Origin of the sequence: Agrobacterium sp. CNPSo 3708, assembly GCF_028674915.1 — a bacterium.
Taxonomy (GTDB): domain Bacteria; phylum Pseudomonadota; class Alphaproteobacteria; order Rhizobiales; family Rhizobiaceae; genus Agrobacterium; species Agrobacterium cavarae.
Genome location: NZ_JAQZSF010000007.1, coordinates 229983 through 287653, shown reverse-complemented (window position 1 = coordinate 287653; position 57671 = coordinate 229983). Strand labels below are relative to the sequence as shown.

At 59.9% G+C, this 57671-nt stretch carries 42 protein-coding genes and 1 riboswitch (2 of these 43 cut by a window edge); of the genes, 27 read left to right on the top strand and 15 right to left on the bottom strand.

Annotation, left to right across the window (positions count from 1 at the left end; translation table 11 throughout):
* Positions 1-116, top strand: a riboswitch (cobalamin riboswitch) (it extends 97 nt beyond the left edge of the window).
* Between the two features lie 117 nt (positions 117-233).
* Genes PVA19_RS16835 through PVA19_RS16805 form a run of 7 tightly spaced genes read left to right on the top strand, consistent with a single transcriptional unit; the run spans position 234 to position 8601 of the window.
* On the top strand, positions 234-659 hold the full coding sequence (locus PVA19_RS16835) for a DUF1636 family protein (RefSeq protein ID WP_274103524.1): 426 nt from the start codon (positions 234-236) through the stop codon (positions 657-659).
* Positions 653-1690 carry a cobalamin biosynthesis protein CobW gene (gene cobW / locus PVA19_RS16830; RefSeq protein WP_274103620.1) on the top strand — a complete coding sequence of 346 codons (1038 nt, stop codon included), beginning with the start codon at positions 653-655 and terminating at the stop codon, positions 1688-1690. The genes PVA19_RS16835 and cobW overlap by 7 nt, the downstream gene beginning before the upstream one ends.
* A gap of 6 nt (positions 1691-1696) precedes the next feature.
* A complete protein-coding gene (gene cobN / locus PVA19_RS16825) occupies positions 1697-5056 on the top strand; it encodes a cobaltochelatase subunit CobN (RefSeq protein ID WP_274103522.1) in 3360 nt (1119 codons plus the stop codon).
* Positions 5053-6426: a precorrin-3B synthase gene (gene cobG / locus PVA19_RS16820; protein WP_274103521.1), complete on the top strand. Its 1374-nt coding sequence runs from the start codon at positions 5053-5055 to the stop codon at positions 6424-6426. The genes cobN and cobG overlap by 4 nt, the downstream gene beginning before the upstream one ends.
* Positions 6423-7055, top strand: coding sequence for a precorrin-8X methylmutase (locus PVA19_RS16815; protein ID WP_274103519.1), 633 nt, complete (start codon positions 6423-6425; stop codon positions 7053-7055). Before cobG ends, PVA19_RS16815 begins: the two co-directional genes overlap by 4 nt.
* Positions 7052-7831, top strand: coding sequence for a precorrin-2 C(20)-methyltransferase (locus tag PVA19_RS16810; RefSeq protein ID WP_274103517.1), 780 nt, complete (start codon positions 7052-7054; stop codon positions 7829-7831). The genes PVA19_RS16815 and PVA19_RS16810 overlap by 4 nt, the downstream gene beginning before the upstream one ends.
* The gene (locus tag PVA19_RS16805; protein ID WP_274103515.1) at positions 7828-8601 is read left to right on the top strand and encodes a precorrin-3B C(17)-methyltransferase; all 774 of its coding nucleotides are present in this window, start codon (positions 7828-7830) and stop codon (positions 8599-8601) included. The genes PVA19_RS16810 and PVA19_RS16805 overlap by 4 nt, the downstream gene beginning before the upstream one ends.
* Here the strand turns inward: PVA19_RS16805 and PVA19_RS16800 are convergent.
* Positions 8568-9347 carry a cobalt-precorrin-6A reductase gene (locus tag PVA19_RS16800; RefSeq protein ID WP_274103513.1) on the bottom strand — a complete coding sequence of 260 codons (780 nt, stop codon included), beginning with the start codon at positions 9345-9347 and terminating at the stop codon, positions 8568-8570. The genes PVA19_RS16805 and PVA19_RS16800 overlap by 34 nt on opposite strands.
* Between PVA19_RS16800 and cbiE the strand changes: the two genes are divergently transcribed.
* The 3 genes from cbiE to cobM are packed head-to-tail and all read left to right on the top strand — an operon-like array spanning position 9346 to position 11746.
* Entirely contained in the window at positions 9346-10611 is a 1266-nt protein-coding gene (gene cbiE, locus PVA19_RS16795; protein WP_274103512.1) for a precorrin-6y C5,15-methyltransferase (decarboxylating) subunit CbiE, read from the top strand. The genes PVA19_RS16800 and cbiE overlap by 2 nt on opposite strands.
* The gene (locus tag PVA19_RS16790; protein WP_274103511.1) at positions 10608-10985 is read left to right on the top strand and encodes a cobalamin biosynthesis protein; all 378 of its coding nucleotides are present in this window, start codon (positions 10608-10610) and stop codon (positions 10983-10985) included. The genes cbiE and PVA19_RS16790 overlap by 4 nt, the downstream gene beginning before the upstream one ends.
* The gene (cobM, locus tag PVA19_RS16785) at positions 10982-11746 is read left to right on the top strand and encodes a precorrin-4 C(11)-methyltransferase (RefSeq protein WP_274103510.1); all 765 of its coding nucleotides are present in this window, start codon (positions 10982-10984) and stop codon (positions 11744-11746) included. Before PVA19_RS16790 ends, cobM begins: the two co-directional genes overlap by 4 nt.
* 2 nt (positions 11747-11748) lie before the next feature.
* Here cobM and PVA19_RS16780 read toward each other — a convergent pair whose 3' ends face one another.
* A complete protein-coding gene (locus PVA19_RS16780) occupies positions 11749-12888 on the bottom strand; it encodes a M20 aminoacylase family protein (protein ID WP_113267566.1) in 1140 nt (379 codons plus the stop codon).
* A 592-nt stretch (positions 12889-13480) separates the two neighbouring features.
* On the opposite strand from PVA19_RS16780, the gene PVA19_RS16775 reads away from it, so the two are divergent.
* Entirely contained in the window at positions 13481-21973 is an 8493-nt protein-coding gene (locus tag PVA19_RS16775) for a GH36-type glycosyl hydrolase domain-containing protein (protein WP_274103508.1), read from the top strand.
* A gap of 556 nt (positions 21974-22529) precedes the next feature.
* On the opposite strand, the gene PVA19_RS16770 is transcribed toward PVA19_RS16775, so the two are convergent.
* Complete coding sequence (locus tag PVA19_RS16770) at positions 22530-23189, bottom strand: YggS family pyridoxal phosphate-dependent enzyme (RefSeq protein WP_274103507.1); 660 nt, start codon at positions 23187-23189, stop codon at positions 22530-22532.
* A 300-nt stretch (positions 23190-23489) separates the two neighbouring features.
* Here PVA19_RS16770 and leuS point away from each other — a divergent pair, with 300 nt between their 5' ends.
* The 3 genes from leuS to holA are packed head-to-tail and all read left to right on the top strand — an operon-like array spanning position 23490 to position 27705.
* Positions 23490-26120 carry a leucine--tRNA ligase gene (gene leuS, locus PVA19_RS16765; protein ID WP_274103506.1) on the top strand — a complete coding sequence of 877 codons (2631 nt, stop codon included), beginning with the start codon at positions 23490-23492 and terminating at the stop codon, positions 26118-26120.
* On the top strand, positions 26113-26658 hold the full coding sequence (locus PVA19_RS16760) for a hypothetical protein (protein ID WP_440599386.1): 546 nt from the start codon (positions 26113-26115) through the stop codon (positions 26656-26658). The genes leuS and PVA19_RS16760 overlap by 8 nt, the downstream gene beginning before the upstream one ends.
* A 9-nt stretch (positions 26659-26667) precedes the next feature.
* Positions 26668-27705 (top strand): DNA polymerase III subunit delta, encoded by a 1038-nt coding sequence (gene holA / locus PVA19_RS16755; RefSeq protein ID WP_274103503.1) that lies wholly within the window; start codon positions 26668-26670, stop codon positions 27703-27705.
* An 83-nt stretch (positions 27706-27788) separates the two neighbouring features.
* On the opposite strand, the gene fdxA is transcribed toward holA, so the two are convergent.
* The 4 genes from fdxA to PVA19_RS16735 form a co-directional block, all read right to left on the bottom strand.
* Positions 27789-28127 (bottom strand): ferredoxin FdxA, encoded by a 339-nt coding sequence (fdxA, locus tag PVA19_RS16750; protein WP_062444698.1) that lies wholly within the window; start codon positions 28125-28127, stop codon positions 27789-27791.
* A 157-nt stretch (positions 28128-28284) separates the two neighbouring features.
* Positions 28285-28701 carry an RNA-binding S4 domain-containing protein gene (locus PVA19_RS16745; protein WP_274103500.1) on the bottom strand — a complete coding sequence of 139 codons (417 nt, stop codon included), beginning with the start codon at positions 28699-28701 and terminating at the stop codon, positions 28285-28287.
* Between the two features lie 4 nt (positions 28702-28705).
* Positions 28706-31789, bottom strand: a complete 3084-nt coding sequence (locus PVA19_RS16740; RefSeq protein WP_274103618.1) for a helicase-related protein — start codon at positions 31787-31789, stop codon at positions 28706-28708.
* 353 nt (positions 31790-32142) lie between these two features.
* Positions 32143-33357 (bottom strand): ubiquinone biosynthesis hydroxylase, encoded by a 1215-nt coding sequence (locus PVA19_RS16735; protein WP_153312591.1) that lies wholly within the window; start codon positions 33355-33357, stop codon positions 32143-32145.
* 92 nt (positions 33358-33449) lie between these two features.
* Between PVA19_RS16735 and tesB the strand changes: the two genes are divergently transcribed.
* From tesB to PVA19_RS16705, 6 genes are all read left to right on the top strand, one after another.
* Entirely contained in the window at positions 33450-34334 is an 885-nt protein-coding gene (tesB, locus tag PVA19_RS16730; RefSeq protein WP_062424735.1) for an acyl-CoA thioesterase II, read from the top strand.
* A 214-nt stretch (positions 34335-34548) separates the two neighbouring features.
* Complete coding sequence (locus tag PVA19_RS16725) at positions 34549-34899, top strand: P-II family nitrogen regulator (protein WP_062424736.1); 351 nt, start codon at positions 34549-34551, stop codon at positions 34897-34899.
* A 28-nt stretch (positions 34900-34927) separates the two neighbouring features.
* Positions 34928-36283 carry an ammonium transporter gene (locus tag PVA19_RS16720; RefSeq protein WP_112519351.1) on the top strand — a complete coding sequence of 452 codons (1356 nt, stop codon included), beginning with the start codon at positions 34928-34930 and terminating at the stop codon, positions 36281-36283.
* 207 nt (positions 36284-36490) lie between these two features.
* Complete coding sequence (locus PVA19_RS16715) at positions 36491-39121, top strand: DNA translocase FtsK (RefSeq protein WP_112519352.1); 2631 nt, start codon at positions 36491-36493, stop codon at positions 39119-39121.
* 116 nt (positions 39122-39237) lie between these two features.
* Positions 39238-39963, top strand: coding sequence for an outer membrane lipoprotein carrier protein LolA (locus PVA19_RS16710; RefSeq protein WP_062424738.1), 726 nt, complete (start codon positions 39238-39240; stop codon positions 39961-39963).
* A 153-nt stretch (positions 39964-40116) separates the two neighbouring features.
* On the top strand, positions 40117-40920 hold the full coding sequence (locus PVA19_RS16705; RefSeq protein ID WP_274103495.1) for an exodeoxyribonuclease III: 804 nt from the start codon (positions 40117-40119) through the stop codon (positions 40918-40920).
* Between the two features lie 114 nt (positions 40921-41034).
* On the opposite strand, the gene PVA19_RS16700 is transcribed toward PVA19_RS16705, so the two are convergent.
* The gene (locus PVA19_RS16700) at positions 41035-41490 is read right to left on the bottom strand and encodes a cyclic nucleotide-binding domain-containing protein (RefSeq protein ID WP_062444501.1); all 456 of its coding nucleotides are present in this window, start codon (positions 41488-41490) and stop codon (positions 41035-41037) included.
* 163 nt (positions 41491-41653) lie between these two features.
* On the bottom strand, positions 41654-42337 hold the full coding sequence (locus PVA19_RS16695) for a response regulator transcription factor (protein WP_062424741.1): 684 nt from the start codon (positions 42335-42337) through the stop codon (positions 41654-41656).
* A gap of 141 nt (positions 42338-42478) precedes the next feature.
* Between PVA19_RS16695 and PVA19_RS16690 the strand changes: the two genes are divergently transcribed.
* Entirely contained in the window at positions 42479-43024 is a 546-nt protein-coding gene (locus tag PVA19_RS16690) for a L,D-transpeptidase family protein (RefSeq protein ID WP_274103492.1), read from the top strand.
* A gap of 121 nt (positions 43025-43145) precedes the next feature.
* On the opposite strand, the gene PVA19_RS16685 is transcribed toward PVA19_RS16690, so the two are convergent.
* Complete coding sequence (locus tag PVA19_RS16685; protein WP_027673546.1) at positions 43146-43718, bottom strand: CarD family transcriptional regulator; 573 nt, start codon at positions 43716-43718, stop codon at positions 43146-43148.
* A 535-nt stretch (positions 43719-44253) separates the two neighbouring features.
* Here PVA19_RS16685 and PVA19_RS16680 point away from each other — a divergent pair.
* Both PVA19_RS16680 and PVA19_RS16675 read left to right on the top strand, forming a co-directional pair.
* Entirely contained in the window at positions 44254-49017 is a 4764-nt protein-coding gene (locus PVA19_RS16680) for an NAD-glutamate dehydrogenase (protein ID WP_274103490.1), read from the top strand.
* A gap of 147 nt (positions 49018-49164) precedes the next feature.
* Positions 49165-50475, top strand: coding sequence for an MFS transporter (locus PVA19_RS16675; RefSeq protein WP_274103617.1), 1311 nt, complete (start codon positions 49165-49167; stop codon positions 50473-50475).
* Here the strand turns inward: PVA19_RS16675 and phaR are convergent.
* Positions 50470-51048 carry a polyhydroxyalkanoate synthesis repressor PhaR gene (gene phaR, locus PVA19_RS16670; protein ID WP_274103488.1) on the bottom strand — a complete coding sequence of 193 codons (579 nt, stop codon included), beginning with the start codon at positions 51046-51048 and terminating at the stop codon, positions 50470-50472. The two genes, PVA19_RS16675 and phaR, sit on opposite strands and share 6 nt — an antisense overlap.
* A 243-nt stretch (positions 51049-51291) precedes the next feature.
* On the opposite strand from phaR, the gene PVA19_RS16665 reads away from it, so the two are divergent.
* From PVA19_RS16665 to bfr, 4 genes are all read left to right on the top strand, one after another.
* Positions 51292-52473, top strand: a complete 1182-nt coding sequence (locus tag PVA19_RS16665) for an acetyl-CoA C-acetyltransferase (protein ID WP_274103487.1) — start codon at positions 51292-51294, stop codon at positions 52471-52473.
* A 71-nt stretch (positions 52474-52544) separates the two neighbouring features.
* On the top strand, positions 52545-53270 hold the full coding sequence (gene phbB, locus PVA19_RS16660; RefSeq protein WP_113259573.1) for an acetoacetyl-CoA reductase: 726 nt from the start codon (positions 52545-52547) through the stop codon (positions 53268-53270).
* 248 nt (positions 53271-53518) lie between these two features.
* Positions 53519-53830: a (2Fe-2S)-binding protein gene (locus PVA19_RS16655; protein ID WP_082447437.1), complete on the top strand. Its 312-nt coding sequence runs from the start codon at positions 53519-53521 to the stop codon at positions 53828-53830.
* Entirely contained in the window at positions 53796-54287 is a 492-nt protein-coding gene (gene bfr, locus PVA19_RS16650) for a bacterioferritin (protein ID WP_027673553.1), read from the top strand. Before PVA19_RS16655 ends, bfr begins: the two co-directional genes overlap by 35 nt.
* Before the next feature lie 70 nt (positions 54288-54357).
* Here the strand turns inward: bfr and PVA19_RS16645 are convergent, their stop codons facing one another.
* The 4 genes from PVA19_RS16645 to PVA19_RS16630 form a co-directional block, all read right to left on the bottom strand.
* Entirely contained in the window at positions 54358-54867 is a 510-nt protein-coding gene (locus PVA19_RS16645; protein WP_112519360.1) for an RNA pyrophosphohydrolase, read from the bottom strand.
* 36 nt (positions 54868-54903) lie between these two features.
* The gene (locus PVA19_RS16640) at positions 54904-56094 is read right to left on the bottom strand and encodes a divergent polysaccharide deacetylase family protein (RefSeq protein ID WP_274103484.1); all 1191 of its coding nucleotides are present in this window, start codon (positions 56092-56094) and stop codon (positions 54904-54906) included.
* A gap of 81 nt (positions 56095-56175) precedes the next feature.
* On the bottom strand, positions 56176-57504 hold the full coding sequence (locus tag PVA19_RS16635; RefSeq protein WP_274103483.1) for a S41 family peptidase: 1329 nt from the start codon (positions 57502-57504) through the stop codon (positions 56176-56178).
* Positions 57494-57671, bottom strand: partial view of a murein hydrolase activator EnvC family protein gene (locus PVA19_RS16630; protein ID WP_440599387.1) — the 3' end only. 1157 nt of this gene lie beyond the right edge of the window; the window shows 178 of its 1335 coding nt (coding positions 1158-1335); the start codon falls outside the window, past its right edge; the stop codon is at positions 57494-57496. Before PVA19_RS16630 ends, PVA19_RS16635 begins: the two co-directional genes overlap by 11 nt.

The following is a 57671-nucleotide window of genomic DNA, read 5'->3' as shown; positions in this document are numbered from 1 at the left end:
CAACTGTAAGCGGCGAGCCCGCACCGTAAAGCCACTGGATTTCGATCCGGGAAGGCGGTGCTAGGGCGCTCGTTCAAGCCGCAAGCCAGGAGACCTGCCGTTTCAGAACAAAACGTCTGCCGGGCGGGGTGCTCCGGTCAGTCGGTCTCGCCGAGTTTCGGTTTGCGCTGTCTCGCATTCCGTCTTCGGCATTCGCACCCCTTGCATGTTTGAATGGCGGAAGCGGATACGATTTGGATATTACCTCAACATCGTCACGGACCGAAGGATCAACCGATACGCGCGAAGCGTCAGGCCTGGTCGTTTATGTCTGCCGCAGTTGCCGCGACGAGGCGGAGCCGAATGCGGAGCCCCGTCCTGGTGCGCTTCTCGCGCAAGCGGCGATTGCGCTTGGCACTGATGCAAATGTCGAGGTGCGCAGCGTCAATTGTCTTGCCAATTGCAAGCGTGGCGCCAGCGCTGCAATACGCACAGCCGACGGCTGGTCCTATGTGTTTGGCGGGCTGACGCCTGAAAACGCCGTGGATCTGATCACCGGTGCGCGCCTGCTTTCCACGTCCACCGATGGCCTGATGCCCTGGCGCGGCCGTCCCGATAGTTTGAAGCGCGGCATGGTCGCGCGTATCCCCCCTTTGAATTTCGTCGAGGAGACATCATGACCACGCTAGAGCGCGTTCCCTGCACCATCGTCACCGGCTTTCTGGGCGCCGGCAAAACCACGCTGCTGCGCGGCCTTCTTGAAAAGCTCGATGGCAAGCGACTGGCGATCATCGTCAACGAGTTCGGCGATGTCGGTATCGATGGTGAAATCCTCAAAGGCTGCGGCATCGAAAGCTGCCCGGAAGAAAATATCGTCGAGCTTGCCAATGGCTGTATCTGCTGCACGGTCGCCGATGATTTTCAGCCGGCCATCGAACAGATCCTGAGCCGCCAGCCCAGGGTCGAACATATCCTGATCGAAACCTCCGGCCTCGCACTGCCGAAACCCCTCGTCCAGGCCTTCCAATGGCCGGCGATCAAGAGCCGCGTCACCGTCGATGCCGTCATTGCGGTGGCCGATGGCGCAGCGCTCGCAGAAGGCATGGTGTCGCATGACATGGATGCGCTGGCCGCCCAGCGCGCGAATGACGAAGCGCTCGATCATGACGATCCAGTCGAAGAAGTCTTCGAAGACCAGATCGCCTGCGCCGACCTGATCGTGCTGACCAAGGGCGATCTTCTCGATGCGGATGGTCTGGAGCGCGCAAAGGCACACATCACGGAGCACCTGCCAAAGGCTGCGAAGATCGTTGTCGCATCGCATGGCCAGATCGATCCTGCGGTTTTGATCGGTCTTGGGCTTGCGGTCGAGAACGATATCGAAAACCGGCATACCCACCATGATGACGAAGAAGACCACGATCACGACGAGTTCGACAGCTTCGTCGTCGAGCTTGGCGCCGTGTCCGATCCTGAGGCGCTGGCTCAGCGTATCGCCCAGACGGCGGCATCCGAGAATGTCCTGCGCATCAAAGGCTTTGTCGAAGTCTCCTACAAGCCGATGCGTCTGCAGGTTCAGGCCGTCGGCTCGCGCGTAAACCACTATTTCGATCGCCCTTGGGCTGCAGGCGAAGTGCGCCGGTCGGCGCTTGTCGTGATTGGCGAGAAGGGCCTCAACCGCGAGAAGATCGAACAGATGCTCGCTGCCTGACGCATCATGCATATTCTCGCCACCACATCCTCGTCGCTGGAAGACCTGATCGAGCCGGTTGATCTCAACCAGCCCCAGGCGGATGTGGTGGTGCTGTCTTTCTCGTCCAGCGACCTTGCAGGTCTGCAGCGCGCCTGGCCGGAGGATTCAGGCGTTTCGCTCAGCGTCGCCAATCTTTCCGAGCTGCGACATCCCATGTCCGTCGACCTCTGGATGGAAAAGACGGCGGAGCATGCCAAGCTGATCCTTATCCGGATTCTGGGAGGGGCGGATCGCTGGCGCTACGGCGTCGATCAGTTGGCGATGATGGCACGCAGGCGCGGCATCAAGCTCCTGCTTCTGCCCGGTGAGTGCAGCGAGCGCGACGAAAAGCTCGAGGCGCAATCCACGATCGACCAGGCGTGGCTCGCTTCGATCCTCTCCTTCTTCCGCGAAGGCGGCCCGCAGAATATGCGCTGCCTTTCGGAAGGTCTTGCCGCTTTTGCTAAAACCGATGTCTGGCCTGGCGTCACGCCGGAACCGCTGCCGAAATCCGGCTTCTATCTCCCGGGTCTTGGCGCCGTCCATGTGGATAACGCCCTCGCGGCTTTTGTCCCCGAAGCTCCAAGACTTCCCATTCTTTTCTACCGCTCCATGCTTCTGGCTGCCGATGTTGCGCCGATTGATGCGCTCTTCGAGGCGCTGAAATCCCGCGGTTTCGCGCCTCTGCCGATCTTTGTCAGCGGCCTGAAGGATGGCGAAGCGATCCGATTTCTGGAAGACGCGCTCGCATCGATCAGACCCGCTGCCATCGTCGCAGCCACTGCCTTTGCCAGCCAGACGGATCAGGACGGCAAGAGCCTGTTCGACCGGCTGGGCGTGCCGGTGTTCCAGGTGATAATGGCCACGACCCGGCGTGATGGCTGGGCCGAAAACATGCGGGGCCTCAATCCATCTGACCTCGCCATGCATGTGGTCTTGCCGGAACTCGATGGACGTATTCTCGCGGGTGCGATCTCCTTCAAACAGGCCGATCCTGCCGGGCGCCAGGGGATGATCAACGCCCCAGAGGCAGACCGGGTCGAGCAGGTTGCTCGTCGTATTGCGGCCTTCCTTCGGTTGACGCAGACTGCGACCGAGGAAAGACGTCTCGTCATCCTCATGCCGGATTACCCCGGTGCCGCACCCGGTCGCACGGGCTATGCCGTGGGCCTCGACGTACCGCAAAGCGTGCTGGAGATGCTGCGCGATATGCAGGATTTGGGTTACGCGGTCGGCGATATTCCGGCCACCGCACGTGAGCTTCTGGATCGGATTGAGACGGAGAGCGCCGCTCTTCCTCTCATCCGATACCGAACCTATTTCGACGCGCTTCCTGATGAGGCGCGCGCTGGGGTGGCTTCGGCCTGGGGCGATGCCGCTGACGACGAAGCTGTCGTCGATCAGGCCTTTCGCTTCCGCGCCGCCCGCTTCGGTTCCGTTGTCGTCGCGCTTGCTCCGGACCGTGGGCGCCAAGCCGACAGGCGGGTCGATTATCACGATCCAGCCTTGCCGCCGCGCCATGCGCTTGCGGCGTTTGGTGCGTGGATGCAGCAGGACTTCGATGCGCACGCCATCATCCATGTGGGCGCTCACGGCACGCTTGAATGGCTGCCGGGCAAGACGGTCGCGCTGTCGGAAACCTGTTTCCCGGAAATCGTCACCGGTCCGCTGCCGGTCATCTACCCCTTCATCGTGTCCAATCCAGGTGAGGCTGCTGTCGCCAAACGACGGATCGCTGCCGTGACGATCGGGCACATTCCGCCCGTACTGGTTGCCGCCGGTCTCTCGCCGGAGCAGGCGGCGCTTGAACAGCTGGTCGACGAATATGCTCAGGCCGATGGGCTTGATCGTCGTCGCCGCGACCGTCTGGCAAAGCTGATCGTCGAGAAGGCTTTCGAGACGGGGCTCGCCGCCGATGCCGGTATCGGCGCGGAGGCAGATGCGGATTCGGCTCTGACACGGATCGATGCCTTCTTGTGCGACCTGAAGGATTTCGCCATCAAGGACGGCCAGCATGTCTTCGGGCGCTGTGCGAGTGATGAGCCGGATTCTCTGAGGCGCGAAAGCGCTGCCCAAGAAAAGGCGGCGCTGCTGGCGGCGCTGGATGGTCATCATATTGTGCCGGGCCCATCCGGTGCACCCGCACGCGGACGACTGGATGTGCTGCCGACCGGGCGCAATCTCTATGCCGCCGATCCGCGCACCATGCCGACACCGACGGCCTTCGAGCTTGGAAAAGCTGCAGGCGAAGAGGTGCTGCGTCATCATCTGCAAAGCCATGGCGACTGGCCGCGGCATCTGGTTTTCGATCTCTGGGGCTCCGCATCGCTGCGCAATGGCGGCGAAGATGTCGGCCAGGCACTGCATCTGATGGGTGCGCGTCCGATCTACGATCAGGCGACCGGCCGGGTGAACGGCATTGAAGTTTTGCCGCCAGCCAAGCTCGGACGCCCGCGGGTGGACGTGACCTTCCGCATTTCGGGCCTGTTCCGCGATATGTTCCCGCCTCTGATTGCCCTTCTCGATGCGGCGGCAAGGACGATTGCTTCACGCGAAGAGTCGCCCGGCGACAATCCTCTGGCTGAGGAAACGACCTCTCTCGGTCGTATCCCAGCACGCATTTTCGGCTCGGCTCCCGGTACCTATGGCGCTGGCATCGAAGAGGCCTTGGCAAGCGGCGATTGGGACGAGCGGGAAGAGTTGGGCCAAGCCTATCTGGACGCGGCCAGCCACGCCTTTGGCGGGGCAGATGGCTTGTCGATCCTTTCCGATTCAGGCTTTGCTGCCCAAGTCGAACGCGCTGAACTTCTGGTTCATACCGGTGACGATCCGGGTCGCGATCTTCTGGACGGTTCATCCGACGTCGCCTTCATCGGTGGCTTTACCGCCGCCAAGGCAAAGCTTGGACAGGCGGCGGACGTGGTGGCGCTGGATACGACGGATCCCGCCCGGCCGCGTGCGCGCTCCATCGCCCAGGCAATCACCCGCGTTGTGCGAGCCCGTGCCGTCAATCCGCACTTCATCGCCGGACAGATGCGCCATGGTCCGCGCGGCGCGGCCGAATTTGCAGAAACTGTCGACCGGCTGATCGGCTTTGCCGAAACCACACAAGCTGTTTCCTCGTCGCTGATCGAAGCGCTCTACGATGCCTATTTCGGCAATGAAGAGGTGCGCGATTTCATTTTGCGGGAAAACCCCAAGGCTGCGGAGCTGATGGCACAACGCTTCCTGTCTGCACGCCGCCGCAACCTTTGGCACAGCCGTCGCAACGCCGTGGATGCGGAACTGGAAATGCTGATCGCTCCGCGGTCCTCCGAGGACTCGTCCAGGAGGGTTACGGCATGAACCCGCTCGCCCCGGTCCAGCCCTTTTCTCGCAGAGGCGTCTGCCCTGCCCTCTCCGCCCCGATGCAGACGGGCGATGGACTGTTGTCGCGCGTGGCCTTTACCGCTTCGCTGTCGCCAAGCGATCTCGACCGTCTCGGCGATCTCGCCCGCCGACACGGCAACGGGCTTCTGGATGTGACCGCTCGCGGCAGCCTTCAATTTCGCGGATTGACGGCTGACAGCGCTGTTGAACTGGAGCACGATGTTCTGGCGCTGCAGCTGCCATTGCGGCAGGGGCTTGCTGTGGAAGCCTCACCGCTTGCTGGGATGGACGATAGCGAAGTCGCCAATCCTGCGCCGATTCTTGAACTCATCAGCCACAAGGCCAGGGTGCTTGATCTCGATACGAAGCTGGCCGCGAAGATGTCGGTCATCCTCGATGGCGGTGGTGTGGCTCCGATGGGTGGGCTGCTTGCCGATATCAGGCTCAAAGCGGTCCAGCGGGACGGAGGCGTCCTCTGGCTGCTGATGCTGGGTGGCACGGAAGAGAAGGCCCTGCTCGCAGGAGCCTTGCGGATAGAAGATGCCGCGGATTGCGTGATCGATCTCCTCAGTCATCTGGCGGAGCGAGGACCGGATGCGCGTGGGCGCGATCTGGATATTGCGGCTGTGCGTGGTGTATGCGGCGATCGTCTCATGCACGTTGCATCAGACGTCCGCGCGCCAACGCATGACGTCGGGGTGCCGAAGCAAACCGATCAGCGCAGACTGTGGGCGCTCAATGATCGCCTCTGCGTCGCCGTTATCGCCCCGGCTTTCGGGCAGATAAGTTCGGAAGCGCTGTCTGCGCTGTGCAAGATTGCAGTCGATCTCGGCGTTCAGTCCATCCGGCCGGGTCCGGCGCGCGGGCTCTACGCGCTTGGGCATCACCACGCGTGCGCGGCCCTTATGGATTATGCCAAGACGGCGGGTCTCATTATCAGCGACAATGACCCTCGGACCACCATCGCTGTGTGCGCCGGCGCGCCATCCTGCGCATCGGCTTATGCCCCGGTTCGAGCCCTCGCAGAGTTCGCAGCCAAAGAGTGCGGCACGATGCTCGACGGCTCCTTCACCTTGCATCTTTCCGGTTGCGGCAAGGGCTGTGCCCATCCCGCCCCCGCGCTCCTTGCCTTTTTCGGCACGTCGGAAGGTTTTTCCTTCGGCTATCAGGCCAAGGCTTCAGCCCTTCCCGATGCGCAGCTGACCATCGATCACCAAAAGGCCGGGCTTTCCAGGCTTGCCCGCCTTTATGAAAAAGAACATAAGCCCGGAGAAAATGCCCGTGCTCTCCTTGTCCGCCTCGGCAAGGACAGGATTGTCACGGTGCTCCGACAGGACGAGACATGACGACTTACGACTATATCCGCAATGGCGATGCGATCTATGAGCGCTCCTTTGCCATCATCCGTGAGGAAGCGGATCTTAACGCCTTCACGCCCGAACAGGCGGATATTGCCATTCGCATGATCCATGCCTGCGGACAGGTGGAAGCAGCGCGGCACTTTCGCTTTTCCGAGAATTTCGTTTCCGCCGCGCGTGGGGCGCTCGCAGCGGGAAAGCCCATTTTATGTGACGCGGAAATGGTTGCGCATGGCGTCACGCGGGCGCGTCTGGCGTCTGGCAATGCCGTGATCTGCACGCTGCGCGATCCGCGTACGCCGGAGTTGGCGAAATCCATCGGCAACACCCGTTCCGCGGCGGCCCTCGATCTCTGGGCCGATCACCTTGACGGCGCTTTGGTTGCCATCGGCAATGCGCCGACAGCGCTGTTTTATCTTTTGGAAATGCTGGAGAAGGGTGCGCCGCGCCCGGCAGCCATCATCGGCATGCCGGTCGGTTTCGTCGGGGCGATGGAATCCAAGGACGCGCTGGAAGAAAGCACGCTCGGCATTCCCTACGTCATCGTCAAAGGCCGCATGGGCGGCTCTGCGATGACGGCTGCTGCCGTCAACGCCGTTGCGAGGGCGGGCCTATGAGCGCTGCCCTTTACGATCCGGCACCTGAAAAGGCATTGAAGGGCAAGGTCATCGGTGTCGGCACCGGCCCCGGCGATCCCGAACTTCTGACGCTGAAGGCCGTGCGTGCTATCGAAACGGCAGACGTACTCGCCTTCTTCTGCAAGCGCGGCAGCAAGGGCAATGGCCGCGGCATCGTCGAAAGCTTCATCCGGCCCGGCACGCTGGAAATGCCGCTCGTCTATCCGGTCACGGTAGAAAGCGACAAGAACGGCGACGACTATCGCGGCGCGATCGCCGCCTTCTTCGATCAGTCGGCACGCGACATCGCCGTCCATCTGGATGCGGGTCGCACCGTTGCGGTTCTGTCGGAAGGCGATCCGCTCTTTTACGGTTCCTATATGCATCTGCATCTGCGGCTTGCGCCCAACTATCCGGCGGAAGTCGTTGCGGGCATCACCGCCATGTCCGGTTGCTGGTCGATGATCGGACTGCCGCTCGTGCAGGGAGACGACATCCTGAGCGTCCTTCCCGGCACACTTGGCGAGGATGCGCTTTTCGAGCGGCTTTCCGGCACGGATGGCGCTGTCATCATGAAGGTCGGTCGCAACCTGCCGAAGATTCGCCGGGCACTCGAAAAGGCTGGCAAGCTCGAAGGCGCGCTCTACGTCGAACGCGGCACCATGGCCAATGGCCACGCTATTCGATTGATCGAGCGCGATGAATCGCCTGCCCCCTATTTCTCTCTGGTTCTGGTGCCTGGCTGGAAGGATCGCCCGGCGGGAGAGATTGCGTGAGCCCGTCCTCCACCGGACGTCTGACGGTCGTCGGCCTCGGGCCCGGGAATCTCTTACAGATCACGCCGGAGGCACTGGCGGCTGTAGACGCGGCAGAGGATTTCTTCGGCTATATTCCCTATCTCGACAGGCTGTCGCTGCGTCCAGACCAACGGCGTCACGCATCGGATAATCGCGAGGAAATCTCACGCGCCGAAGCAGCGCTGACGTTGGCTGCAGCGGGTGGAAAAGTCTGCGTTGTCTCAGGCGGAGATCCAGGCGTTTTCGCCATGGCGGCCGCGGTCTGCGAGGCGATTGAGAACGGCCCTGCGGAATGGCGCGACATCGACTTTTCGGTCGTGCCCGGCGTCACCGCCATGCTGGCTGTCGCGGCAAGGGCGGGCGCCCCCCTCGGTCACGATTTCTGTGCCATTTCGCTCTCCGACAATCTGAAACCATGGTCGCTGATCGAAAAGCGGTTGGTGGCCGCGGCCGAAGCCGGTTTCGTCATGGCCTTCTACAATCCCGTCAGCAAGGCAAGACCGCATCAATTGGCGACGGCCTTCGATGTGCTGCGGGCGCACCTGCCGGGCTCCGTGCCTGTCATCTTCGGTCGCGCGGCCGGTCGTGCGGATGAGCGCATGCGGGTCGTGCCTTTGGCCGAAGCGCAGAGCGATATGGCCGACATGTCGACCTGTATCATCGTTGGATCGGTCGAAACGCGCATCATCGAGCGCGAAGGCCAGCCGTCGCTGGTTTATTCGCCGCGCTTTTCCAAGAGGGAAAGCTGATGGCGGATTGCGGACAGCGCAGTCTCGATATCCGGCACCACGACGCTCACCCCATTGGCCTCTTGGCGAGCGGGACGGTCGATCATGATCACAGGAATTCCAAGCGTGCGGGCAGCTTCGATTTTCGCGTGGGCCGCAGTACCGCCGGAGTTTTTCGAGACGATCACCTCGATCCCGTTACCCTTCAACATGTCGATCTCATCGGCAAGCGGAAAGGGTCCACGCGCCGTGATGTAGCGCGCATTCGCAACCTTAAGCGGCGGTTCTACCGGATCGACGCTGCGGATCAGATAGCGGTGCTGGGGCGCGGTTTCAAAGGGCAGGAGCTCCTGTCGGCCAAGCGCCAGAAAAGCGTTTGTGCTGACGGGACCCAGCGCAATCACCGCTTCCTCGACGTTTTCGACGTTCAGCCAGCGGTCACCCTCCCGCGCCACCCAAGCCGGGCGCGACAGTCTGACAAGAGCGACGCCTGCTATGCCAGCAGCCCTCACAGCATTGGCGGAAATGCGCGCCGCATAAGGGTGCGTCGCATCCACCAGCAGATCGAAACCTTCCTCGGCAATATAGCGCGCCAGGCCCTCAGCGCCGCCAAAGCCCCCGACGCGCATCGGGACGGGCTGCTTGACCGGGTCCTTCGTGCGGCCCGCCATGGACAGCAGAATTCGGTAGCCGGAGTCGTTGGCAAGCTTTCCAGCCAGGATGCGGGCATCCGCCGTGCCGCCGAGAATCAGGATGGAGCGTGTCATGGTTCGTGAATATGCCGGAACACCTGCCACTGCCAGCAAAAAACCTGCGCCATGGCTCTCCATCGTCGGTATCGGGGAGGATGGTCTTGCCGGGCTGGCTGAAAACGCTCGTCGCGCGATCGCGGCGGCCGAGGTCGTCTTCGGCGGCAAACGCCATCTCGAGCTTGCCTGCGATGCCATCACGGGCGAAGCGCGGCCTTGGCTCGTGCCCTTCGATGTCGGCATGGCCGAAGTCGTCGCCCTCTCTGGCCGGAAGGTCTGCGTCCTGGCGTCCGGCGATCCTTTCTTCCACGGTGTCGGCGTTACCCTGTTGCGGCTGGTCGATCCGGTAGAGGTGATTACCTACCCTGCTCCCTCCTCCATCTCGCTTGCCGCATCGCGTCTAGGCTGGGCTTTGCAGGATACCGCCTGCATTTCCCTGCATGGACGTTCCATTGACCTCATCCGACCGCATCTTCATGCTGGCGCGAAGATCATCGCGCTGACATCCGATGCCAGCGCCCCGGCGCTGATTGCCACCCTTCTCAAGGAGGCAGGTTTTGGCAGGTCGATCTTCCATCTGCTCGAAGCACTTGGCGGCACCCGCGAGAACGCCCGCACGACGACGGCACAAGGTTTTGCCTTTGCGGATGTCGATCCGCTCAATGTGGTCGCTATCGACGTCGTTGCGGATGAATCGGCACGAATCCTTCCCTTCGCCAGCGGGCTGGACGACGCGCTGTTCGAACATGATGGGCAAATGACCAAGCGTGAAATCCGCGCCGTCACGCTGTCGTCGCTTGCGCCTCGCCATGGTGAGCTGCTGTGGGATATCGGCACTGGCTCGGGCTCGATCGGCATCGAATGGATGCTCTCGCACCCGTCGCTGCGGGCCATCGGCATCGAGCAGAACACGGAGCGGGCAGAGCGCGCCATGCGCAATGCCGAAGCCTTTGGCGTGCCTGGTCTGGATGTAGTGATCGGCACGGCACCTGACGCTTTCGAAGGCCTGCCAACCCCCGACGCCATATTCATCGGCGGCGGCGGCAGCGAGGCCGGAGTTTTAGAGGGCGCAATCAGCGCCTTGAAGTCGGGCGGGCGGCTGGTTGCTAATGCCGTAACGCTGGAAATGGAGGCCATGCTGCTCTCCGCTCAGGCGCGATTAGGCGGGTCTCTGATCCGGCTTGAGGTGGCGCGCGCGTCCCCTGTCGGGCAGATGCAGGGCTGGCGTGCGGCGATGCCCGTCACACAGTGGGCTTGGGTCAAACCGAAGGATGTGCCGTGATCGTCGCTGGCGTCGGGTGCCGCAAGGGTGTGAGCCCCGAGGCGGTAATGGCTGCGCTTGGGCAGGCATCTGCCGAGCACAAGGTCTCATTCGCCTTCATGGCCACGGCGCCCTTCAAGGCCGATGAGCCAGCCTTGCTGGAAGCTGCGACCCGGCTTGGAATGGCTTTCGTCGTGGTGGCGCAGGCCGATTTCGACGCTGCCGCCGCTCGGACGCTGACCCGATCCGCATTGAGTTCGAAACATGCCGGCTCGCCGAGCGTCAGCGAGGCATCGGCGCTCGCCGCGCTTGGTGAAGCGTCGAGACTGATCGCCCCGCGTATGGTGATAGGCGATATTACCGTGGCCTTTGCCACGTCAGGAGACAAGATATGACGGTTCACTTCATTGGCGCTGGCCCCGGTGCCGCAGATCTCATCACGCTGCGCGGACGCGATCTGATCGCTGCTTCGCCCGTCTGCCTCTATGCCGGTTCGCTGGTGCCAAAAGCGCTGCTCGACTATTGCCCGGAAGGTGCGCGCATCGTCGATACGGCAGCCTTGTCGCTGGACGAAATCGAGGCGGAGTTCGTTGCCGCCGCGCGAGACGGCAAAGACGTGGCGCGGTTGCATTCCGGCGACCTTTCCGTCTGGAGCGCCATGGGCGAACAGATCCGCCGTCTGGAACGGCTGGGGCTCGACTACACCGTCACACCCGGCGTGCCATCCTTTGCCGCCGCGGCCGCCACGTTGAAGAGAGAACTGACAGTGCCGGAGGTGGCGCAGAGCCTGGTGCTCACACGCATTTCCGGTCGGGCGTCGAAAATGCCGGAGAGCGAAAACCTCAAGGCATTCGGCGCGACCGGTGCAACGCTTGCCATTCATCTTGCGATCCACGCCATCGGTCAGGTGGTGGAGGAATTGACGCCGCTTTACGGTGCCGATTGCCCGGTCGCCATCGTCGTGCGCGCCTCCTGGCCGGAAGAGCGCGTCATCTCCGGTACGCTGTCCGACATCGTCTCCCGCCTCGCGGAAGAGCCGGTCGAGCGCACTGCGATGATATTCGTCGGCAAGGGTCTTGCCTCGTCCGATTTTCGCGAAAGCGCGCTCTACAGCACCGACTACGTTCGGCGGTTCCGAACACCCACGGCCGAGTAGTCTCAGCGCGCCTTCAGAAAATCTTCTGCAAGCTCCACCCAGAAGGCGGTGCCGATCGGGATGATGTCGTCATTGAAGTCGAATTTTGGGTGGTGCAGCGGCGGGTCGTTGTCGGTGCGCTTGGTGCCGAGGAAGAAATAAGAGCCAGGACGCTTTTCCAGCATATAGGCGAAGTCTTCCGCTCCCATGGTCGGGCGCTCCATTTCCAGAACCTTGTCGGCACCGGCAAAGCGCGTTGCGAGCGCTCGAATGTAATCGGTTTCCGTCTTGTGGTTGACTGTCGGGCTGTAGCCGCGCTCATACTCCAGTGTCACGCTCATGCCGTAGCTGGCCGCCTGCCCTTCGGCGATCATACGAATGCGCTTTTCCAATTCGTCGCGGGCTTCCGGATCGAAGGAACGGATGGTGAGCAGCATTTCCGCCGTCTCGGGGATGACATTGCTCGCCTTGCCGCCGTGAAAGGCGCCGACGGTGACCACCGCCGGCATCAGCGGATGCACGTTGCGCGACACAACCGTTTGCAACGCCATGATGATGCTGGCGCCGGCAACGATCGGGTCCGAGGCGCTTTGCGGCTCCGCCCCATGGCCGCCATAACCGTTGACGGTGATCTTGCACTCATCCACTGCCGCCATGACCGGGCCGTCGCGCAGAACGAAATGGCCGAAGGGCTGGCTCGGGTCGTTGTGCAGGGCAAAGACCGCATCACAGGGGAAGCGGTCGAACAGGCCATCCTCGATCATGATACGCGCCCCACCGAAATTCTCTTCCGCCGGCTGGAAGATCAGATGGATCGTGCCGTCGAAATTGCGGCGCTCGGCAATGATCTTTGCGGCACCCAGCAGCATCGCCGTGTGGCCGTCATGGCCGCAGGCATGCATCATGCCGGGCGTTTCGCTTGCATAATCCGCGCCGGTTTCCTCGTCGATCGGCAGGGCATCGATGTCGGCGCGAATGCCGACGCTGCGGTTGCTCGTGCCGTTGCGCAAGGTCGCGACGACACCAGTGCCTGCCAAGCCCCTTGTTACCTCATAACCCATCTCCGCCAGGCGTCCTGCAACGAAGTCGGAGGTCTTGAATTCGGACAGGCCGATCTCCGGATTGCGATGCAGATAGCGGCGGATTTCAACCACCTCTTCCATGACGTTCGACGAAGAGGACAAGGTGACGGGGTGTAGGGTCATGCTGTGCTGTTCCGTAGCTTTGTCGCAGCAGACGAGCTGCCGGAGACGTTCTTCAAGCAGCATGGATAGCAATATCGCGCGCTCTTGATAAGGCCACGTCGTCGTCCGTCAGGATTTGTCTTCTTGCGCAGCGATGAAACAGATGGCATGGAACTGAAAATGCCTTGAAACATTCAAAACCTTCTGGTCACATCAGTTCAGGAAGACGAATGCCAAGCAGGTATGGGGAGATTTCAGGGAAGGCAGGGACAATTTCGCGCGGAGGAGTTTGCGAAATGTCCGGCACCGGCGCGAGGCGCACTCGCGTGACGATCCATTCTCGAGAAACTATTGATATTATATACTGAAATACGCACGCCCCGATTTCACCATGTCGGGCGGTAAGATTTGTCCTCGCTACCGTGTGCTGGTTCGCGGTGGTTCAGCAAAGGTTCAGGATCAGCGCGAAATAAAGCTTGCCACATTGTTTCACTCTCGATGAGAACTCTGAAACAGTTAAGGGTTAAAGACTAGCCTAAAGCACTTCACTCAGGGTCCAGAATACGAGCCGATGTCATTTCATATAACGCCGCCCGCCGCCGCCCGTGATTCCGAAACCAAGCAGATCGATCACAACGACTCGATCCGGTCCGTCTATTTCAATATAGACGAGCTGAAAGCTTGCGGATCGGACCTGTCTCAATCGGGCTCCCCTGCCCTCCCAGGCTTTATGGAATTCGACTTCTTCGCGCGCCACCGCGAAAACGAGAAGGAGATTCTGCGCGTCTATCGCACCACAGCGGTGGATTCGGAAAATGGCCTGACGATTACGCCGGCTGCGGAATGGCTGCTCGACAACCATTATGTGATTGAAGAGGCGATCCAGGAAGTTCGCCGCGACTTTCCGAAGAAATTCTATCGCCAGCTACCGACGATGCGGGTCGGCAATGCCGAGATCCCGCGTGCGCTGGCGCTGGCCTGGCTCTACGTCGCCCATACGCACAGCACGGTCTCGCGCGAAAGCCTGACTGCGCTTGTCGAAGGTTTCCAGACCCACAAGACATTGCAGATCGGTGAAATCTGGGCGCTGCCGTCCTTCCTGCGCTTCGTGCTGATCGAGAACCTGCGCCGCATCTCCATTCGTGTGGAGCGCTCGCGTCGCATGCGTCACAAGGCCAATGAGGTGGTGGACGAGATCATCCGCCTCAACGATGCCGAGCCATCGGCGGAATTCCTCAAGCAGATCGACCCTCTGGTGGACGATCCGACATTCGCGACCCAGTTCCTCTATCGCCTGAAGAATGGTTCGCAGACCTCGAACTTCGCCCTGAATTGGCTCGAGGAACGCCTCCACAGCGTCGGCACCGACGCCGAAAATGTGATGATGGCGGAGCATAATCGCCTGGCATCCGGTAATGTGACGATGGGCAACATCGTCAGGAGCCTGCGCGAGATCGACGATACCGAATGGTCCGTCTGGTTCGAAGATGTCAGCCATATCGACAAGGTTCTGCGTGAGCAGACCGATTACGAAACGCTCGATTTCGGCTCGCGCAACACCTACCGCAACAATGTGGAACTCCTGGCGCGCCGCTCTCCCAAAACCGAAGTCGAAGTGGCCCAGCTTGCCGTCGACATGGTGGCGGAAGCTGCCAATTCCACGGATGCCTATCCGCATCAGCCGAATGTCGGCGCCTTCCTCGTCGGTCAGCGCCGCAAGGAGCTGGAGCAGCGCATCGGCTATAACCCGTTGTTTGCACAGCGTGTGGTGCGCACCATGCGCCGTTTCAATTGGCTTGCCGTGGCCGTCCCGGTTCTGGTCCTGACGGCGATTGCCATGCTGGCGGTCGGCTGGTTCCTGGCTGAAGCCGGCATGCCCTGGTATGTGGTCAGCGCATTCCTGCTGATGTTCGCGCTTCCGGCGTCCGAAGGTGCCACGGGCCTCTTCAATACGCTTGTGACCTTCTTCGTCAAACCGTTCCGCCTTGTCGGTTACGAATTCAAGAACGGCATTCCCGAAGATGCCCGCACGCTGGTTGCCGTACCATGCATGATCACCAGCCGCGACGCGGTTGACGAAATGATCCGCAATCTGGAAGTCCACTATCTCGCCAACCCGCATGGCGAAATTTACTTCTCGCTGATCAGCGACTGGCGCGACGCGCAGCAGGAGCAGACCACCGAGGATGTGGAGCTTCTGGAATATGCCAAGCGCGAAGTGGCGACGCTGTCTGCGCGCTACGCCTTTGACGGCAAGACCCGCTTCTTCCTGCTTCACCGCCGCCGCATCTACAATCCGTCCGAAGGCTGCTGGATGGGCTGGGAGCGCAAGCGCGGCAAGCTGCATGAGCTGAACCTGCTGCTTCGTGGCGACAAGGACACGACCTTCCTCAATGGCGCCAATACCGTGCCGAAGGACGTCAAATACGTCATGACGCTCGATGCCGATACGCGCCTGATGCGCGACGCGGTCACCAAGCTCGTCGGCAAGATGCACCACCCGATCAACCGCCCGGTCCATGATCCGGAAACCGGCCGCGTAATCCATGGCTATGGTCTGTTGCAGCCGCGCGTAACCCCTTCGCTGACGACGGGCAAGGATGCGTCGGTGTTCCAGCGCGTCTTTTCGATCAGCCGTGGTATCGACCCTTATGTCTTCACCGTTTCGGATGTCTATCAGGACCTGACTGCAGAAGGCTCGTTCACCGGTAAGGGCCTTTACGACGTTGACGCCTTCGAAAAGGCGCTCAAGGGTCGGATCGATGAAAATGCCGTTCTGTCGCACGACCTTCTCGAAGGCTCGTTCGCACGTTGCGCCCTCGTAACCGACGTCGAACTCGTCGAAGACTTCCCGACCCGCTACGAGGTCGAAGTCTCGCGTCAGCATCGCTGGGCGCGTGGCGACTGGCAGCTGCTTCCCTACATTCTCGATCCGGCGCGCGGCGTGACCGCGCTTGGCCGCTGGAAGATGATCGACAACCTGCGTCGCTCGTTGACTCCGATTGCATGGTTCGTTGCCTCCGTTCTCGGCTGGTACTTCATGGACCCGTTCGGCGCGTTGATCTGGCAGATCCTGCTGATCTTCTCGCTCTTCGTTGCGCCGACGATCTCACTGCTCTCCGGGCTCGTTCCGCGTTCGACAGATATAGTGCCACAAGCGCATTTCCATACGATCTGGTCGGAAATCCGCGCCACCAATGCGCAGGTCGCTCTTCGCATCGTCTTCATTGCCGATGGCGCCTGCATGATGGCGGATGCCATCGCGCGTTCGCTCTATCGCCTCTTCGTCAGCCGCAAGCTGATGCTGGAATGGCGCACGGCTGCCAGCATTCAGTCCAGTGCGCAGGGCAGCGTCTTCGATTATTACAAGCAGATGTGGCATGCGCCGGTCGTGGCCCTGCTTGGCCTGCTCTTTGCAGCGCTTCCCGGCGATAACGCCTTCCTCGTCGGCATTCCGTTCGCGCTTCTGTGGGTCTTTTCGCCTGTCGTCGCCTGGTATGTCAGCCAGTCGGCGGAAACCGAAGACCGGATGTTCGTCTCCGAGCATGTGTCCAGCGAGTTCAGAAAGATCGCGCGTCGCACGTGGCGTTACTACGAGATGTTCGTCAACAAGGACGAAAACTATCTGCCGCCGGACAATTTCCAGGAAACACCGACGCCGGTCGTTGCCAGCCGTACGTCGCCAACCAATATCGGCGTCTATCTGCTGTCGACGATTTCTGCCCGACAGTTCGGCTGGATCAGCTTCTCCGACACGATCGAGCGTCTGGAAAAGACCATCGAGACGGTCGAGAAGATGGAGAAGTATCGCGGTCATCTCTACAACTGGTACCACACCGATACGCTTCAGACGCTTGGTCCCCGCTACGTCTCTGCCGTGGATAGCGGTAACCTTGCCGGGCATCTGATCGCGATTTCGTCTGCCTGCCGCCAGTGGGCGGAGGCACCGTCTGCACATCTTCAGGGTAATCTCGATGGTATCGGCGATGTCGCTGGCATTGTCCGCGAAAGCCTGAAGGAGCTGCCTGACGATCGCAAGAATCTGCGTCCGCTGCATCGTCGTCTGGAAGAGCGCATCATCGGCTTCTCCAACGCGCTCGCCTCCGTCAAGCGCGAGCATGAGTTTGCCTCCATCCGCGTCATCAACCTCGCTGTCCTAGCGCGCGATATCCAGAAGCTTGCCGCCAATCTCGATCTGGAAGTGAAGTCCGAGCAGAGCGCGGAAATGACGCGCTGGGCACAGATGCTGGTGGATTGCTGCGAAGCGCATATTTCCGATAGCGCCTTCGATCACTCGACCATCGATTCGCTTCGCGAACGGCTCGCTTCGCTTCGTGATCGCAGCCGCGATCTCGCCTTCTCCATGGATTTCGGCTTCCTCTATCGCAAGGATCGTCGTCTGCTTTCCATCGGTTACCGCGTGGAAAGCCAGGAGCTGGACGAAGCCTGCTACGACTTGCTTGCTTCCGAATGCCGACTGACCTCGCTCTTTGCCATTGCCAAGGGCGATCTGCCGACGGAGCACTGGTATCGTCTCGGCCGTCAGGTCGTGCCGATCGGCGCACAGGGCGCGCTGGTCTCCTGGTCCGGTTCGATGTTCGAATATCTGATGCCGCCGCTCGTCATGCAGGAGCGTCAGGGCGGTATTCTCAACCAGACCAACAATCTGATCGTTCGCGAACAGATCAATCACGGTCGTCGCCTCGGCACGCCGTGGGGTATCTCGGAAGCGGCCTTCAATGCCCGCGACCATAACATGAACTACCAGTACACCAACTTCGGTGTACCGACGCTCGGCCTCAAGCGTGGTCTTGGTCAGAACGCGGTCATTGCGCCTTATGCCTCGATCCTGGCGGCGCAGTACGACCCGGATGCGGCGCTCGAGAACCTCGAAAAGCTGCGCAAACTTGGCGCGCTTGGTCGCTACGGCTTCCATGATGCTGTCGACTTCACGCCAACCCGCGTGCCGGATGGCAAGGTCTGCGCTGTCGTCTACAACTACTATGCCCACCACCATGGCATGTCGATTGCGGCTGTCGCCAACGTCGCCTTCGACGGTTTCCTGCGTGAACTCTTCCACGCAGATCCGGTGATCGAAGCGGCCGAACTTCTGCTGCAGGAAAAGGCACCGCGCGAAGTGCCGGTGATGAGCGCCAAGTATGAGCCGGAAACACCCGGCAAGGAACAGGCCGATCTGCTGCGGGCCGAAATCCGCACCGTCACCGATCCCGCCATCCGCGACCGCGACGTGGTGTTCCTGTCGAATGGTCATTACTCGACGATGCTGACGGCAACCGGTGCCGGTTATTCCAAGTGGAATGGCCAGGCGGTGTCCCGCTGGAAGGCCGATCCGACGGAAGACCGTTGGGGCACGTTCCTGTTCCTGCGCGATACTACGACCGGACAATGGTGGAGTGCGACAGCCGAACCACGTGTCGCCGAAGGCGAGACGACCAAGACTGTCTTCATGGACGACCGTGCGGAATTCCACAAAACCGTGGGCGATCTGCAGAGCGTCGTGGAGTGCATCGTCGCCACCGAGCATGATGCCGAAGGCCGTCGCATCACGCTTCTGAACGTTGGTACGGAAGATCGCTTCATCGAAGTGACCTCCTATCTCGAGCCGGTCATCGGCAAGGAAGATGACGACAACGCTCATCCGCTCTTCTCACGCATGTTCGTGCAGACGGAGATCGGCAAGCGTGGGGACGTCATCCGCGCATGGCGCAACAAGCGCTCGCCAAGCGAACCCGGCACCATCATCGCCCATCTGGCGGCAGACAATGCCGGCTCGTCGCGTGCGACCGAATACGAGACCGATCGTGCCAAGTTCATCGGTCGCGGCCGCACTCTTGCGGAAGCGGCAGCCTTCGATCAGGGTGCCTCGCTCTCCAATTCGGATGGCTTCACGCTTGATCCAATCCTGTCGCTGCGCCGCGTCGTTCGCGTGCCTGCGGGCAAGAAGGTCAGCGTGATCTTCTGGACGATCGCGGCCCCTGGCCGTGAGGATGTCGACAAGGCGATCGATCGTTACCGCCATCCGGATGCCTTTGCCCATGAACTCGTTCATGCGTGGACGCGCACCCAGGTGCAGATGCGCCATGTGGGCGTTACCTCGCAGCAGGCAGCAGCCTTCCAGCATCTCGGCCGTTATCTCGTCTATCCGGACATGCATCTGCGTGCCGATGCCGAGACGCTCAAGACCGGGCTTGCCTCGCAGCGTTCGCTCTGGTCGCTGGCCATCTCCGGTGACTTCCCGATCTTTGCGCTGCGCATCAATGACGACATGGACATGGATATCGTCCGTGAGGCGCTGAGCGCGCACGAATATCTGCGCTCTCGTGGCGTGATCTTCGATCTCGTCATCGTCAATGAACGCGCAGCATCCTATGCGCAGGACATGCAGCATGCGCTGGATCACATTTCCGAAGCGCAGCGCCGTATCAACCCGGCAGATGGCGGTCGCCCGCATGTCTTCTCGGTGCGCCGCGACCTGATGGATGAGGAAACCTGGGCCGCCCTTCTTGCGGCCTCGCGCATCGTGCTGCACGTCCGCAACGGCAAGATCGTCGATCAGGTCAACCGCGCCGTGTCGCTGTTTGCCGCCAATCGTGGACCGGATAGCGCCAATACGGCTCCCGCCCGCGTGCCCGCGCCGGCCTATCCGGTTGCCGATCCCGTCGAGGACACCAACGATCTCGATTTCTGGAACGGTTTTGGTGGCTTTACCAAGGATGGCCGCGAATATGTCGTCCGGCTCAATCGTGGCCAGGCGACGCCGCATCCGTGGATCAACGTCATCTCCAACGAGAAATTCGGCTTCCATATCTCGGCGGAAGGCGCCGGCTTTACCTGGAGCCGCAATTCGCGCGACTACCAGTTGACGCCATGGACGAATGACCCGGTCACCAACCGCCCAGGCGAAGCGATCTATGTCGCCGATGCCGAAAGCGGAAAGATTCACTCGCCATTCGCTGCCATCGGTCGCAATTCGGAAGCCGTCTTCGAAGCCCGTCACGGCCTCGGCTACTCCACCTTCCGCAGCGTGGATGATGGTCTCGACATCGAAGTGACGCAGACGGTGGACCGCGAGAAACCGGTGAAGCTCTCGCGCCTGACCATCCGCAACGTCGGTACGCAGAACCGCCGCCTGAAGACCTATGGTTATGTCGAATGGGTGCTGGGCAACAATGCCCAGAAGTCTGCGCCGTTCATTCTCAGCAGTCTTGATGAGGACACCGGGGCGCTCTTTGCCTCCAATCCGTATAGCATCGACTATAATGAGAGAACGTCGTTCCTGTCGCTTGATGGGCCATCGACCAGCTTCACCACCAGCAAACGGGAATTCATCGGCCGCTTCGGCACGATCCATGCCCCGCAGGCGGTGGTCACGGGCGCTGCTCTTTCCGGCGGCACGGAGCTCGATGGCGCGCCTTGCGCGGCATTGATGCAGGAAGTTCATCTGAAGCCCGGTGAAGAGCGCCACGTGCTCTTCTATCTCGGCGATGCCGATACGGTGGATGAAGCGCGCGCACTGGTGAAGGATATCCGCAGCGCGGATTTCGACACGGTGCTTCAGGCCAACAAGGATTTCTGGAAGGGCTTTACCGGCCAGTTGCAGGTGTCGACGCCTGATGCCGGCTTTAACCACCTCGTCAACATCTGGCTGCCCTATCAGGCCTTTTCCTGCCGCATTCTGGCGCGTACGGCTTTCTACCAGTCGAGCGGTGCCTTCGGCTTCCGGGACCAGTTGCAGGATACGCTTGCCTTCCTGCTCTACCAGCCGGATCTTGCCCGAGCGCAGATCATCCGCGCTGCCGGTCGTCAGTTCGTCGAAGGCGACGTCCAGCATTGGTGGCTGCCGCTGACCGGTGCCGGTGTCCGCACGACGATCTCAGACGACGTGGTGTGGCTTGCCTATGCCACCTACCAGTACCTCGCGACGACTGGCGACAAGGCAATCCTCGAGGAGGATATTCCGTTCCTCAAGGGTGCGGCCCTGATGCCAGGCCAGCACGATGCTTTCTTCCAGCCGGAAACGAGCGAGAAGACCGGAAGTCTCTATGAGCATGTGGCACTGGCGCTTGATCTTGCCATCCATCGCACCGGCGAAAACGGTCTTCCGTTGATGCTCGGCGGTGACTGGAACGACGGCATGAACCTCGTCGGTATCGGTGGCAAGGGCACCAGCGTCTGGTTGGGCTGGTTCCTGGCCGGTACGCTGCGCGACTTCATTGCCATCGCCGAGGAACGCCGCGATCTTGACCGCGTCGAACGCTGGAAGACGCACCGCGACAAGCTGCGCGCGGCACTCGAAACAGCGGGCTGGGACGGCGACTATTACCGTCGTGGCTATTTCGACGACGGCACGCCGCTCGGTTCTTCCTCCAGCGAGGAGTGCCAGATCGATTCGCTCGGCCAGAGCTGGAGCGTGCTTTCCGGCGAAGGCGAGGCCGATCGTTCGCAGCAGGCCATGAATGCGGTGATGAGCAAGCTGGTGGACGAGGATCTCGGCATCATCCGTCTCTTCACCCCGGCTTTCAGCCGCACGCCGCACAATCCCGGCTACATCAAAGGATATCCGCCGGGCGTTCGTGAAAATGGCGGGCAGTACACTCATGCCGCAACGTGGGTGGTGCTGGCGCTTGCCAAGCTCGGACGCAGCGAGGATGCATGGAAGTGCTTCTCGATGCTGAGCCCCGTCAACCATGCGCTCAATCGCGAGGCGTCCGAGACCTACCGTGTCGAGCCCTATGTGGTGACGGCGGATGTCTATGGCGAAAACGCCTATGCCGGCCGCGGCGGCTGGAGCTGGTACACGGGCTCTGCCGGTCTGCTCTACCGTGCGGCGGTCGAGGGCATCCTCGGCATCACCCGTCACGGCGGCAAGCTGCATATCGCGCCTTCGCTGCCGGAAGCCTGGGATGGTTTCTCCGTCCAGGTGACGATCGACGGCACTGCCCGTGACGTCTCGGTCAAACGCACCGCAGGCTCTTCGGACATCGCTGTCACGATCGACGGCAAACCGGTCAAGAGCACAGATCGCGCCATCCCGTTCGACTGAACCGGGTTCCGGACGCTACGAAACGATAAAAGCCACGGCGCGTAACAGTGCCGTGGCTTTTCATTCCATAGGGTGCAGTTTAAAGCGTCCCGCTGTTTTTCAGATTTGCTTTGAAGGTTTTCCAGTGACGCACAGCCGCATCAGCGTTTCAGCGAGAAAGGCGGTGGCTCGCAATGAGCGAAACGCGGGTCGCCTGCACTCGACTGTCGGTCAAGCTGATCAAAAAAGCGGCAAGCAATCAACGTCTTGTCACAGCGATAACCCACGCGTTACGAATCATCCTGCCCGTTTAAAAGGGCATCGAGATCCTGCGGCTTAATGGTGCGTAGCGATCGTTCGATCTCGCGATCGTAACGCCGATCGTTCGGCTCTTGCCGCTTTTGTGCAGGCCTTGCGACCTGTTGGAGATACAGGTCGATCTGCGCAGCTATGTGATCGCGCTTGCTCGGCTTCACGGGCGCCACCTCTGGGTATCGATTGCCTAAAGATGAACGCCCCCCGCGTTTGGGTCAAGGGCGTCCAGAAGGAGGTCAAATCGCAGGAAACGAAGGCCTTGTCAGCGTGCGCCAAACAGGGCCGAGCCGACGCGCACGCTGGTGGCGCCGAATTCGATTGCCGTTTCGAAATCGCCGGACATGCCCATGGAGAGCTTTTCCACGCCGCATTCCCTGGCGAGCTTTGCCAACAGCGCAAAATGCGGACCGGGGTTTTCGTCGGCCGGCGGAATGCACATCAGACCTTCTACGGTCAGCTTAAGCTCATCGCGGCAGAGCTTGACGAAGGCAGCGGTCTCACGCGGATCAAGCCCTGCCTTTTGCGGCTCCAGCCCGGTATTGACCTGCACGTAAAAGCGAAGCGCCTTGCCCTGCTTGCCGCATTCGTCTGCAAGCACGCGGGCGATCTTCTCGCGATCGACGCTTTCGATCACGTCGAACAGTGCCACGGCGTCTGCTGCCTTGTTGGATTGCAGCGGGCCGATCAGATGAAGCTCGATATCCGGCGTCTGCTCCTTCAGCGCAGGCCATTTGCCCTGCGCTTCCTGGACGCGGTTTTCGCCGAAGACGCGCTGGCCGCAGTCGATGACCGGCTGAATGGTGTCACCATCGAAGGTTTTCGAGACTGCAACCAGAGTGACATCGGCGGCCTTTCGGCCTGCCTTTTCGGCTGTGGTGGCGATCCGTTCCTTGATGTCGGCAAGGCGGGCTTCGATATCCATGGGAGGCCTCTGTTCTATCTCAAACGATGATCTGCTCGTCCTACAGCATCGGCCCGAAAATCGGAATCGATTTTCGGAAAGCACGATGCGTAGATAAAAGAAGATAGAGCGTCCTTTGTGCGTCCAATAGGACGCACGGCGCTCTAAAGCGGGTGGCGCTTGATGCCAAGCATGATTGTCACCATTTAAGCGCTGTATTCCAAGTTTGCGCCCCCTAACGCCCTGCAAAACTTGACGCATCGGTCGTTTCATGGTGAAGGTCACCGCGCATTACCCCCTCGATACCCGGATTTCAGAAGTATGGCCATCGAACGTTATAATCCTCGCGACGCCGAGCCGCGCTGGCAGCAGCAATGGAACGAAGACAAGGTCTTCGTCACAGACAATGGCGACAGCCGCGAGAAATATTACGTCCTTGAGATGTTCCCGTACCCATCCGGTCGCATCCATATGGGCCATGTGCGCAACTACGCGATGGGCGATGTGGTTGCCCGCTACAAGCGTGCGCGCGGCTATAACGTGCTGCATCCCATGGGATGGGATGCCTTCGGCATGCCGGCGGAAAACGCCGCCATGCAGAACAAGGTTCACCCCAAGGACTGGACCTACCAGAACATCGCCACCATGCGTGGCCAGTTGAAGTCCATGGGACTGTCGCTGGACTGGAGCCGTGAATTTGCGACCTGCGACGTGGATTATTACCACCGTCAGCAGTCGCTGTTCATCGACTTCATGCAAAAGGGCCTGGTCTATCGCAAGCAGTCCAAGGTCAACTGGGACCCGGTCGACCACACGGTTCTGGCCAATGAGCAGGTGATTGACGGTCGCGGCTGGCGTTCCGGCGCGCTGGTCGAGCAGCGCGAGCTGACGCAATGGTTCTTCCGCATCACGGATTTCAGCCAGGATCTGCTGGACTCGCTGGACGAGTTGGATCAGTGGCCGGAAAAGGTCCGGCTGATGCAGAAGAACTGGATTGGCAAGTCGGAAGGCCTGTCGCTGCGCTGGCAGACAGTGGCCGCAACGGCGCCGGAAGGTTTTGACGACATCACCGTTTACACGACGCGTCCGGACACGCTGTTTGGCGCTTCCTTCCTGGCGATTGCCGCCGATCATCCACTGGCGAGAGCTTTGGCTGAAAAGAATGCCGAGATTGCCGAGTTCTGCGACGAGTGCCGTCGTCAGGGCACGTCTCTGGCTGCGCTGGAAACGGCTGAAAAGCGCGGCATGGATACCGGCGTCAAGGTCGTCCACCCGCTGGATCCGTCCTGGGAACTGCCAGTTTACATCGCCAACTTCGTGCTGATGGATTACGGCACCGGTGCGATCTTCGGTTGCCCTTCGGGCGACCAGCGCGACCTGGATTTTGCCCACAAATACGGCCTGCCGGTCGTTCCGGTCGTCATGCCGGAAGACGGCGATGCGGCAAGCTTCACGGTTGGCGATAGCGCCTATGTCGATGACGGGGTGATGATCAATTCCCGCTTCCTCGACGGCATGAAGACCACGGACGCTTTCGACGCCGTCGTAACGAAGCTGTCGCAGCAGGTTCTGGGCAATGCCCCGCAGGCCGAGCGCAAGGTGAATTTCCGCCTGCGTGACTGGGGCATTTCGCGACAGCGCTATTGGGGCTGCCCGATCCCGGTCATCCACTGCGAAGTCTGCGGCGTCGTTCCCGTTCCGAAGAAGGACCTGCCGGTCAAGCTGCCCGATGACGTCACTTTCGATGTGCCAGGCAATCCGCTTGATCGTCATCCGACCTGGCGTCATGTCGCCTGCCCGCAATGCGGTCACGATGCGCGGCGCGAAACCGACACGATGGATACCTTCGTCGATTCCAGCTGGTACTTCACCCGCTTTACCGCACCCTGGGAAGATCAGCCGACCGATCCAAAGGTCGCCAATCGCTGGCTGCCGGTCGATCAGTATATTGGCGGCATCGAGCACGCGATCCTGCATCTTCTCTATTCGCGCTTCTTTACCCGCGCGATGAAGGAAACCGGCCATGTGGACGTGAAGGAGCCCTTCAAGGGCCTGTTCACCCAGGGCATGGTGGTGCACGAGACCTATCGCCTGGGCGAAGGCCAGAATGGCCAGTGGATCGTGCCCTCCGATATCCGCATAGAGGAAGTGGACGGCAAACGCCGTGCCTACATGCTGGAAAGCGGCGAAGAGGTTGCCATCGGCTCCATCGAGAAGATGTCGAAGTCGAAAAAGAACGTGGTCGATCCCGACGATATCATCGCCTCTTATGGCGCCGATACCGCGCGCTTCTTCGTGCTGTCCGATAGTCCACCGGATCGCGATGTGATCTGGTCGGAAGCCGGTGTCGAAGGCGCACATCGCTTTGTCCAGCGCGTCTGGCGCATCATCGGCGAAGCCGCCGAGGAACTGAAGGCCGTCAATGCAGCACCGGCAACGGCAGGCGAGGGCCTGGCTATGTCCAAGGCCGCTCACAAGACGCTGAAGGCTGTCCAGGACGATCTGGACAAGCTTGCCTTCAACAAGGCGATTGCCCGTATTTACGAACTGGTCAACACGCTGGCCGGCCCGCTGTCTGAGGTTGCCAACGGCAACAAGGACAACGAGGTAAAGGCTGCGGCGCGTGATGCGGTTGAAATCCTCATCCGGATGATTGCGCCGATGACGCCGCATCTGGCGGAGGAATGCTGGAAGGTGCTTGGCAATTCCGGTCTGGTCGCGCAGGCGGCATGGCCGATTTTTGTGCCTGCGCTCGTAGAAGAGAACGAGGTCGTTCTGCCGATCCAGATCAACGGCAAGAAGCGTGGCGAATTGACAATCGCCCGCGATGCGGATCAAGATACCGTCCGCGCCGCCGTGCTGGAACTGGATGCCGTCAAGGCGGCACTCGCCGGTTCAGAGCCGAAGAAGATCATCGTGGTTCCACAAAGGATCGTGAACATTGTTGTTTGATGCCTATTCCAGATGGGGCCGCATAGCAGCCGCAGTGTCTGTCGTCTTTTTGTCCGGTGCGCTTGCAGGCTGCCAGGTTCGCCCGCTCTACAGCGTGGAATCCGGGACGCGTGAGAAGCTCGCCTCCGTCAGTTTCGCATCGGCCAGCGACCGCATCACGCAAGAGGTCCGCAACCACCTGATCTTCCTCGCCTATGGTGGCGAGGGTGCGCCTACCAAAACGGATTACCAGGTCAAGCTGGTGGTCACGTCCAGTGCAAGCTCCACGGAGGTGACCAACGATACGAGCCTGTCGGTCGGCAAAAGCAACTATGACGGTCCTTATCCGGGCCGCGTGACGATGACCGGCCAATATGTGCTGACGCGCATGTCCGATGGTCAGGTGTTGCGGTCTGCCAAGCGCACCGTCACCGCCATGCTCGACCTGCCGCAGCAGGAATTCGCCAAGATCCGTGCGGTCCGCGACGGTGAGAACCGTGCGGCGCGTGAATTGGCAGAGATCATCCGCACGGACATCGCCGCCACGCTCAGCCGATAAGCTGCGATCATGACGGAAATCAAGTCCCATGAATTCGAGCGCTTCGCCGACAATCCGGCGGAGCGTTTTCGCATTTTCGTTCTCTATGGGCCGGATCGGGGGCTGGTCTCGGAACGTGCATCGGTGATTGCTGCAAAGACGGGCATTGATCCCAATGATGCCTTCGCTTCGCTGAAACTTGCAGTTACCGACCTTCAGGGCGACCCTGGACGGCTTCTGGACGAGGTGAATGCCATCGGCCTCTTCGGTGGCGAAAAGCTCGTCTGGGTCAAGGGTGCGGCCAATGAGAAGCCACTGGTCGATGCGCTTCAGGTGCTGGCTGATAATCCGCCGGAAACCAGCTTTCTCATCATCGAGGCGGGCGATCTGAAAAAGGGCACCGGCCTGCGCAAGATCGCCGAGCCGTCCAGGTCCATTGCTGCCATCCCCTGTTATGCGGATGATGCGAGATCGCTGAACACGCTGATCGACCATGAGCTTGCCGATGAAAACTTGAGAATAACGCCAGCTGCGCGCCAGCGACTGATCGAATCGCTCGGTGGCGATCGCATTGCCTCGCGCAACGAGGTGAAGAAGCTGGCGCTCTATTGCCGTGGCCGGGATGTGATCGAGGAAGACGATGTCGCCGCGATTATCGGTGATGCCAGTGCCGTGTCTGCCGACGATGCCGTCGATGCGATCCTGAGGGGCGATCGCAATGGCTTCTTCCATGCCACGCAGAAGATCATCTCGTCAAAGACGCCGATCTTCCTGGTGCTGCAAGGGTGCCTCCGCCAGTTCCAGATGCTCGACCAGATGCGGGCCGAGATGGACGAGAAGAAGCTGCAGGCCGGCCAGGTGATGCAGACGCTTGGGCGCGGCATCCATTTTCGCCGCAAGCCGGTGATTGAGCGCGCGCTGCGCACATGGCAGCCAGCGGCGATTGCCAGAGAGATGAACCGATTGCAGTCGGCCATCCTGCAGAGCCGCCAGCGCCAAAGCCTGGAGGAAAGCGTGGCACTTCTGACGCTGCTTGCCACCACACTGCAGGCGGGCAGGGGCAGCTGAGTCATTCCATCGATCGATAGGCATGAAAAAGCCTCCGCGGCAGATGCCGGGAGGCTTTTTAAAATCTCGAAGCGGCGAGCTGTTCAGTCGCCCTTGCCGGGTTCGGCGGAGAAATAGAGGTCGAGCTTGCCTTCGACGCCATCCATCTCCTTGGCTTCCGGAAGCGGATCGCGCTTGACGGTGATGTTCGGCCAGATGGCAGCGTATTCGGCGTTGATCTTCAGCCACTTGTCGAGGCCCGGCTCGGTATCCGGCTTGATCGCCTCGGCGGGACATTCCGGCTCGCACACGCCGCAATCGATGCATTCGTCGGGATTGATGGCGAGGAAGTTTTCGCCTTCGTAGAAGCAATCCACGGGGCAGACTTCGACACAGTCGGTGTATTTGCAGCGAATGCAATTGTCGGTCACGACATACGTCATGAAGAACTCCAGAATATGCAGGCCGGGTTGGTGGCTTTCGAACACAAGCCTTCGCCCGGAATTCAGACAGGGCATTTTCGCAAGTGAGGTAATGCCTTTATGACAAGATGGCAAGGACAAAGGATGCTGAAAAAAGGCGACGACGTAGTCGTTTATTCTAATCCTCTGGGTTCTCGGCATCGGAGATGAACCTGTCCAGCGCCCGGCGTTCCTTCTTGGTCGGGCGGCCGCTGCCTGGCAGGCGCACGGCCTGCTCAAGCAGGGTCATGCGATCCTTGGGTTCGCGGGGCGGGGTCTGATCGTCATAGAGAAGTTTTGCCTCTTCGTAAGGCCCGCGGCGCTCGCCGGGTGCCTTGACGATGAGAATACGGTCCATTCGCTCGATCGCGATGTCCAGCCTGTCACCGGTTTTCACCATGTGGCTGGATTGGCGCACCGGCGCGCCGTTGACCTTGATATTGCCCGACTGGATGTAGCTCTGGGCTACCGAGCGGGATTTTGCCATACGGGCGAAGAACAGCCACTTGTCGAGGCGCTGACGCCCGGCTTCCTGTGGCTGTTCCTTAGCACCCATAGGCTTACTTCTTCAGCTGCTCCTTGAGAGCAGCGAGCTTGGCGAAAGGCGAATCCGGATCCATCGGCTTTTCCTTGCGCGGTGGCTTGGCCTCGAAACGCTGCTGACCCTGCGGCTTGCCGCCGCGATCATTGCGCTCCGGACGGTCCTTGCGCTCGGGACGATCGCCACGGTTGTTGTTGCCGCGTGCCTTGTTGTCAGGACGTCCGCCTTCGCGCTTGCGATCACCCTCACGGTTGCCGTCGCGATTGGCGTTCTGGCGGTTGCCGGGACGACCTTCGCCGCCTTCGCGACGCTCGCCTTCACCACGGTTGCCGGCATTGCGATTGCCCGGACGGCGGTTGTCGCTGCGCTGGTTGTCGTTGCGGCCACCGGGGCGCCACAAGAGAACCGGCTTCGGCTCGGCGTTTTCAGCCGCTGCCTCTTCAGACTTTGCTTCCTGAGCCGTGGCTTCCTCAGCCGTAGCTTCCTCGGACTTCGGCTCTTCAGCCTTCACCTCTGCTGGCGTTTCTGTCGCAGCTTCGGCAGAAGCTTCCTGTTCGGATGCATCGGAAGCGTCGGCATCGTCACTTGCAGCCTCTTCAGCTGGTGCCGCTTCCGTCGCGCCTACCTTCGCAGCACCACCGCTCTGGGCGGCGAGGAAGGTTGCTGCTTCTTCTGCAGAGACCTGGTCGGCGCGGTAGCCGAGACCCTTGAGGATTTCTTCCATGTCGTCCAGCGTCGCACCCAGGATCGACAGCATCGCCGTCGTGGTGGTGAAGCGGCGACCGTCATAGGCACCCTCAGGGCGCGGCTGCTGGCCTGGCTTCCACTGCAGCAGCGGACGGATGAGGTCGGCCAGACGCTCGAGAATATCGATGCGCACAGCGCGTTTGCCAAGGAAACGGAAGCCGGCGAGCTTGTAGAACATGCGCTCGAAACCGGGATCGGTCACCACAGATGTGCGGCCAGCTGCCAGAACCGGGATGAGATCGCCATAGCCCGGCTTGCCGAGACCGTCATTCTTCAGGGCCCAGAGCAGCGTCACAAGCTCGGCGGGCGCCGGCTTGAGAAGCGCTGGGAGAAAGACGTGGTAGGCGCCAAAACGGATGCCGTAACGACGCATGGAGGCGCGAGCGTCCTGATCCAGCGTCTTGACCTCATCGGCCACGTCGCGGCGGAACAGGATGCCGAGGTTTTCGACCAGCTGGAAGGCCAGACCCTTGGCGAGGCCCTGCAGATCTTCGGCGCGCGAAATATCGTCGAGCGGCTTCAGAACTGTTGCGATCTGGTGATTGACGAAGCGCTCGATGCGGGCGAGCGCGTGGTCACGCGCATTGCCGCTCAGCTGCTCGTCGGCCAGAAGGATGACGCGCGGCTTCATGATGTTGTCGCCGGCTGCCAGACGCGCCACGGGCTCACCGAGCCAGCGGACGAGACCGTCCGAGCTCATCGCCAGATCGCCATTACCACTGGCATGGAGACGGGCGGCGCGCGCCTCATACTCCAATGCGAGCGCCTTTTGCGCTGCCGCCTGGACGGCCTTGGCATCTGGACCTTCGGTTCCCGAAACCGGGGTGAACCGGAATCCCGCCAATTGACCGACATGATGTCCTTCTACGAAGACATCACCATTCACACTGATTTCAGCTTCAAGCATCGCATTCTCTCTTAGGCGCCTCATGAGCACAGATGTCCTGCGATCAACAAAGCGTTTCGTCAACCTTTCATGTAGAGCATCGGACAATCGATCTTCGATTTCCCGTGTCTTTTCTTGCCAGTGTGTCGGATCGGCAAGCCATCCTGGGCGGTTGGATACATACGTCCATGTTCTGATCTGCGCAATCCTGGCGGAGAGCGTGTCGATTTCACCATCCGTCCGGTCGGCGCGGCGCACCTGTTCGGCCATGAAATTCTCATTGACCGTACCGCGTTTGACGAGATCGAAATAGAGAGTCGAAATCAGATCGGCATGTTGTGCAGGCGCGATGCGGCGATAATCCGGCAAAGCGCAGGCTTCCCACAATCTTTCGACACGCTCCGCAGTGGTCGTGACGTCGATGATCTCCGGGTAGCGCCCGAGATATTCGAGTGCCTGCTGATCGATGGCAGGCAAGGCGCGCGACAGACCCTGCACCGTGGGTGCCGCATCGAGGCTCGCCTGGAGATTTCTGATGGACGAGAAATCGAAATTCTTTGTGCGCCATTGCAGCACTTTGACCGGATCGAACTCATGCGATTCGATCCGTTCCACCAACTCATCGTCCAGCGGATCGACGCGACCCGTCACGCCAAAGGTGCCATCACGCAGATGCCGTCCGGCACGACCGGCGATCTGGCCCATTTCAGCCGGGTTGAGATTGCGGAACTGATAGCCGTCGAACTTGCGGTCCTGGGCAAAGGCCACATGGTCGACATCGAGGTTCAGACCCATTCCGATGGCATCGGTCGCCACCAGATATTCCACGTCGCCGTTCTGGTAGAGGCCAACCTGCGCGTTGCGGGTACGGGGCGACAGCGCGCCGAGAACGACCGCAGCGCCACCGCGCTGACGGCGCACCAGTTCGGCGATCGCGTAGACTTCATCGGCCGAGAAGGCGACGATTGCCGTGCGCTGAGGCAGGCGGGTGATCTTCTTCGATCCCGCATAGAAAAGTTGCGAGAGGCGAGGGCGCTCGACCATGACGATGCCGGGCAGCAGCTTTTCGAGGATCGGCCGCATCGTGCCGGCACCCAGAAGCAGCGTTTCTTCCTTGCCGCGCAAATTCAGGATGCGGTCGGTGAAGATATGGCCGCGTTCCAGGTCGCCCGCGAGCTGGACTTCGTCGATGGCGACAAAGGCGGCATTGGTTTCGCGCGGCATCGCCTCCACGGTGCAGACGGAATATTTGGCGCGGGGTGGGGAAATCTTCTCTTCGCCGGTGATCAGCGCAACATTGTTGGCGCCCACCTTTTCCACCAGCCGCGTATAGACCTCGCGTGCCAGAAGGCGCAGCGGCAGGCCGATGACGCCACTTCCATGCGCCACCATTCTCTCGATGGCATAATGGGTCTTGCCGGTATTTGTCGGTCCAAGAACGGCCGTTACACCGCGGCCGCTCAAGATCATGGGGCGAAAATTCAACGTACTATCCGCGAAAACGACGATGCTGCTACTCTTCGGACACGGCGTGAGGGCGCCCGCATTTCAGTCTTCCCACACATGGCAATCAGCAAGGCCAAACGCAAGGACGAAAGCGGTTATCATCAGCGTCGCCCTTGAATTGACCGCCAATTCGGCACGCCAAAACCGCTTTTTTGCTGAGAAACGCCAAAGGCGCAAGATTCGGAACAGGTTGAGAACGAATCAGAGACGAATCGCTGACTCTGTCAGATTCAGTCTTTGTTCACGGCAAGATGTGGCTTCCGCTTTACCGAAAGCCACCAGATGCTGAATCAGATGATGCTAAAGGACGATGCCGGCTACAGAGGTTGTCCCGCCAGCAATCTCGGTCCATTGCGGTCCGCCGTTCCGGCAGCCTGGCCGATGAAGTAGGATTTCAATGCGGGAATCCGATCAACGAGGCCCAGCCCGAAATCGCGCGCAACGCGGATTGGCCCGAGATCATTTGAGAACAGACGGTTCAACACATCGGTGGTCACACCCATGCGCACCGTGTCGAAGCGGCGCCAGGACTGGTAGCGCTCCAGCACATTGAGTGAGCCGATATCGAGCCCGATGCGATCGGCCTCGACAACGGTCTCGGCCAGTGCCGCCACATCCTTGAAGCCGAGATTGAGGCCCTGGCCGGATATCGGGTGAATCCCGTGGGCGGCGTCGCCGGCAAGCGCAATGCGTGGCGCGACAAAAGCGCGGGCAAGCGTGAGGCCAAGCGGGAAGGCGCGGCGCGGACCAACGGGGCGGATCGGCCCAAGCTTGTGGCCGAAGCGACGCTCAAGCTCTTCTTCGAAGATGAGATCGTCGGACGCGACGAGGCTGTCGGCATCTGCCGTGCGCTCGGTCCACACCAGCGACGAGCGGTTGCCCTTGAGTGGCAGGATGGCAAAGGGACCGGAAGGCAGAAAATGTTCTTCCGCGCAGCCATTGTGCGGCCGCTCATGCTCGACAGTCGTGACGATGCCCGACTGATCGTAAGCCCAATGAACGGCCTTGATGCCGGCCATGTCGCGCAGCGCCGATTTCACGCCATCGCAAGCAACCAGCAGACGCGTTTCCAGCGAGGAGCCGTCGGAAAGCGAAATGTGATTGCTTTGCGGGCCCGCGGAAAAACCGGTGACGCTGAGCCCGTGGCGGATCTCGATACCGAGCCGCTCGCACACTCCCCGCAGAGCACCGACCATGGCGACATTCGGGACCATATGCGCAAAGGGCTGGCCTTCCGCCACGTCGCCGTCGAAGGTGAGGAAGACCGGGCGAACAGGATCTGCCGTGCGCGAATCCGTTACGATCATCTTGTTGATCGGCTGGGCTTCCGGCTCCAGTTCCTGCCAGATGCCGAAGACATCCAGCATGCGGCTTGCGGCGGCGATGATCGCGGAGGCGCGGACGTCCTTCTTCCAGACGTCTTCAGGGGCGGCCTCGATGACCTGCACGCCAAGATGCGGCGCTGCCTGCTTGATGGCGACGGCAACGCTTAAGCCCACATATCCGCCCCCGGCAATCACGACATCAAGCATTGCGTCTTCTCCTGCGCCTTGCGTTCTTGTGCATATTCTTCTGCCATTATAGACCATCCCATCACGTCTTCATACAGCCGGAGCATGCCGAAATGTCGCATCCTTCTCATTCATCAAGCCCGATGGAAAATCTTCTCGCCACGCTTGATCTTGAAAAGCTTGAAGAAAATCTTTTCCGCGGCACCAGCCCACAGGTTGGATGGCAGCGCGTCTTCGGTGGTCAGGTCATTGCGCAGGCACTGATGGCGGCACAGCGAACGGTGGATGCGGACCGTTTTATCCATTCGCTCCACGCCTATTTCATGCGGCCGGGCGATCCCCTCGTGCCGATCATCTATCAGGTCGATCGCATTCGGGACGGTGCAAGCTTCGCCACACGGCGCATCGTTGCCATCCAGCACGGTCATGCGATCTTTGCCATGTCGGCATCGTTCCAGATCGAGGAGGGCGGCTTCGATCACCAGAGCCCGATCCCGAACGTGCCGCAACCTGAAAGCCTGATGAGCGAGGCGCAGTTGCAGGAGGCGTTTCTTGCCAATGCGCCACCTGCGATCCGCAAATACTGGGAGAACAAGCGGCCGATCGAAATCCGCCCCGTCTCGCTGACGCATTACATCTCGCGCGAAAAGCTGGAGCCGAAGCAGGATATCTGGGTGCGCGCCGTCGGTGCCGTGCCGGATGACAGGCATTATCAGGCAGCGGTTCTCGCCTATCTTTCCGACATGACGCTGCTCGATACATCACTCTATGCCCACGGAACGACCATCTTCGATCCGACCATCCAGGTGGCGAGCCTCGATCACGCCATGTGGTTTCATCGCCCGTGCAAGTTGGAAGACTGGCTGCTCTACACGCAGGACAGCCCCAGTGCATCCGGTGCCCGCGGATTGACCAGAGGCAACCTCTTTACCCGCGATGGCGTGCTTATCGCCTCGATGGCGCAAGAGGGCCTGATTCGCAAACGGGCAAATGACTAAAAAACGATCATTTTTTAAAAATCGCCTATAAATTGTTCGCCTAAAGCGCGAACAATTGCCCGTTTTGCGGCCTTATCTTTTATAGTCGTTACTTTTCAATAACTTATTCCCTGCATGCCGAAACTGGCACGCCCTTTGAATATAGAGTGTCAGTCGCTGTTACTGATCTGCCAGCGGCAAGGAGAGTCGGCTCCATGCCGAGCACAAACAAAGGATGGGAAACCAGATGAAAATTGTGATGGCCATTATCAAGCCGTTCAAGCTGGATGAGGTGCGCGAGGCTCTCACCGCGCTCGGCATTCAGGGCCTGACCGTAACCGAAGTGAAGGGTTACGGACGTCAGAAGGGACATACCGAGATTTATCGCGGTACCGAATATGCGGTCAGCTTTCTTCCGAAGCTGAAGATCGAGATCGCGGTGGCGTCCGACGTGGTGGAAAAGGCAGTCGATGCAATCGCATCCGCGGCCAAGACGGGGCAGATCGGCGACGGCAAGATTTTCGTCTACTCGATTGAACAGGCAGTGCGCATCCGCACCGGCGAAACGAACACAGAAGCGCTTTGAGCTCGGCTGACAGGGGAGTCCTCAGATTATGAACTTCAAGAAAATTTCCACACTCAGCGCCTTGAGCGCCGGTGCGGCAGCCCTCCTGGCGCCGGTCATATCCTTTGCGCAGGACGCTGCTGCCCCCGCAGCAGCAGCCGTTGCCGCCGTTCCGGACAAGGGCGACACTGCCTTCATGTTCCTGTCCACCATCCTGGTCCTCTTCATGGCCGTTCCGGGTCTTGGCCTGTTCTACGGCGGTCTCGTTCGCGCCAAGAACATGCTGTCGGTTCTGATGCAGTGCACGGTCATTGCCGCCACCGTCATGATTGCCTGGGTCGTCTACGGTTACTCCTTCGCCTTCGGTGGTTCTGAAAGCCCGTTCTTCGGCGGTTTCGCCAAGCTCTTCCTCGCGGGTGTGACCAAGGACACGACCGCTGCGACCTTCTCGCAGGGCGTCGTCATTCCGGAATACATCTTCGTGATGTTCCAGATGACCTTCGCGGCCATCACGCCGGCACTGATCATCGGCGCCTTCGCGGAACGCATCAAGTTCTCGGCTTCGGTTCTCTTCTGCCTGCTTTGGGTTACCTTCGTCTACTTCCCGATTGCCCATATGGTCTGGGATGCCAAGGGTTACCTCTTCGGTCTCGGTGCCCTTGACTTCGCTGGCGGCACGGTCGTTCACATCAATGCCGGTGTTGCCGGTCTCATTGGTGCGATCATGGTCGGCAAGCGTACGGGCTACGGCAAGGACATGATGGCTCCGCACTCCATGACGCTGACCTATGTCGGCGCTGCCATGCTGTGGGTCGGCTGGTTCGGCTTCAACGCCGGCTCCAACCTGGAAGCCTCCGGCGGTGCAATGCTCGCAACCGTCAACACCTTCATCGCCACCGCTGCCGCCATTCTCTCCTGGTGCGTGGTTGAAAGCTTCACGCGTGGCAAGGCTTCCATGCTGGGTGCTGCTTCCGGCATGATCGCTGGTCTCGTTGCCATCACGCCTGCTGCCGGTATCGTCGGCCCGATGGGCGCGATCGTCATGGGCGTGATCGTTTCGCCGCTCTGCTACTTCTTCGTCTCCGTGGTGAAGAACAAGTTCGGTTACGACGACACCGCGGACGTCTTCGGCGTTCACGGCATTGGCGGCATGTTCGGCGCTCTGGCGACCGGCATCTTCGCAAGCGCCTCGCTTGGCGGCGTCGGCTATGCCGGCGAGCAGACCATGGGTGGTCAGTTGATGGTTCAGATTCAGGCCGTCGTCATCACCATCCTGTGGACGGGTATCGGCTCTGCGATCCTCTACAAGATCGTGGACATCATCGTCGGTCTGCGTGTGCCGGTCGAAGCCGAACGCGAAGGTCTCGACCTCGCATCTCACGGCGAAGCTGCCTACCACAACTAAGATCGGTCGGTGCTATTTACGCACTCGAACCTCATCATCGAAGCCCGGCGATCGTCTCGCCGGGCTTCTTTGTTTTCGGTGGGCCAGGCTTGGTAAACGAGTTTTCCCGTGGTTAATGCCACATTAACCACCATGTCGCTATTTTGCCCTGTCATCCCTGCTTCGGTCACGAAGCTCCGGAAAAACTAAGGACGACAGGTTCAACATATGGGCAGAGTGAATTCTCCGACATTCGAGGGCCGCGACAATCGCTTCGTGCTGACGGCATTCGTCGTGCGACAGATCATGGCGCTGTGTGGTTTTGCCGTTCTGGCGGCCTTGGCGCTGGGCGTGACCGCACTTGCGACCTGGAACGTGGCCGATCCGAGCCTCTCCTACGCGACCTCCAACGAGCCCACCAATCTGCTCGGACATAGCGGCGCGATCTTTGCCGATATCATGATGCAGTTTCTCGGGCTGTCGTCGCTGATTGCCATGTTGCCCATTTTGTCCTGGGCCTTCGTCTTGATTTCCGGCCGCAAACTCACCCGCATGCCGACCCGCCTGATGGCCTGGATTGGGGGCGCCTTCATTGCCTCTGCCTCGCTTGGATGTTTCCCGGCACCGCAGACCTGGCCGCTGCCCAACGGCATTGGCGGCGTGATCGGCGACATGATCCTGCGCTTTCCCGCGCTCTTCCTCGGCGCCTATCCGACCGGCACTGCTGCGACCGTTCTGGGCGCAATCCTGGCTGTGCCTGCGGCCTGGCTGATGCTGGTCGCTTCAGGTCTTCTCGGCGCATTCGATCAGGATGCAGAGGAGCCCTTCGCGCCACAGGCTGCCGTCAACAGCAAGGCCCGCAAGGTTCAGGAGATCGAAGAGGATGATGAGGATGACGGCGAGGGATTCTTCGCCAACTTCCTCGCTTTTGGCGCGCTGACCCATTACTGGTACACGACCCAGGCACGGCTTCGGCGTATCTTCGGTTTGAAGCCCAAGTCGCTCACTAACGAGTTCGAGCAGCCCTACGACTTCAACGATTACGAATTCGGCACACTGAACGAGCCGTCACGACTGAAGACCGCGATCAACCGTCTGGAGAGGGCAGAGCCTTCCTTCGAGGAACGGGCGGAAGCGCGTGCACGCCGACAGGCACCCTCCGTCAACGACGATCTCGACGAGCCGCCATTCGACGACGAAGAGAGCTTGCCGGACGGTGTTCTCTCCGGCGACGCGCCCTTTGCTCCACGCCCGGCACCGGGAAGCCCGACACGCATTACGGCACCACCGTCGCGGCCGAAGCCGAGCGAGCGGGTTGCACGCGAAGCGCAAACCTCATTCATTTCGCCAGATGGCTTCCAGGTTCCATCGATCCATCTGCTGGCCGAGCCAAAGAATGTCGTCAAGGACAACACGCTGAACGCAGATGTTCTGGAGCAGAATGCCCGGCGGCTCGAAGGCGTGCTGGAAGACTTCGGCGTCAAGGGCGAGATCATCCATGTGCGTCCTGGCCCCGTCGTGACGCTTTATGAGCTTGAACCGGCGCCCGGCATCAAGTCGTCGCGCGTCATAGGTCTGGCGGACGATATCGCCCGCTCGATGAGCGCGATTGCCGCGCGCGTCGCCGTCGTTCCTGGCCGCAATGCCATCGGTATCGAGCTTCCCAACCGCACGCGCGAAACGGTGTTCCTGCGCGAGCTTGTCGGATCTCGCGATTTTGAAAGCAGCAAGGCCAAGCTGCCGATGGCACTCGGCAAGACGATCGGTGGCGAAGCCGTGATCGCCGATCTGGCCAAGATGCCGCATCTTCTCGTGGCTGGTACTACGGGCTCTGGTAAGTCGGTCGCGATCAACACCATGATCCTTTCGCTCGTCTATCGCATGACGCCGGAACAGTGCCGCCTGATCATGATCGATCCGAAGATGCTCGAACTGTCGATCTATGACGGCATTCCGCATCTGCTCTCGCCTGTCGTCACCGATCCCAAGAAGGCCGTCGTCGCGCTGAAATGGACCGTGCGGGAGATGGAAGAGCGCTACAAGAAGATGTCGAAGATCGGTGTTCGTAACATCGATGGCTTCAACACCCGCGTTCAGCAGGCACTCGACAAGGGCGAAGTCCTGACGAGAACCGTACAGACCGGCTTTGACCGCCAGACGGGCGAGGCCATGTATGAGACGGAAGAATTCGATCTGAAGCCGCTGCCCTATATCGTCGTCATCATCGACGAAATGGCCGACCTGATGATGGTCGCGGGCAAGGATATCGAGGGTGCCGTGCAGCGTCTGGCGCAGATGGCACGTGCCGCCGGCATTCATGTCATCATGGCCACTCAGCGCCCGTCCGTTGACGTCATCACCGGCACGATCAAGGCGAACTTCCCGACGCGCATTTCCTTCCAGGTTACCTCCAAGATCGATAGCCGTACCATCCTTGGCGAGCAGGGCGCAGAGCAGCTGCTCGGCATGGGCGACATGCTCTATATGGCAGGTGGCGGGCGCATCCAGCGCGTCCACGGTCCCTTCGTTTCGGACAATGAAGTGGAAGAGATCGTATCCTACCTCAAGACCCAGGGCTCGCCCGATTATCTCGAAGCGGTCACCGAAGAGGATGAGGACGAGGATGGTGGCGGCCCTGCCGGCACCGGCAATATGGCAGAGTCCGACGACCCTTATGACCAGGCCGTCGCCGTCGTTCTGCGCGATGGCAAGGCCTCGACCTCCTACGTCCAGCGCAGGCTCGGCATCGGTTACAACCGCGCTGCGTCGCTGATCGAACGGATGGAACAGGAAGGCATTATCGGCCCTGCAAACCATGCCGGAAAGCGCGAAATTCTCGTGCCGACGGAGAATGATTAAGCCACAATCGTCTAACGCTCGACCGCCAGTTGGTCTTTGATACCAGTTGCTTGCGTGCAGGTTCGATAGCCGCAACCAGGCGTGTGCTTTCAGCGTTATAGCCGTCGCTCCATGTCATGAAGCCGCCGTGTTTTTTCGGCACATGGGATGCGATGAAGGAGAACAGAATGAAGAATACCCGCTCGGTCGTTTCCGCTCAGCATCCCGGCCTTGAGAGCAGCATGACGCGGCGAGGCGTGATGACGCTGTTTTCGGCAGCGGCAGCCTCTGTAGCGCTCTCGCCCATTGCAGCTTTAGCGCAGGGCGCAGGAGACGGCGTGACGGCGCAGAAGATCGCCAACCACTTCTCGTCGGTCAAGACGATGATGGGCGAGTTCGTTCAGTTCGGTCCGCGCGGTGAACAGACAGGCGGCAAGTTCTATATTTCGCGTCCCGGCAAGCTTCGCTTCAACTACGAAGACCCGTCGCCCATGCGCGTGATTGCGGACGGCCGCAACGTGGTCATCGGCAACATGAAGCTGAAGACCTGGGACATCTATCCGCTGTCCAAGACACCGCTCAGCCTGCTTCTTGCCGACAAGATCGACCTCAGCAATCAGAAGGTTCGCAGCGTCAAGGAAGAGTCCGATCTGATCACCATCGTTCTCGGTGACAAGAGCATCTTCGGCGATTCGACAATCACACTGATGTTCGATCCGAAAACCTTCGATCTGCGTCAGTGGACGACGACAGATGCGCAGAACAAGGACACGACCGTGATGATCTTCAACGTCCAGACGGGCGTGAACCTCGACGACAAGGTCTTCAACATCAACTACGAAGAGGTCCGCAAACGCGGTTGACCTTGAGACAGCAGAAAGCGTTTCCAGTTTTCTGCCCTCTTGTTATAAGCCTGCCTCTACAGCATCGGCCCGATGCATAGTTCAGGGTAAAGCGTCGTTTGTGCGTCCAATAGGACGGACGGCGCGTTAGCTGCATAAGACGGAGCGTGAGGCATGACTTTCTCGATAACCACCTGGAACATCAACTCGGTGCGGCTGCGCATGCCGATCGTCGAGCAGTTTCTGGTGCGTTACAAGCCAGACGTTCTGTGCCTGCAGGAGACCAAGTGCCCGAATGGCGAGTTTCCTCTGAAGCCCCTGCGGGCGCTCGGCTATGAGCACATCATCATTCATGGACAGAAGGGCTATCACGGCGTTGCCATCGCCTCGAGGCTGCCGCTGACGGAAGATCACCGTCAGGATTATTGCAAGGTCGGGGACGCCCGCCATATCTCCGCTCTGGTGCAGGTCGGCAGCCGCCGCATCCGCCTTCATAACTTCTATGTTCCGGCAGGTGGCGACGAGCCGGACCGGTCGATCAATCCGAAGTTCGGCCACAAGCTCGATTTCGTCGAGGAGATGAAGGTGCTGAGCGCCGACGCCACACCAGGAGCATCGTCAATCCTCGTTGGTGACCTCAACATAGCGCCGCTCGAAAACGACGTCTGGTCGCACAAGCAACTGCTGAAGATCGTCAGCCATACGCCTGTCGAGACAGAAGGTCTGCTGGAGGTGATGAAGCGCGGGAATTGGCTCGACCTGATGCGGCTCAACGTGCCGGAAACGGAAAAGATCTACACTTGGTGGAGCTACCGCGCCAAGGATTGGGAAGCTGCCAATCGCGGCCGCCGTCTGGACCATATCTGGTCATCGCAGGATCTTGGTCCCTCGCTCGATCGGATCGAAATCCTGAAGGAAGCGCGCGGCTGGAACAGACCCTCCGACCACGTTCCGGTGACGGCCCACTTTAAGTTCTAAGCATGCCGCGCAAAAGTGTGCAGCGGTTTTGCGATAACGACATGCGACAAAACAAGGACTTAAAGCGTAGGGAGCGAATCTGAAGGATCGCGACACGCTTTAATAGTAAAGCGGTTACAGAAACCGGTTCTGCATCGCAGCCGCACTTGTGGCAAGTGCGGCGATGTTGCCACGGATGCGCTCGGACACCACCGCGGCAACATCCGGGAATTCCTCGATCATGCGATGGAAGAGGATGCGTGTGATACGGATCACCTCTGAATCCTCGCGCGCGACCGCGGTGAACTTGCGTTCGCAGAGCGTGAAAAGCGCCAGTTCGGAAAGAAGACAGCCGCTACCGACGGTGGCCTTAACCTCTCTTTTGCCGTCACGCTCTTCGGTCCAGAGATCGAAGCGTCCATTGCAGATGACGAAGGCGCACTCGGCGGGAGAGTACTGGCGAAACAGCATGTGCCCCGCGGCAATGCGCCGCCGCTCGGCGCCGAAGGCGATCAGGCGCAGCTGGTCTTCGCTGAAGCCCTGGAACAGCGGCACCTGCGCGAAAAGCTTGATATCGTCGTTCAACGCCATGGGCTGATCCACCTGGGAAATGCAAGTCGGATGCCGCGCCGCTCAGATTTGAGGTAGCGCGGTTCAACCCGTTTTCGACCAATGCGGACTCCAAGACAAGAGCGGATCAAGAAAATCGCCCTTTAAGCGCTGCGCGTCCAAGAGGACGGAGCAAACAGCGCCCTTATGGGACGATCTTGTAGCCGCCGTTTTCGGTCACGAGAATTTCGGCATTGGAGGGGTCGCGCTCGATCTTCTGGCGAAGGCGATAGACGTGGGTTTCCAGCGTATGGGTGGTGACGCCGGAATTGTAGCCCCAGACCTCCTCCAGCAGCACGTCACGCGTCACGACAGCGCTGCCAGCGCGGTAAAGGTAACGGATGATGGCCGCTTCCTTTTCCGTCAGACGGATCTTCTTTCCATCTTCTGTCGTCAACAGCTTCTGGCTCGGCTTGAACTGGTAGGGACCGACGGTAAAGACCGCGTCTTCGCTCTGCTCATATTGGCGCAGCTGCGCGCGGACGCGGGCAAGCAGCACGGCAAAGCGGAAGGGCTTCGTCACATAGTCATTCGCACCGGCCTCAAGACCAAGGATCGTGTCGGAATCCGTGTCGTGACCGGTCAGCATGATGATGGGAGACTTGAAGCCGTTCTTGCGCATCAGCTTTACCGCTTCGCGCCCGTCCATGTCCGGCAGACCCACATCCATAATCAAGAGATCGACCTGAGTGGATTTGACCGTCTGGATGGCAGCATTGGCGTTCGCACCCGTCAGAAGCGAGAACTCTTCATAGGGAGAAAGTTGTTCGGCAAGGGTGTCGCGCAGATCGTCGTCGTCATCAACAAGAAGCAATGTACGGGCCGTCATAGAGTACCTTCGCCTTTCTCTTTTAATTTTCAAACCAATTCAGCGGTTTGCGCGCTTCGCGTCAACCCTTGTGCAGCAATAACGGCGTGCTATGACGTTCGGGTGAAGCATCTTCAAAGCAAAATCTCGTGAAAAAGAGTGATGACCAGAAAGATTGAATTCCGAACGTTACCACCCAAGCTTCTCGTCCGCCCGTCACCATTGAACCCAAGTCGAGCGATCGTTCAGCTTGGTCATTTAACGTTTCAGGCTGCGATTGGTCGCAATGGACGCTCTGTTTTCAAGCGAGAAGGTGACGGCAAAACGCCGATCGCTCAGATGCCGCTGCTCTACGGCTTCATCCGGGGCGAACGCTTCCGCGCCGTCCAGACGAGTTTGACGTTGCGTCGCGCAGTGAAGTCGATGTTGTGGTGCGATGCGCCAAGTGACCCGAACTACAATCGGCTGGTCAGAGCACCATTCAAGCCAAGCCACGAAGAGATCTGCCGGGAAGACGGGCTCTATAATGTCTGTCTGGTGCTCGACTGGAATGTCAGATCCAGGCAACGCAATCGCGGCTCGGCCATCTTCATGCACATGATCCGCCCGGGCTACGAGCCGACCGCCGGCTGCGTTGCACTGCACCCGAGAGACATGCGCCGTCTTCTTCCCCATCTTCATCCAGGACAGATTATTCAGGTTCTATAAGGACTTGTGTAAAGAGTATTGTGCCGAGAGGTTCTCAACACAGAATGGCCATCTTTGCGAAAGAAACAAAAAACCCGCCACGAGGCGGGCGGGTTTTTTGACATTCTGTAGGTGAAAAGCCTTATGCGGCTTCTTCTTCCGGTGCATCGTCTTCTTCGACGGCCTTGCCGCGCTTGGGGCCTTTGTTGAGATTGACTTCAACGAGGCGAACAGCTTCGGTTTCGGACATCTTGTTCACGGCTGCGATTTCGCGAGCCATGCGATCGAGAGCTGCTTCGTAAAGCTGACGCTCGGAGTAGGACTGCTCAGGCTGGTTCTCGGCGCGATAGAGATCGCGAACCACTTCTGCGATGGCGATCAGGTCGCCGGAATTGATCTTTGCGTCATATTCCTGCGCGCGACGCGACCACATGGTCCGCTTGACGCGCGCCTTGCCCTGAACAACCTTCAGCGCACGCTCGACGAAATCCCCTTCGGACAGCTTGCGCATGCCGATGCTGACAGCCTTGGCGACAGGCACCTTGAGGCGCATCTTGTCTTTCTCGAAATCGATGACGAAAAGTTCGAGCTTCATGCCCGCGACTTCCTGTTCTTCGATTGCCGAAATGGTACCGACACCGTGAGCGGGATAAACGATCGCTTCTCCGGTTTTAAAACCGTGGCGCGCTGGAGATTTCTTCTGCTGGGTCGTCATTCGTTTTTTAAACTCCCTGTTACATACACCCGGGGGTTTCCGGGGTCGGGTCGGTCAGGCCCGGATGAGACGGGGGCAAGCCGTCAGGTGACTCCGCACTGGTCCAGTCGAGCACGCAAAAAGAAACCATCTTGCAATCCGGGGATCGACAACACAAAAGTAGGATATGTCACGGAAACCGCGTGCAATTGATGACTTGCTTTCGAGGTGTTTTAGGGCACGATAGTGCCGCGCTGTGGATCAGTTTTTCCTGTCTACCACAAAAATAGGTGGAAATCAATAATTTGCTTGCACCGTGGCGACGGAGTCACAACCTGCTTCACTGAGGCCTTAACAGAATCACCCCGGTAAACTCCTGATCACCAGCGCTGATCCATCCCGAATCGATTAAATTCTTTGCGCCCCGCCAATTTGTCGATTGCCACTTAAACTATTCATAATTCCGCGCCAATATCCGATTCGAATTTGGGAAAAATCACGATTTTTCTCCCTTTTATCGCCGAAACGCGGATATTTTTGGAAGAAAGAAGGCAAAATGGGCTACCGGAACAACCCAAAACGCGACAAACAGCTCGAAAAAGCCAAAAAACTGGCAGAGGCCACCGGCAAGCCATTCCTCGATCCCAATACACTTTTTAGTCGTGCCAGCACAGACGACGTCGAGCACTATTCGCCTGAGATGTTGGCGCTGGCTGCAAGCCATGCTTTGAGCGAACTTTCCCATTGGAAAGCTGATCGCCCCTATATCGGCATCGCCCAGGTTGATGGGGTCGCGCCGCGTAACGTGCCGGTCTCCATCCTGACGATTGTGGGGCGCAACATGCCCTTCCTCTATGACTCCGTCATGGGTGAGGTGACCAGCAGCTATCGCAGCCTCTACCTTGCTGTTCACCCCATCATGGTGGCGGATGCCAACGCGACCGGCGGCTACAGGCTGGCCGATCCGGAAACAGACGCACCGGAAGACAATATCAGCCTTATCCAGCTGCACATCGCGCCTGTCGCGCCGCAAGCAGCCGAGGCGCTGAAGGAGCGGCTTCGCTTCGTTCTCGCCCAGGTGCAGTCCGCCTATAGCGACTGGAAGCCGATGCTTGCCAAGCTCGATGAGGCGCTGAACGAGTTGAAAGAGCGCGGATCGTCGCGCCGCAAGGCCGATCGCAACGAGGCCGCCGAGTTTCTCGAATGGCTGCGCAAAGACAATTTCACCTTCCTCGGCATGCGCGACTACAGCTATTCCGGCAAGGGAAGTTCCGCCAAGATCGAGCGCGGCGATGGCGTCGGTCTGGGCATCTTGAGCGATCCGGATGTGCGCGTGTTGCGGCTCGGCAAGGATGCGGTGATGACGACGCCGGAGATTCTGGCGTTTCTGGATGGTCCGGACTTTCTCATCGTCACCAAGGCAAACGTCAAGTCGCTTGTCCATCGCCGCGCATATATGGATTATATCGGGATCAAGCGCTTCGATGCCGATGGCAATGTTGTCGGCGAGCTGCGCATCGTCGGTCTCTTCACCGCCACGGCCTATACCCGCTCGGTCCATGAAATCCCGCTTCTGCGCGCCAAGGCCTTGGAGGTCGAAGAGCATTTCGGCTTTGACCCCAACAGCCACTCGGGACGCATTCTGCACAATACGCTCGAAGGCTACCCGCGCGACGATCTCTTCCAGATCGAAACCGATCTTCTGGTGCGCTACACCGAGCAGATCATGGAGCTTGCCGACCGCCCGCGGGTGAGGGTGCTTGCCCGTATCGATCGCTTCGACCGCTTCGTCTCCGTCATCATCTATGTGCCGCGCGAGGAGTATAATTCCTATGTGCGCGAGAAGATCGGCGATTATCTCGCACGCGTCTACGATGGCCACATCTCGGCTTATTACCCCGCTTTCCCGGAAGGCGCTCTTGCCCGCGTCCACTTCATCGTCGGGCGCAGCAACGGCAAGACGCCGCGCATCGCGCAGGACAGACTGGAAGATGCCGTCAGCGATATCGCTGCGCGCTGGATCGATCATTTCACCGCGCTTTCAGAGCCTGGCGCGCCGCTTCTCGATGTCGATCAGGCTTATCAGGAAGCCTTCACGCCGGAAGAGGCGATCGGCGATATGCCCGATATCGTCGCGACCGCCAAGGGCGAGCCGGTCCGCATCGAATTCTACCGGACAGCTGAGCAGGCGGAGAATATTCTCTCACTGAAAATCTTCCACCGCGACGGCCATCTGCCGCTGTCGCGCCGCGTGCCGCTTCTGGAAAATCTCGGCTTCAGCGTCATCAGCGAACGGACGTTCGACATCGGTGTCGTCTCCGGTGAAAACAGCGATCTCATCGTCCTTCACGACATGGAGCTTCGGGTCCAGCCAGGCGTCACGCTCGATCTTGCCATCATTGGGCCAAGGCTTGAAGAGGCGTTTCTCGCCGCTTTCAATGGCACCGTCGACAATGATAATTTCAACCGCCTGATCGTTGCCGCCGGACTGACGGTGCGTGAGGTTTCCGTGCTTCGCGCCTATGCGCGCTATCTGCGCCAGACGGGCATCGTCTACTCGCAGGAGCATATTTCCGAAACACTGTTCAAATATCCGGTCATTGCACGCCGAATTTTCGATCTGTTCGCCCATGGCTTCGATCCGCAGCTTGGCGAAAAACCGCGCCTGCGCAAGCTTTCCGATCTGCACAAGGCGATCGAGGCCGATCTTTCCGGCGTGCCCAATCTCGATGAGGACCGCACACTTCGCCGTTACGTCAACGCCATCGATTCCACGCTGCGCACCAACTATTTCCAGCGCAACGAGGACGGTTCGCCGAAGGCGATGCTGGCCTTCAAGTTCGATCCGAAGCTTCTCGATGGCCTTCCCGATCCGCGTCCCTTCCGCGAAATATTCGTCTACGGAACGGAAGTGGAAGGCGTCCATCTGCGCTTCGGAAAGGTGGCGCGCGGCGGGCTTCGCTGGTCGGATCGCGGCCAGGACTATCGCACCGAAGTGCTCGGCCTCGTCAAAGCCCAGCAGGTGAAGAACGCCGTCATCGTACCGGTCGGTGCCAAGGGTGGCTTCTATCCGAAGATGCTGCCCGCCGGTGGCAACCGCGACGAGATCTTCAATGCCGGCAAGGAGGCTTACAAGACCTATATCCGCACGTTGCTCTCCATCACCGACAATATCGTTGGCGATGATATTATTGCGCCTGCGGACACCATGCGTCTTGATGGCGACGACCCCTATTTCGTCGTCGCGGCCGATAAGGGAACGGCAACCTTCTCCGATACCGCCAACGGACTAGCCCGTGAGGCGGGCTTCTGGCTCGACGATGCTTTTGCCTCTGGTGGCTCTGCCGGTTATGACCACAAGAAGATGGGCATCACCGCCCGAGGTGCCTGGGAAACGGTCAAGCGCCACTTCCGGGAAATGGATACCGATATCCAGACGACGCCCTTCAAGGTCGTCGGTGTGGGCGATATGTCCGGCGACGTCTTCGGCAATGGCATGCTGCTGTCGGAAAAGATCGAACTGATCGCGGCCTTCGATCACCGCGATATCTTCATCGATCCGACGCCGGACACCGCCGTATCTTTCGCGGAGAGAAAGCGTCTCTTCGAACTGCCGCGTTCCAGCTGGCAGGATTACGACCGCTCGACCCTCTCCAAGGGCGCGATGATCATTTCGCGTGCGGAGAAATCCGTGACCCTGACGGCGGAAGCCGCTGCCGCAATTGGCATCGAGAAGACGGTGGCAACGCCCTTCGAGATCATGACGGCAATCCTCAAGGCGCCCGCCGATCTCCTGTGGTTCGGCGGTATCGGCACCTATGTGAAGGCTGCGGTGGAAACCAATGCCGAGGTGGGGGACCGCGCCAACGATCCGATTCGCATCAACGCCACGGAAGTGCGCGCCAAGGTGATCGGCGAGGGGGCCAATCTCGGCATCACCCAGAAGGGCCGTATTGCCTATGCGCTGTCCGGTGGGCGCTGCAACTCGGATGCCATCGACAATTCCGCTGGCGTCAATTCCTCGGACGTCGAGGTCAATATCAAGATTGCGCTGGCATCCGCTGTGAATGACGGCCGTCTGACATTGCCGAAGCGCAATCAGTTGCTGGCCTCCATGACGTCGGAAGTGGCGCAACTGGTGCTGCGCAACAACTACCTCCAGTCTTTGGCCATTTCGCTTGTCGAGCGCAAGGGGACCGGCAACCGCGAAGAGCTGGGCCGCCTGATGGCAGCACTGGAATCCTCCGGCCAGTTGAACCGCAAGGTGGAGACCCTGCCGAATGATGCGGAGTTCAACGAACGCTATGCCGCGGGCAAGGCGTTGACCCGGCCTGAAATCGGCGTTCTGCTGTCCTATGCGAAGCTGACGCTGTTCGACACGCTGGTGGCCAGCACCCTGCCGGATGAACCCTACCTGCAGCATCTGCTGATGGATTACTTCCCGAGCAAGATGCAGAAGACCTATGCGGGGGATATTGCAAGCCATCGCCTGCACCGCGAAATCGTCGCCACTGCGCTGGCCAATCAGGTCGTCAATCGCGGCGGTCCGGGCTTCGTGCAGAAACTGGTCGACGCGAGCGGTCTCCTTGCTCCAGCCGTCGTCAAGGCAGCGATGATCGTCGAGGATGGTTTCGGCCTGAAGCGGCTTTGGAGCGAGATCGACGCGCTCGACGGGCAGATTTCCGGCGAGGTGCAGAACGATCTCTATGCCAGGGTCATGCAGATCTTCGGCGATGCGACGCGGCTCTATCTCCAGACCGCCGGTACCATCACCGGCGCCATGCAGGATGAGATCGAGCGCTTGAAAAGCGCCATCAAGACGCTTTCTCCGGCAGCGGCGAAGTATCAGGAAGAGATCGGTCTTCCTGAGATCGACGGCGTTTCTCACGCGCTGGTCAAGGAACTGGAGACGTTGCGCCTGCTCGTCTACGTGCCGGAAATCATGCTGATTGCCGATCAGGCGGGCACGACGCTGGCGCGCGCGGCGGAAAGCTATGCGGCCGTCTCCACCACCTTCCGCGTCGCAAGGCTTCTGGATGCGAGCCAGCGGGTCAGCCCGGCTGATCATTATGAGAGCCTCGCGCTGCTGCGCAGCCAGGACCAGATCGCCTCATCCCGCCGCCGCATCGTGGTTTCGGCCCTGACGGATTACGCGAAAGAGAAGAACCCGGTGCAGGCCTGGTACGCAGCCGATCGCGTGCGGGTCAATCGCATCGTCTCCGAGCTTGCTGCACTCAGCGATAGTGGCGAGACAAATCTGGCGCGCCTCACCGTTGCCGCCGGTCTGCTTTCGGATATAGTCCAGACCAGAAGCGTATAAGGTCCAACAGCGAAATGACCCGGCTGCAAAAGCCGGGTCGCCTGCGTGCGGAAAGGCAATCCATTGAGTTCTTCTTTCCGCGTGACAGAATCGGTCGAGCCCAAGGCCGATGCGCCAAAAACAGACGCCAAGGGGATCTGGGGTTGGATGCTGTTCGATTGGGCAGCGCAACCCTTCTTCACCGTCGTCACCACCTTCATCTTCGGACCTTACTTCGTCGCCCGACTGACGGACGATCCCGTTTCGGCGCAAACGCTCTGGAGCAATGTCGCGACCATCTCGTCCGTTGTCATCGCGATCTTCTCGCCGATCCTTGGATCGATTGCCGATCAGTCCGGATCGCGAAAACCCTGGATCGCGTTTTTTGCCGTCATCAAGATCGCATGTCTTGCGATGTTGTGGTTTGCCGCGCCCGGATCACCGGTGCTATGGCCGGCCCTCTTCATGATCTTCGCCTCGATTGCGGCCGAGTTCTCCATCGTCTTCAACGATTCCATGATGCCGCGTCTGACGACACCTGAAAATGTCGGGCGGATTTCCAACACCGCCTGGGGGCTTGGTTATCTTGGCGGGATGATCGTGCTGATCTTCATCGTGCTGTTCATGGCGGCCAGCCCACAGACGGGCCTTACCATCATCGGCCTGCCGCCGCTTTTCGGTCTGGACCCGGCAACGGGAGAGGATGCCCGCATCACCGGACCGATCGCCGCGATCTGGTACTTCATCTTTATCCTGCCGATGTTCTTCTTCACGCCGGATGTGAAAAAGGGGCTGCCGCTTGGGCGGGCCGTGCGCTCGGGCCTGTCGGAGTTGAAATCGACGCTGAGGGAGTTGCGCCACCGCCCGCTCATCACGCGTTTCCTGATCGCGCGCATGCTCTATCAGGATGGCGTCAACGGGCTGCTCATCCTGGGTGGTGCGTTCGCCGCCGGCATGTTCGGCTGGGCGACAATGGAGATCGGCATCTACGGCATCATTCTCAACATCGTTGCCATTGGCGGCTGCTTTGCTGCCGGCCGGCTCGATCAGCGGCTCGGCTCGCGCACGATGATCATCATCAGTCTCGTGCTTTTGCTTCTCGCGACCCTCGGAATCATCTCGACGGAAAAAACATCGACGCTCTTCGGGTTGCTGCAATTCTCGACCGAGGGAACCCACGGTCTCTTCAGCAGCGGAGCGGAAAAGGCCTATATCGTCTACGGCGTGCTGATCGGTCTTGCCTTCGGCCCGGTGCAGGCCTCGTCACGCTCCTATCTGGCGCGCAACGTCACGATTGCCGAAGCGGGCCGCTATTTCGGCATCTATGCTCTCTCCGGTCGCGCCACCAGCTTCATGGCAACGCTGATGTTCTCCATCGCAACCTATGCGACCGGCTCCGCCCATATCGGTATGGCGACACTGATCCTCTTTTTGGGAGCCGGATTGATCCTGCTGCTCCGAGTTCCGAAGACCCTATAGCTGATCAAGCTTGGTCTGAAGGTTGCGCAGCTGCGCCTTCAGCTCGTCGATCTCCGAGGCGTCGGGCTTGCGCTGCTCCTTCGGCGTCGATGCCGGGGCGGAAAAGGGCGTGAACATCTGCATCGTCTGCTTGAAAAGTTCGGTGTTGCGCTTGATCTGCTCTTCCATCAGCTGGAAGGGAGCCGAGAAGTTCTTCGTCAGCGACGGGTCGCCGAAGGCCTTGCTCATATGTTCCTGCATATGGCTCTGCTGTTCGGAGAAGGTCTTCATCGAGTGCTCGAGAAAGGTCGGCACGACCATCTGCATCTGATCGCCGTAATAGGAGATCAACTGTCGAAGAAAGGCGGTTGGCAGAAGCGTGTTGCCGGTCTTGGCTTCCTGCTCGACGATGATCTGCGTCAGAACGGCATGGGTGATGTCTTCCGATGTCTTGGCGTCCTGAACCTTGAATTCTTCGCCGCGCTTGACCATCTTCGCCAGGTCTTCCAGCGTCACATAGGTGCTGGTCCCGGTGTTATAAAGCCGCCTGTTGGCGTATTTCTTGATAATGGTCTCGCCGCCATGTCTTCCCATCCTCGCCTCCTCGCGATGCCGGTCTTTTTTGTTTTCTTGGTGTTTTTGCTCTTCCCATTCAAAAGAGTATGCTGAAACAAAGGCGTCTGACAAATGGTTTGTGCGATGCAGCAGTCACTTTCTTGCGCAGCATTCTTGCAGCATGCGGGTGCTGCTGTGCGGGGTTCTTTCAAATCCTTTTGGCTAAATTGACTTGCGCCCCAAGCTTTGACAGTCTCGCGCCAAAATTCGGGAGAAACATCCATGCCTTCATCCTCCATTGTGATTGCGAGTGCCGCACGCACGCCGGTCGGTTCGTTCAACGGCAGCTTTGCCAATACGCCGGCGCATGAACTTGGCGCATCCGTCATCACTGCTGTTCTGGAACGGGCAGGCGTTGCCGCCGCCGACGTCGATGAGGCGATCCTGGGGCAAGTGCTGACCGCTGGCGAGGGGCAGAACCCGGCGCGTCAGGCCGCAATGAAGGCCGGCATTCCGCAGGAAGCAACCGCCTTCGGCATCAACCAGCTTTGTGGTTCCGGCCTGCGCGCCGTTGCACTCGGTGCCCAACAGATCGCCCTTGGTGACGCGTCCATTGTCGTCGCGGGCGGTCAGGAATCCATGTCGATGGCTCCCCACGCGGCGCATTTGCGCGGCGGCGTGAAGATGGGTGATTTCAAGATGGTCGATACCATGTTGAAGGATGGCCTGATCGATGCCTTTCATGGCTATCACATGGGCATCACCGCGGAGAATATCGCCCGCCAGTGGCAGTTGTCCCGTGAAGAGCAGGACGAATATGCGGTGCGTTCGCAAAACCGCGCCGAGGCGGCACAGGCGGCCGGGCGCTTTGACGATGAGATCGCGCCCTTCGTCATCAAGGGCCGCAAGGGCGATGTAACGATCGCCGCCGACGAATATATCCGGGCGGGCGCCTCGTTGGAGGCGCTGACGAAGCTTCGCCCCGCCTTCGACAAGGATGGCAGCGTCACGGCTGGCAACGCCTCCGGCCTTAACGACGGTGCCGCCGCCGTGTTGCTGATGACGGAAGAAGAGGCCGCAAAGCGCAATATCCAGCCTCTGGCGCGCATCGCCTCCTGGGCAACGGCCGGTGTCGATCCGCAGATTATGGGAACCGGCCCGATCCCCGCCTCGCGCAAGGCGCTGGCAAAGGCCGGCTGGTCGGTCGGCGATCTCGATCTGGTCGAGGCCAATGAGGCCTTTGCCGCGCAATCCTGCGCCGTGGTTCGCGATCTCGGTCTCGACCCAGAGATCGTCAACGTCAATGGCGGTGCGATTGCGATCGGCCACCCGATCGGCGCATCCGGTGCACGCGTCTTGAACACGCTCGTTTTCGAGATGAGACGGCGACAGGCCCGCAAGGGTCTCGTGACGCTTTGCATCGGCGGCGGCATGGGCATTGCCATGTGCCTCGAAGGGCTGTGATCGGCCCAAATCATTGAAATGCCACGTTGGCCCCTCTAAAGGGCTAAGCTTTGAAAGTGAGGGCCTTGAAGATGAGCCGGGTGGCATTGGTAACAGGTGGGACAAGCGGCATCGGCGCTGCGATCGCAAAAGCGTTTCATGCAGCCGGTTATAAGGTCGCGGTCAACTACGTCTTCACAGAGGACCGCGCCGAGGCTTTTCGGCGGACGACTGGAATACCCGCCTATCAATGGGATGTGCGGGATTACGATGCCTGCGTGGCCGGTGTCGCCGAGGTGGAGCGAACGCTCGGACCGATCGACATCCTCGTCAACAATGCCGGCATTACCCGCGATGCCATGTTCCACAAGATGACGCCGCAGCAGTGGCGTGAGGTGGTCGATACCAATCTCAACGGCGTCTTCAATATGACGCATCCGGTCTGGCCCGGCATGCGTGAGCGGGGCTTCGGTCGCATCATCACCATCTCGTCGATCAACGGCCAGAAAGGCCAGGCGGGTCAGGCGAATTATTCTGCGTCCAAGGCCGGCGATATCGGCTTGACTAAGGCGCTGGCGCAGGAGGGTGCCTCACGCAACATCACCGTCAACGCCATATGCCCTGGCTATATCGGCACGGAGATGGTCCGTGCCATCCCCGAAACCGTTTTGAACGAGCGCATCCTGCCGCATATTCCAGTCGGTCGATTGGGTGAGCCGGAAGAGATCGCCCGATGCGCACTGTTTCTGGCGTCGGATGAGGCAGGCTTCATCACCGGCTCGACGCTGACGGCCAATGGCGGGCAATATTTCGCCTGATCGCATCGCTTTTACCATCACGAATCCGTGATCGACGGCGTGGTGACGCGCTCGGTCCACAGACGCTCATTCGCGATGCTCTGTTAAAGATTCCGCTAAAGCAATGAAAATACGAAGCTTTTCGTCCAGTTTAGAAGCTGTCTAAACATATCACATGTCAAAAGCGCGTGGTTGTTTTTCTTGACATCGAATGTCCTGTTTTGGTTTAACAGAAAAAACAACGTGTTGCGTCACGCAGGCAATGGATCATGCTGGTTTGTAGCTGCAATTACATCACCGACAACGACATTCGCGATGTCATCAACGAGCTTCTTGATGAAGACTGTTGGCAGCTCATCGTCCCAGCGAAAGTCTATCATGCCATGCAGAAGCGTGGCCGTTGCTGTGGCTGTTTCCCGACTGTCGTCGACCTGATCATCAAAACGACGGAAGAATATCATGCACGTCGGCACTCGACTGAGGCCGAAGTTTTTGATTTTATGTCCCGCCTAAAACAATTACATGAAGACCACAGGAGAGCGGACATTGAAAGGCGACAAAAGAGTCATCGAGCAGCTTAACGAGGCACTGTTCCTCGAACTCGGTGCAGTGAACCAGTACTGGCTTCACTACCGGCTGTTGAACGACTGGGGCTACACAAAGCTCGCCAAGAAAGAGCGCGCCGAATCGATCGAAGAGATGCAGCACGCTGACAAGATCATCGATCGCATCATTTTCCTCGAAGGCCATCCGAACCTCCAGACCGTTGCACCTTTGCGCATCGGCCAGAACGTCAAGGAAGTGCTGGAAGCCGATCTCGCCGGCGAATACGACGCTCGCACGGCCTACAAGAAGTCACGCGACATCTGTCACGATGCTGGCGACTATGTCTCGATGAAGCTGTTCGAACAGCTCCTCATCGACGAAGAAGGCCACATCGACTTCCTCGAAACGCAGCTCGATCTTCTCAACAAGATCGGCGAAGCCAAGTACGGTCAGCTCAATGCCGACTCGGCCGATTCTGCGGAATCCGAGTGATCCTTTTGGCAATGAATTGAAAAAGGCGGCAGAGATGCCGCCTTTTTTTGTTCTTACGGTTTCATTGCTCTTATGGGGCCAGATGGCGGAATTGCTCGACCACCTGTTCGTAGACCGATCGTTTGAAGGGTACGATCAGCTCGGGCAGGCTTTCCATCGGCTTCCAGTCCCAGGCGTCGAACTCCGCCTCGTTGCTGCCCGGCGGCGGGTTGATCTGGATTTCGCTCTCATCGCCATCGAAGCGGAAGGCAAACCATTTCTGTGCCTGGCCGCGATATTTGCCGCGTAGTCCGATGCCGATCAGCTGTGGCGGCAAATCGTAATGGATCCAGTCACGTGCTTCGGCCAGCAGGGTGACCGTCTTCATGCCGGTTTCTTCATAGAGTTCGCGGATGGCGGCAGCGAGCGGCGCCTCGCCCTCATCTATACCGCCCTGCGGCATCTGCCAGAGCTGTGGTGAGCCATCGAACTCCGAATTGCCTTGAGAGATACGGCGCCCGGCCCAGACGAGGCCCTTATCGTTCAGAACCATGATACCGGCGCAGGGGCGGTAGGGCAGATCGTCTGCTTTGATCGACATTCTTGAACCTGGATGTTGATTGTTGGTGGAGCAGACTTACTGTTTGCCGTCTTGCGAGACAAGCGCGGAAACGCCGACGATCTCGATGCCACGCGCTGCCGCTTCGACCGACCATTTGGAGATGGCGGCAACGCTCTCATCGAAGGCAGAGGCAACACCGATGGCGGAACCGTTGCGCCGCGCAATCCGCTCCAGATCGTCCAGCTTGCGCAGGATGGCGGCGTCATTCACCTGATCGTCCAGTTGCAGATCGGCAAAGCCGATGGGCGTGGACACGGCCTTGGCGATGATGCCGGTGCGCGATTGCGCGGACGATCCGTCATCCAGAAACAGCAGGCCACGCTGGCCGACATCGCGCAGCACCGGCTCAAGCGCCTTGTTGTCCGCCATGAAGCGCGCGCCGAGATAGTTCATCACGCCGGTATAGTTGGTGATCTTCGCCATCGAGCGGTGAAGCCGTTCCAGATTGATCTTGGCTGGATCGGAAACCAGCAGAGTGTCGGGGCCTGGATCGGTGCCGGGATAGCCGAAGGGCTCGAAGGGGATCTGCAGCAGGACCTCATGGCCCTCACGACGGCCTTCCTGCATCCAGCGCTGCAGGCTGTTGCCAGTTGCGGCAAATCCAAGTGTCACTTCCGGCGGAAGCTCTTTGATCGCCTTCTGCGTGCCCGTCTGGCTAAGCCCCAGCCCGCCGACCACGATGGCGATGCGGGTGCCGCGTGCCCCGGACCAGGGCCTTGCATACTGATCCATCGGCTTCAGGCCGTCGGCGCTGATGATGGGAAGCCTGCCGAACGGGCTCTCCTCCAGCAGTTCGTCATTCGGTCGCATCGCCACACGCGGGTCCTGGCCAACCGTCTGGCCGGTCATCAGCACGGGCGCGTTGTCAGTGCGGTCTTTCGGCGAGAAGACGGAGACGACATTGCCGTCCGACATGGTGTTGCGCTGGACATTGGCGCCGGAACGTCCGCTTTGCAGGTCGACGGCACTATCCCCGTTTGTCGATGCTGCCTGATCCGGCGGCGCTCCTGCCGGTCCCAGCGCCACATCCGGTGCGGTGGAGCTTTTAGCCAGATTGCCGGCAGAAAGCGCCGTATAGAGGGATAGCCCGGCCACACCGCCGCCTGCGAGAACCGCAAGCAGCGTCAACACAGAAAAGCGCCGGACGAACCCGACGCTCTGTTTACGCTTCCGACCCATGAGCGGTTTACGCAGGTCTGATGACAATGGTGTTTCCGTGGCTGATGCGTGATTGACGTCTGACCGGACAGGGAAAGGCACCGGCCTTGGACCGGTGCCTTTGATGTCTTACTGCTTGTTGACGACTGCCTTTTCCGGGTTTGGCGGGAAGGACGCGTCGGTCTTGGTGCCATGCAGCAGGTCCAGCGCATAGTTCAGCTGGATGTCGTCCTTGGCTTCCGGCGGAACGTAAGCTGCAGAGCCCGAACCTTCTTCCGTTTCGCTCTGGCCCTGGATGTGACCGCGCAGGCTGGATTCGCCCTCGGCGCGAATACGACCCTGAAGCTCCGGCGGCAGAGGCTGCTCCACCTTGATATCCGGCGTAATGCCGGTGCCCTGGATGGATTTGCCGGACGGCGTGTAATAGAGCGCCGTCGTCAGGCGCAGAGCGCCGGTTTCGCCAAGCGGAATGATTGTCTGAACCGAACCCTTGCCGAAGGAACGCGTGCCGACAACCGTCGCACGACGCAGATCCTGCAAGGCACCTGCGACAATCTCGGACGCAGAGGCGGAGCCACCGTTGATCAGGACGATCACTGGCTTGCCGTCGGTCAGGTCGCCAGCCGTGGCGTTGAATCTCCGGGTTTCATCCGGATTGCGGCCACGGGTGGAGACCACTTCGCCACGCTCAAGGAAGGCGTCGGACACGTTGATCGCCTGGTCGAGCAGACCGCCCGGGTTCAAGCGCAGATCGAGCACGTAGCCCTTGAGCTTGTCGGCCGGAACGTCCTGCTTGATCTTCTTGATCGCCTTTTCGAGATCGTCATAGGTCTTCTCGGTAAAGGAGATGACGCGCAGATAACCGACATCTCCACCTTCGACGCGCGACTTGACGGCGCGGACTGCGATGATGTCACGCATGACGGTGATGTCGAGCGGCTTGTCGGCGCCCTGGCGGATGATGGTGAGCTTGATCGGCGTCTTGACGGCGCCGCGCATCTTCTCGACCGCGTCCTCCAGCTTCAGGCCGCGAACAGGCTGTCCGTCGATTTCGGAAATGAAGTCGCCGGCAAGAATGCCAGCCTTGGCAGCGGGCGTATCGTCCATCGGCGAGATGACCTTGACCAGCTCGTTTTCCATGGTCACTTCGATGCCGAGGCCGCCGAACTCACCCTTGGTCTGGGTGCGCATGTCGTTGGCATCTTCGGCATTCATGAAGCTCGAATGCGGATCGAGCGAGCTCAGCATGCCGTTGATGGCGTTTTCAACCAGCTTCTTGTCATCCGGCGGCGTTACATATTGCGCGCGCACCCGCTCGAAGACATCGCCGAAAATCGAGAGCTCCTTGTAGGTGGAAGGGCCTGCTGCCTGCGCCGGCAGGCTGGCAGAATAGATAACGCTCATCGCTGTGGCGCCCATGAGCCCACCGATGAGAAGAAGCGAAGCCTTACGAATCATTACGCGCCCTTCCGGTATTTTTTGCGGACCACCAGGGTTGAGAATCAACCGGCACTCCGTCTTTTCTAAATTCAATGTAAAGCGTTGGCTTGTCAGTTTCCAGCGCCAAAGCCGCCGCACTCGCCACTCTTTTTACGCCCATGGAGGCAATCGGCTCACCGGAGAAA

Coding starts and splice junctions, on each gene's coding strand:
- cobN (WP_274103522.1), top strand. CDS start 1,697: ATGCATATTCTCGCCACCACATCCTCGTCGCTGGAAGACCTGATCGAG.
- cobG (WP_274103521.1), top strand. CDS start 5,053: ATGAACCCGCTCGCCCCGGTCCAGCCCTTTTCTCGCAGAGGCGTCTGC.
- PVA19_RS16815 (WP_274103519.1), top strand. CDS start 6,423: ATGACGACTTACGACTATATCCGCAATGGCGATGCGATCTATGAGCGC.
- PVA19_RS16810 (WP_274103517.1), top strand. CDS start 7,052: ATGAGCGCTGCCCTTTACGATCCGGCACCTGAAAAGGCATTGAAGGGC.
- cbiE (WP_274103512.1), top strand. CDS start 9,346: ATGGTTCGTGAATATGCCGGAACACCTGCCACTGCCAGCAAAAAACCT.
- PVA19_RS16800 (WP_274103513.1), bottom strand. CDS start 9,347: ATGACACGCTCCATCCTGATTCTCGGCGGCACGGCGGATGCCCGCATC.
- cobM (WP_274103510.1), top strand. CDS start 10,982: ATGACGGTTCACTTCATTGGCGCTGGCCCCGGTGCCGCAGATCTCATC.
- PVA19_RS16780 (WP_113267566.1), bottom strand. CDS start 12,888: ATGGAAGAGGTGGTTGAAATCCGCCGCTATCTGCATCGCAATCCGGAG.
- PVA19_RS16775 (WP_274103508.1), top strand. CDS start 13,481: ATGTCATTTCATATAACGCCGCCCGCCGCCGCCCGTGATTCCGAAACC.
- PVA19_RS16770 (WP_274103507.1), bottom strand. CDS start 23,189: ATGGATATCGAAGCCCGCCTTGCCGACATCAAGGAACGGATCGCCACC.
- leuS (WP_274103506.1), top strand. CDS start 23,490: ATGGCCATCGAACGTTATAATCCTCGCGACGCCGAGCCGCGCTGGCAG.
- holA (WP_274103503.1), top strand. CDS start 26,668: ATGACGGAAATCAAGTCCCATGAATTCGAGCGCTTCGCCGACAATCCG.
- fdxA (WP_062444698.1), bottom strand. CDS start 28,127: ATGACGTATGTCGTGACCGACAATTGCATTCGCTGCAAATACACCGAC.
- PVA19_RS16745 (WP_274103500.1), bottom strand. CDS start 28,701: ATGGGTGCTAAGGAACAGCCACAGGAAGCCGGGCGTCAGCGCCTCGAC.
- PVA19_RS16740 (WP_274103618.1), bottom strand. CDS start 31,789: ATGATCTTGAGCGGCCGCGGTGTAACGGCCGTTCTTGGACCGACAAAT.
- PVA19_RS16735 (WP_153312591.1), bottom strand. CDS start 33,357: ATGCTTGATGTCGTGATTGCCGGGGGCGGATATGTGGGCTTAAGCGTT.
- tesB (WP_062424735.1), top strand. CDS start 33,450: ATGTCGCATCCTTCTCATTCATCAAGCCCGATGGAAAATCTTCTCGCC.
- PVA19_RS16725 (WP_062424736.1), top strand. CDS start 34,549: ATGGGAAACCAGATGAAAATTGTGATGGCCATTATCAAGCCGTTCAAG.
- PVA19_RS16720 (WP_112519351.1), top strand. CDS start 34,928: ATGAACTTCAAGAAAATTTCCACACTCAGCGCCTTGAGCGCCGGTGCG.
- PVA19_RS16715 (WP_112519352.1), top strand. CDS start 36,491: ATGGGCAGAGTGAATTCTCCGACATTCGAGGGCCGCGACAATCGCTTC.
- PVA19_RS16710 (WP_062424738.1), top strand. CDS start 39,238: ATGAAGCCGCCGTGTTTTTTCGGCACATGGGATGCGATGAAGGAGAAC.
- PVA19_RS16705 (WP_274103495.1), top strand. CDS start 40,117: ATGACTTTCTCGATAACCACCTGGAACATCAACTCGGTGCGGCTGCGC.
- PVA19_RS16700 (WP_062444501.1), bottom strand. CDS start 41,490: ATGGCGTTGAACGACGATATCAAGCTTTTCGCGCAGGTGCCGCTGTTC.
- PVA19_RS16695 (WP_062424741.1), bottom strand. CDS start 42,337: ATGACGGCCCGTACATTGCTTCTTGTTGATGACGACGACGATCTGCGC.
- PVA19_RS16690 (WP_274103492.1), top strand. CDS start 42,479: ATGACCAGAAAGATTGAATTCCGAACGTTACCACCCAAGCTTCTCGTC.
- PVA19_RS16685 (WP_027673546.1), bottom strand. CDS start 43,718: ATGACGACCCAGCAGAAGAAATCTCCAGCGCGCCACGGTTTTAAAACC.
- PVA19_RS16680 (WP_274103490.1), top strand. CDS start 44,254: ATGGGCTACCGGAACAACCCAAAACGCGACAAACAGCTCGAAAAAGCC.
- PVA19_RS16675 (WP_274103617.1), top strand. CDS start 49,165: ATGCTGTTCGATTGGGCAGCGCAACCCTTCTTCACCGTCGTCACCACC.
- phaR (WP_274103488.1), bottom strand. CDS start 51,048: ATGGGAAGACATGGCGGCGAGACCATTATCAAGAAATACGCCAACAGG.
- PVA19_RS16665 (WP_274103487.1), top strand. CDS start 51,292: ATGCCTTCATCCTCCATTGTGATTGCGAGTGCCGCACGCACGCCGGTC.
- phbB (WP_113259573.1), top strand. CDS start 52,545: ATGAGCCGGGTGGCATTGGTAACAGGTGGGACAAGCGGCATCGGCGCT.
- PVA19_RS16655 (WP_082447437.1), top strand. CDS start 53,519: ATGCTGGTTTGTAGCTGCAATTACATCACCGACAACGACATTCGCGAT.
- PVA19_RS16645 (WP_112519360.1), bottom strand. CDS start 54,867: ATGTCGATCAAAGCAGACGATCTGCCCTACCGCCCCTGCGCCGGTATC.
- PVA19_RS16635 (WP_274103483.1), bottom strand. CDS start 57,504: ATGATTCGTAAGGCTTCGCTTCTTCTCATCGGTGGGCTCATGGGCGCC.